Below are 56,085 nucleotides of genomic sequence, written 5' to 3' on the forward strand. Positions count from 1 at the left end.
CATCCTGAAACCCACCGCCTCGCGCTATGCTCATCTGGTGATCGTGGATGCGCTGGCAATGTCCGTGGCGCAGGCGCGCAGCGAGGTCACAACCGAGAACCTGCGCCGCATCCGGGCCTCTCTCACCGCCTATCACGGTCGCACGGGGCCGCAGCCCTTGGGCGACTAAGTCTCAGCCACGCTGGGCGATCAAGGCGCGGAACTCCTCCAGCCGGGTTTCCATCGCATCAAAGCGCTGGGCGAGGGCCTCGTCCACGGTGTCGCGTTCCTTGAGCGAGAGCACAAAGCTCACGGTTTTCAGCACGTCGCGCCAGCGCGGGTTGTCGGGCAGGGTCTCGATCAGCAGGTATTTGTCGAGCGTGCGGGTCTGCAATGATGTCTTGTCGAGATTCACGCGCCAGATGCCACTGGTCTCCGCAAAGCCGATCTTGCCCTTGCCGGTCGCGGCGCTCCAGATCTCCAGCGAGTCCGACATCAGCGCCACGATGGTTTCGCGATAGCTGTCACCGGGCGCGGCGCTGGCGTCTTCGGTGGTATCTTCTGTAATCAAGGAAGGCAGCGAGGTGTCGACCACATCACGCAGAGAGTGCACGAATTGCGCGCGCGGGGTTTGCGCTTGTGTGAACAGCACTGCACGCCCACCGCCAGCTTCGGGGAGCATGGCAAACAGGCTGACCTGATGCGAGGTCCCACGCAGGGTGATTTCCATGTGGATCGGCTCGTCCTCGACTTCTGTTTGTTCCAGCGGGGCCAGAACCTCCGGGGGCAGAACCTCCTTCAGGCGACTGCGGTTCACCGTCACGCGCTGGTCGAGAACCTGTTGCGCGGCGTCATTGACGTAAGTGACCACACCACGGGCATTGATGCAGATCAGCCCGTCCTCCAGCGTGTCGAGCAATTGTGTCATCCGGCGCTGCGACAGGCGTAGGGCGTCCTCGATCTGGATACGACGCTCGATTTCCTCTTTCAGCTCGCGGTTTTCCTCGGCCCGGCTGCGGGCGCGGCTGGCCTCAAGAAGGGTGCGAATGCGGCTCAAAAGCTCGTCTTTGACAAAGGGTTTCACCACATAATCATTGGCGCCTGCCTCAAACCCCGCAAGCATATCGCTGGTGCGCCCGCGCGCGGTGAGCAGAATGATCGGCAGCTCATGCAATCCGTGGCGGCGGCGCAGATCCCGCGCCACATCAAGCCCGCTGAGACCCGCCATCATCACATCCAGCACGATCAGATCAGGCCGGTCCTGCGCAACATTGCGCAGCGCTTCTGTCCCGTTGCGCGCGGTGGTGACACGGTAGCCTTGCGGTTGCAGCACATTTTGCAGCACTTGCAGGTTGATCGGTTCATCATCCACGGCGAGGATCATCGGCGACCCATCCGGTGCGGCCGGGCTGGTGTTGCCTGTCTCGGACTGCATCATCGGGGCCGGGGCAAGTTGCGTGGGCAGCCATTCCTCAAGCGGCGCAATCGCCGGCAGGTCGGATTGCGGCAAGAGCACCCGGAATTCCGATCCTTCGCCGGGGGTGCTTGAGACCTCGATGCTGCCCGACATCAGATCCGCCAGATGGCGCGCAATGGTAAGCCCCAGACCGGTGCCTGTGGCCTGACCTGACCCTTCGGGCATCAGCTGTTCCAGCGGGTGAAAGATCCGCTCCATGCTATCGGCAGCAATCCCGGGGCCATGATCGCGGATCGCAAGTGCCATCTGCCCCGAGGCACGCCGCTCTGCGGTGATATGTACCTCGCTGCCGCCGCCATATTTCACCGCATTTGACAGCAGGTTGAACAGGATCTGCTCAAACCGTACCGGGTCCGCAGTGACGGCGGGCAGATCCTCGGGCAGGTCGAGGTGGAATTTGGCCGGATCCACCTGAAATGTCGGCTGCAACAACTGCAGCACGTTGCGCAGCGCATGGGCGACATCCACGGGCTGCAAATCCAGCCGCATGCGGCCCTCACGAATGCGGTAGATGTCCAGAAGATCATCCACCAGCCGCGACAAGCGCCGCGCGCTGAAGGTGATCAGACGCAGTTGGCTCGCCTGTGCGGGCAGCATGTCGCCCATGGCGCCGCCTTCCAGCGTTTCCAGAATGCCGATGATCCCGTTCAACGGCGTGCGCAGTTCGTGCGAGGTATTGGCAAGGAAGCGGTCCTTCATCCGGTCCGCTTCTTCGAGCTTTGCGTTCTTTTCGCCGATCTGGCGCAGGTTTTCCTGAAGCTCGGCGTTCTTATCGCGGATCATGTCGAGCTGATCGCGCAAGGCGCGCCGCATCTGGTTCACGGCGCGCGAGAGACGCGCGTATTCCACCGGGTGGTCGTATTCCGGTAGCGCTTCGTTCAGGCTGCCGGTGGCGACGGCGCTGGCGGCCTCTGAAAGGCGCCGGACCGGGCGGGTCAATGCGTTGGAAAACAGGAAGGACAATACCGCTAGACCCGCGACAGCCACCGCCCCGATCAGGAACAGCGCGTTGCGCAACTGGCGGCTGGTGGCAAAGGCCGTGTCCCGATCCGCCTCGGCGACGACCGTCCATTCGGGAAACGGCGGGTCCAGCACCCGCCAGGCCGACAGGGACGGGTCCCCCGAAAGACCTGCCTCCAGCAGGGCGACCCCATCCGCCCCGCTCATCGCATCTGGCATATCACCGGGCGTGGGCCCGCCACTGGAGGCAATGATCGTCCCTTGCGACGACAACACCGTCAGGGCGGTTTCGCTCTCGATCATCAGCCGTTGCAGGCTGTTGGGCGGCATGCGGAGGATCATCGCGCCCTTGTTGCTGCCATGCAGGCGCACCGGCACCGCCAGATAGGCCACGAGATCCCCGGTGACCGCATCCAATGCGTAGTCCTGAAACACCGGATCATAGCCCGGCTGGCTCACCGCGCGGCTATAGGCCTGCCCCAAACCAACAGTGCCCGGGTCCAGCATGCGCCCAAGATAGCGGTCCTTGTGCACCGAATAGACCACCTGACCGTGACGATCCGCGAGATAGAGATTGTCGAATTCGGCCTCGTTCAAAAAGTCGAGAAACCCCGCGTGAAAGCGGCGATGGGTATTGGAATACTCCAGCGCCTCGCGCAGCAGCCGATCCTCGCTGCCAATGCCGGACGGGGGCGCTGCAGGGCCATCGATATCGAAAATATTGCGCAGCTTGGCGCCGGCGTCCTCGGGGGTGCCGTCCATCTGCCGCAGCGCATGGCTAAAGCCATAAAACTCCCCCACGGAGTAGCGCACATTGGCAGACTGGGCGAGGTTTTCGGCCTGCCTGCGGGCATAGGTCATATACTGCGTGATCTCGCTGGCCTTGGCATCACGCACAAAGGCCACCTTCTGAAAGGTCTCGGTGGCGATGGTCTGATTGACCAGCCGATAGAACACCATGCCGCCCAGCGTCAGCGGCAGAACCGACGCAAGAAGAAAGGTGAACAGCAGGCGCGCGCGAATTCCCTGTAGCGGCACGGTGGCTCCGGTTTTTCTGGTTTTGTTGCGCGTGATCCTGCGGTTTGCGGCCCGCCGAAGCAAGAGCGCCGGCCGAAATCGCGATGCCTGTGTATCGGCAAGCGGACTCTCTAACAGATTGGTCTGGCTCTATAATTGCGATACGTGAAAACGGCGCGCGCGGCGTTTTGACGAAATTTCCGATTTTTCGGGTACCATTGGAGGCGCAGCGCGGACTTCATTGTGGGACATCCCCGGCGTTTGGTGAGGAGACCAAATGCCGCCATGAATTCGATCATGGGCCACCTGTCACAAGGCGGTATCAGGCGGATGAACACGAGGCGGGGCAAACCCGTCATCACAGGGAGATAGAAAATGAAATTCACTGCTACCGCCGGGCTGCTGGCCTCGGTTGCGCTCTGGACCACCGCTGCTCAGGCAGAGGAAACCGTGCTGAGTGCGCTGCCGGAACAGGTCACCGCATGGGTGGAGAACTTCAACCCGTTCAACCAGACCACCGCCGCGCCCTCGGTCATGCATTTCATGTACGAGCCGCTGATTATTTTTAATGCGCTGGATGGCGGCAAGCCGATTTACCGTCTGGCGACCGCATTTGAATATTCCCAGGATCTCAGCACCATCACCGTGATCCTGCGCGAGGGCGTCCAGTGGTCCGATGGCGAAGCGTTCACCGCCGATGACGTGGTCAAATCCTTCGATCTGGCGCTGAGCGATCCGGCGCTCGACAGCGTAGGCATGGCGCAGATGCTCTCTGGCGTCGAAAAAATCGACGAGATGACAGTTCAGTTCAACCTCTCCACCCCTTCCAGTCAGGCGATGTATCAGATCGTGCGCGTGCCGATCGTGCCGGAACACATCTGGAGCGACGTTGCAGACCCCGTCACCTTTACCAACCCTGATCCGGTTGGTTCTGGCCCGCTTACGGAAATCCGCCGCTTTACGCCGCAGGAATACATCCAGTGTCGCAATGACAACTATTGGGACGCCGAGAGCCTCAAGGTCGACTGCATGCGTTTCCCGCAGATCGCCAACAACGATCAGGCGCTGGCAGCCGCCGCCAATGGCGAGCTGGACTGGATGGGGTCTTTCCTGCCCGATATCGAGAACACCTATGTCGCCAAGGACCCGGAGCATCACAGCTACTGGCTGCCCGCAGGCTCTCTGGTTGCGTTCTACATGAACTTTGAGGCCAAGGAGGCTGGCGACAAAGAAGCGATCAACGATGTTGCCTTCCGCCGTGCGGTGTCGATGGCGTTTGACCGCGAGGCGATGGTTGAAATCGCGGGCTACGGCTATCCGACAATCAACCAGTATCCGTCCGGACTGGGCCGCGCCTATCACGCGTGGAACAATCCCGAGGTGGACGACAAGTTCGGCGCGTTCACCCAGTACGATATCGACGGGGCCAAGGCGCAGCTGGCCGAAGCCGGGTTCAAGGATGTCGATGGTGACGGCTTTGTCGAGACACCGAATGGCGAACAGATTGATCTTGAGGTCATCGTGCCCAATGGCTGGACTGACTGGGTCAACAGCAGCCAGATCGCGGTTGAAGGTCTGAATGCAGCCGGCATCAAGGCCAATGTCTCAACCCCCGAGTCTGCGATCTGGACCGAAAAGCTGATCAAGGGCGACTACGACATGGCGATCAATTCCGTTCGTGTCGGTGCGACCCCCTTCAACCAGTATCTGGACTCCCTGCATGAGATCAATCAGGCCAAATCGCGCTTTGCCGCCTCGCGCTACTACAATAAAGAGCTGAGCGGCCTGCTGGATGCCTTCACCCAGACCAGCGATACCGACAAGCAAATGGCGATCATCGCCGATGTGCAAAAGATCGTCGGTGAAGACATGCCGCTGGCCTATGTGTTCAATAATCCGCGCTGGTATCAGTACAACACCAAGCGTTTTGAAGGCTTCTTTAATGCCGACAACCCGGTGGCCAACCCGGTGGTTCACAAGACCAATCCGGCCCGTCTGATCCACCTCCTGAACCTGCGCCCGGTCGACTAAGTCCTCCCCGACCTTCGGGACCGCTCATCTGAGGGGCGGTCCCGCTTTTGGCGCCACACTCCCCCTCCCGACAGATGGTTTGACCTGATGCGTTTTCTTTTGAAGCGGCTCGGCTTTTATGCCGTTGCCTTTTTGGTGGCCGCGACCTTCAACTTCATGATCCCGCGCCTGTTGCCCGGCAACCCGGCGGATATCATGCTGGCGAACTCCGGTGGCATGATCGCACCCGAAGCGCGCGAGGCGCTGATGGCCACCTTTGGGTTCATCGACGCGCCGCTGCATGAACAGTATTTTGCCTATCTCGGCTCGATCTTTACCTGGGACTTTGGGCTGTCGATCAAGTTCTACCCGATGCCGGTTGCCGATGTGCTGACACAGGCGTTGCCGTGGACCTTGTTCCTGACCGGCTCGGCCCTGTTGATTTCCTTTTCCATCGGCACGCTTCTTGGCGTGCTTGCAGCATGGCGGCGCGGGCAGCTTACGGATGTGATCGCCTCGCCGACCGCATTGGCGCTGCAATCGGTGCCCGCTGTCGTGGTCGCACTTTGCGGGCTGTATTTCCTTGCGGTGCGCAACCGTTTCTTACCGACCTCTTATGCCTTTGATCCCAAGCTGGACCCGGCGTGGAGCTGGGAGTTCATCTCTTCCGTGGCCTATCACGGCTTTTTGCCGGTGGTGACGCTGAGCGTGGTGCTGATCGGCGGCTACCTTATCACCATGCGCAACAACATGATCGGGCAGCTGGGAGAGGACTACCTCGCCATGGCCGAAGCCAAGGGGCTGAGCGATGCCCGCGTGCGCTATGCCTATGCCGCCCGCAACGCGCTGTTGCCATCCGTCACCGCGCTGGCGCTCAGTTTCGGGGCGCTGTTTGGCGGCTCTCTCATTACCGAGGTGGTGTTCAACTATCCCGGTGTGGGCAACCTTTTGTACCTTGGCATCGTCGGGCGGGATTTCCCGCTGATCCAGGGCCAGCTCCTCATCATGACACTCGCCATGCTGCTCGCGAACCTCGCGGTGGATCTGGCCTATGTCTTCCTTGACCCCAGACTGAAGAGGGCCTGATGTCAGATCTCCTTCGTACCTTCCTGCGCAACCGCAAGGCGGCCATCGGGCTTGCTATCGTGCTGGCCTATGTCGCAATTGCATTGGCCGCGCCTTTGCTTGCCCCTTTCGATCCCATCGCCCGTGTGGGGCGTCCGCATCAGGCCCCCTCGGCCGAGCATTGGCTGGGCACAACCCGCATGGGGCGCGATGTGTTCAGCCAGTTGATCTGGGGCACCCGCACCTCCTTGATGGTGGGGATTGTTGCCGGGCTGATCGTGACCGCCATCGGCACTTTCATCGGCATCACCGCCGCCTATTTCGGCGGTCTCGTGGATGATGTGCTGAACTTCCTCACCAATGTGGTGCTGGTGCTGCCGCAACTGCCGCTTCTGCTGGTTCTGGCCGCGTTTCTCGGTCAGGTCGGACCCTGGGCGATTGCACTGATTATTGGCCTGACCTCTTGGGCGTGGGGCGCGCGCGTCACCCGTGCGCAGGCGATGTCGCTGAAAACCCGCGACTTTATTCAGGCCTCCGCGATGATTGGCGAGCCCACATGGCGGATGATCCTCGTGGAGATGCTGCCGAACCTGCTGTCGATCATCGGTTTCAATTTCATCGGCTCTGTCATCTTCACCATCATCACCGAGGCGACGCTGGAATTCCTCGGGCTTGGCAGCCCCTTGGCGCTGTCCTGGGGCACCATGCTTTATAATGCGCAGACCGCATCGGCGATCATGGTTGGCGCATGGTGGGAGGTGCTGGCCCCCTGTGCCGCCATCGTCCTGATCGGCGTGGGCCTGTCGCTGATGAACTTCGGCGTGGACGAGATCGCAAACCCCCGGATGCGCACCCTTGGCAATGTCGCCAAGGCACTCCGGATCGAAAAGCGCCTGTTGCGCCAACGGATGCAGGAGGCCAGCCAATGAGCGCGCTTCTCTCTGTCGACGGCTTGCGGGTCGATTACCTGACCTCAGGCGAGCCTTTCACCGCTGTTCGGGACATTTCGTTTGAGATCCAGCCCAACGAGATCCTCGGTCTGGCGGGCGAGTCCGGTTGTGGCAAGAGCACGGTGGCCTATGCCCTGATGCGCCTGCACAAACCACCGGCATTGGTGCGCCGCGGACGCATCATGTTTGAGGGGCGCGATGTTTTGTCGTTCTCCGACAGGGACTTGCGCGCGTGGCGCTGGTCCGAGGTCTCCATGGTGTTTCAAAGTGCGATGAACTCGCTCAGCCCGGTGATGACGATCTTTCGTCAGTTCTACGACATGCTGCGCGCACACGGTCCGATCACCAAGGCGGACGCACAGGATCGCACCGCCCATATGCTGGAGATGGTCGGCATCCCGGCGGATCGCATGCATTCGCATCCGCATCAGCTGTCGGGGGGGATGCGGCAGCGGGTGGCGCTTGCCCTTGCACTCACGTTGCAACCCAAACTCATCATCATGGATGAGCCGACAACCGCGCTCGACGTGGTGGTGCAGCGCGAGATCCTGCAAGAGGTGCTGCGGCTGAAGGACGAATTGGGGTTCTCGGTTCTGTTCATCACCCACGACATTGCACTGATGGCGCAGATCTCGGATCGCATCGGCATCATGCGCGCGGGCGAGATTGTCGAAATCGGCACTGCCGCGCAGATCGTGACCAACCCGAGCCACGACTACACCCGCAGCCTGTGGGAGGCGATGCCGATCCTTGCCAAACGCCCGGAAGGAGCGCGTCATGCTGTCTGAAACCCCGATCCTCAGCCTTGATAGTCTCAGCAAGACCTTCACCTTGCGCCCCGCCTTCGGCCGCGCAACCAAGGTGCATGCGCTGCGCAATGTCTCGCTTGATCTGATGCCGGGACGTGCGCTGGCACTGGTGGGCGAGAGCGGCTCTGGCAAAAGCACAGTGGGCCGGATGATTGTGGGGCACCACACGCCGACCTCGGGCCGCATCCTGTTTGAGGGCCAGGATATCGCAGAGCTGACCACACGCGCCGATCAGATGCGCTATCGGCAAGCGGTGCAGATGGTGTTTCAGGATCCGTTTTCGGCGCTCAACCCCGCGCATACGATCCGTCATCACCTGCTGCGCGCCCTGTCGCTGCACCAGCCGGAGGCCGATCCCGAAACGGCCCTGCGCATGATCCTAGAGGATGTGGAACTGGACCCGATCTCGACCCCCGCAAAGTTCCCGCATGAACTGTCGGGCGGGCAACGCCAGCGGGTGAATTTCGCCCGCGCATTGGCGGTTAAGGCGCGTCTGATCGTGGCGGATGAGCCGACCTCGATGCTGGATGTGTCGATCCGCAAGTCCATCCTCGGGCTGATGCAGCGCCTGAAAGACGAACACGGGCTGTCGCTTCTCTATATCACCCACGATATCGCCACGGCGGAATATCTGGCCGAAGACACGGCGGTGATGTTTCGCGGTCAGGTGGTCGAGAAAGGCCCCACCGCAGAGGTCGTGGGCGCGCCGCAACATGGCTATACGAAACTGCTACGCGCCGCCGTGCCCGATCCGGAGCTGCGGCTGACCGGCAGCGATGCGGGCTTTGCCGCCGAGGCACGCCGGGTGCGGGACCTCAGCGCGCATCCTGTCCGTGCCTTGCAGGAGGTCAGCCCCGGCCACCTCATCGCGCAACACGCGGAGGCCGCCCATGCCTGATATGCTGGTGCCGCTCTATCGTCTGCCGCCGGTGCCCGATCTGGCGGATGGCCTCACGATCCGGCCTGCACTGCCATTTGAATCGCATGTCCTGCTGGAGTTCGTGAGTCGGCATTTCAGTCCCAAATGGGTGGATGAGTGCACGGTGGCGCTGGCTGCGCGCCCGGCGCGGGTTCTGATTGCGACCGAAGGCAAACGCCTCTTGGGGTTTGCCTGCTATGACGTCACCTGCCGCGGTTTCTTTGGTCCCACCGGCGTCGACCCGCAGGCCCGTGGCAAGGGGCTTGGCAAGGCGCTCCTGCTCGCTGCACTGCATCGCCTGCATGACGACGGGTTCGCCTATGGCATCATCGGTCAGGCCGGGCCGGTGGAATTTTATCAGCAGGTTTGCGGCGCGGTGGCGATCCCGGACTCTGATGAGGGCGTCTTTGCGCGCGCCCTTGTCTGACACCCTCTGACACATCCAACCAACAGGATCATCTCAAATGCATTTCCACCTCGACAGCCTTTGGCACGCCGAAGAGGGCGCGATGGAGTTCGCGCTGACCAATTGCGGCGACACGCCGGTTGCAAATCCGCGCCTTGTCTACGCCACCCTGACGCGCTGCCTGCGTCCCTCGCGTTGCACGGGGGCGCGGCTGATACGGCGGCAGGCGAATTTTCACGAGTACGCCTCTGACGCGGGCTTTGTGCTGCAACCGGGCGAGACGTGGCGGTTCACCGAGTTCAACCTCACCCGTCCGGCGCTGCATTCCAATGAGGGGCCAAAATCTGCCGGAGTCTTGCTGGAGGACGGAACCCTTGTCCCGGCCTTTGCGGGGGATTTGCAGGCTTCAGCGGCGGTTGCAGATACAAATGCATCGCAGAATGCGGCTCTAACATGCGGGGTTTTGCCCGAACCTCGGCAAACCGCCATTACGGAGTGGTGCGCCACGGCCCCCGTCCATCTGGCACTTCGGACCGATGACGTCGCGGTCATGCAGAGCGTGTCACAGGTGGCAGACCTGACCCGCCGCCTGCATCCACTGGCACCGACCCCCTTTGTGCTGATCGCCAAGGATGACGTGCCGCAACTGACCGTTGAGGCGGATCAGACGCTGGGCGAGGACGCCTATCGGATCACCTGGGCGGAGGGTAAAGCCACGCTCTGCCATGGCGCGGGACAGGGGCTGTTTTACGGCCTGATTACGCTGGCGCAGGTGCTGACCAATGCCCATGCGGAGCCTGCGCGCCACGGCGTTCCCCGCAGTGGGCAGATCGCGGATGCCCCCCGCCACGGCTGGCGCGGCGCGCATCTGGATGTCTCGCGCCAGTTCTACCCGCTCGATCAGGTGCTGCGCTATGTGGACATTCTGGCGTGGCACAAAATGAACCGCTTCCACTGGCACCTGACCGATGACGAAGGCTGGCGGTTGGAGATCAAGGCCTATCCGCAACTCACCGAGACCGCTGCGCATACCGGGATGGAGCTGCCAGTGTTGCCGCAGCTTGGCGCCGATATGACCGGGCAGGGCGGCTATTATACGCAAGACGAGGCGCGACAGGTGGTGAAACATGCCGCGCGGTTGGGCGTTGAGGTCATGCCGGAGATTGATGTTCCGGGGCATTGCGCCTGTGTGCTGGGGGCCTTGCCCGACCTCGTCGACCAAGAAGAACCCGAAAGCTACTGGTCGGTGCAGGGCTTTGGCAACAACGCGCTGAATCCGGCCATTGAGGGGTCTTATACCTTTGCCGAGACCGTGCTGGCCGAGGTCTGCGAAATCTTCCCGTTTGAGGTCGTGCATGTGGGCGGTGACGAAGTGGCCGAGGGCGCATGGATGCAATCGCCCAAGGCAAAGGCGATGATGCGCGAAACCGACCTGAAGGACACGCCGGAACTGCAGGCCTATTTCCTGCGCCACATTCAGAACTTTCTGATCGGCCTTGGTCGCAAGCTTGGCGGCTGGGAGGAGGTTGCCCATGGCGGCGGTCTGGACCCCGCGCATAGCCTGCTGTTTGCATGGACCACCATCGAGAAAACCGCTGAGCTGGCGCAAGAGGGCTATGACGTGGTCAGCACACCGGGGCAGGCCTATTACCTCGATATGGCGCTGTCGGATGCGTGGTATGCGCCGGGGGCCAGCTGGGCCGGGTTCACCCCGCTCGACAAGACCTATGCGTTTGAGGCCGACAATGGAGATGCGGCTCTAATTGGGCGTTTGAAGGGTGTTCAGGCCTGCGTCTGGAGCGAGCATCTGACCACGATGGCGCGCCGCAACCACATGATCTTCCCCCGCCTCAGCGCCATTGCCGAGGCCGGGTGGAGCACGGCGGAAAACAAGGATTACGACAGGTTCACAGCGCTCGCGGACCTGATGCCGCTGCTCTGAGCCACCAAACAGATCAGCGGCCTCGGGGACACTCCGGGGCCGCTTCTATCCCAGCCTTGGAAAGACCGAGGTGTTCTTGACCGTGCTGTAAACAAAGCTGGTGTCAATCGAGGCAATGCCCCCGATCGGGTGAATGCGATTGCGGATGAAATCCTCGTAGGCGTCCAGATCGGCCACCACTACTCGCAGCTGGTAATCCGTGGCCCCGGTCAGAATGTGACACTCCAGCACCTCGTCGATCATATGGACGCGGCGCTCGAAATTCTTCACGTCCTCCTCATTGTGGCGCTCCAGTTTGATGCGCACAAACACCGTGATCGGCAGCCCGTAGGCCCGCGCGTCCACATCGGCGCTGTAGCCCCGGATCACACCGGCGGCCTCAAGGTTCTTGACCCGGCGCAGGCAGGGCGAGGGCGAGAGGTTCACCGCGTCCGCAAGGTCCTGATTGGTCATCCGGCCGTTGGCCTGAAGCACGCGGATAATCTGGCGATCTTTTGTGTCCATTACGCAATCCATTGGCAGAATCTGCCAACATGATCTGTGATGTTGGTATCTTTTGCAATCTAACGCCTCACGCGGGGGCGCATCATGGCGGACAAATGAGGAAGGAGACCCCACATGTCCGATGCCAAAGGCTTTGCCACCCGTGCCATCCACCACGCCTATGACCCGATGCAGAACGAGGGCGCGCTGACGCCGCCGGTGCATCTGACCTCGACCTTTGTGTTCGAGAACGCCGAAGCGGGGGGCGAAATGTTCGCGGGCGAGCGCGAGGGCCATATCTACAGCCGGATCTCAAACCCGACCTGCGCCCTGCTGGAACAGCGCATTGCCACGCTCGAAGGGGCCGAGGCCGGTCTGGCGCTGGCAAGCGGCATGGGCGCGGTGACGGCGATCCTGTGGACGCTCCTCAGCCCCGGTGACGAGGTCATCGTCGACAAGACACTTTATGGCTGCACCTTTGCCTATATGCGTCACGGGTTGTCGAAATGGGGCGTGACCATCACCCATGTGGACATGACCGATGCGGATGCCCTGCGTGCCGCCATCAGTGACAAGACCCGCGTGGTCTATTTCGAGACCCCCGCCAACCCCAATATGCGGCTGGTGGACATTAAGCTCGCCTCTGAGATTGCCCATTCCGTCGGCGCGCGGGTGGTGGTGGATAACACCTACGCGACACCTTACCTGACCCGCCCGATCGAGCTCGGCGCGGATCTGGTGCTGCATTCGGCGACCAAATACCTTGGTGGTCACGGCGATGTGGTCGCGGGGCTGGTTGCGGGCAGCGCCGAGCTTTTGACCGAAATCCGCCTTGTCGGCATGAAGGACATGACCGGCGCGGTGATGGCGCCGTTCAACGCGATGCTGATCATGCGCGGGCTGAAGACGCTGGCGCTCAGGATGGACCGTCACTGTGCCTCGGCGCAGACCGTCGCGGAGTGGCTTGAGGCCCAGCCCGGCGTCGCCAAGGTCTATTTCCCCGGTCTGCAAAGCTTTGAACAGCATGCGATTGCCAAGGCGCAGATGGCGCAGCCCGGTGGCATGATCGCCTTTGAACTCGAAGGCGGCATGGAGGCTGGCATCAGCCTGATGAACCGCCTGCAAATGATCCAGCGCGCGGTGTCGCTGGGTGATGCGGAGACGCTGATCCAGCACCCGGCCTCGATGACCCATTCCACCTACACGCCCGAAGAACGCGCCGAACATGGCATCAGCGACGGGCTTGTACGCTTGTCGGTGGGGCTGGAAGAAGTCTCTGACATTCTGGATGATCTGCATCAGGCGCTGTCGCCCGAGATGCGGCAGGCGGCAGAGTAAGGGGGCGAGATGTCCGACCAGATCCAGCACCTGAAAACGGTGGAGCAGCGGCTGTTGTGGCTGTCCCACTGGATGATCCACAACGCCAACCACCTGCGCGCCAAGGAAGACGGCATCAAGATCGGCGGCCATCAGGCGTCCTCGGCGTCGATGGTGTCGATCATGACCGCGCTCTATTTCTCGGCGCTTCGCCCCGAGGATCGGGTGGCGGTCAAACCGCATGCCTCGCCCATCTTCCACGCGATGCAATATCTGATGGGTCACCAGACCCGCGAGAAGATGGAGAATTTCCGGGGCTTTAGTGGCGTGCAGAGCTACCCGAGCCGCACCAAGGACATTGACGATGTGGACTTCTCCACCGGCTCTGTGGGCCTTGGGGTTGGCATCACCGCGCTTGCGTCCATGGTGCAGGATTTCATCACGGCCAAGGACTGGGGGGCGGATGTGTCTCTGGGTCGCATGGTGGCGCTCGTGGGCGATGCCGAGCTCGATGAGGGCAATATCTACGAGGTGTTGCAGGAAGGCTGGAAGAACGACCTGCGCAACACCTGGTGGATCATCGATTACAACCGCCAGAGCCTCGATGGCATCGTGCGCGAGGGGCTGTTTGGCCGGGTCGAGAAGATCTTTGAAGCGTTCGGCTGGGACGTGGTGCGGGTGAAATACGGCGCGCTGCAACGGGCCGCCTTTGAAGAACCCGGCGGCGCGGCCCTGCGCGACTGGATCGATGCTTGCCCGAACGTGGAATACTCCGCGCTGACCTATATGGGCGGGGCCAATTGGCGCAAACGCCTGATGGAGGATCTGGGCGATCAGGGCGAGGTCTCGGCGCTTATCGACAAGCGCAGCGACGCGGAACTGGCGGCGCTGATGGAGAACCTCGGCGGCAACTGCGTGGAAACGATGGCCGATACATTTGCCGCCATCGACCACGACCGCCCGACCTGTTTCCTTGCGTATACGATCAAGGGTTGGGGCACGCCGATTGCGGGCCACAAGGACAACCACGGCGGCCTCATGACCAAGGCGCAAATGGCAGAGTGGCAGACCCACATGGGCGTGGCCGAGGGGCAGGAGTGGGAGCCGCTGGCCACCGTTTCCGACACGGCGGGCTTTCAGGCCTACCTCGATCAGGTGCCGTTTTTTGCCAAGGGGGCGCGGCGCCACTCGGACGCGCGGCTTTCCGTGCCAGCGGTGGCGGTGGACACAAGCCGCGAGATTTCAACGCAGATGGCCTTTGGCAAGATCCTCGACGATCTGGCGCGGGGCGACAGCGATCTTGCGGCGCGGATCATGACCACCTCGCCCGATGTGACCGGCACCACGGGGCTTGGGCCATGGGTCAATCGGCGCAAGCTCTTTGCCCGCAAGGCACAGAAGGATGCGTTTATCGAGCATCGCATTCCTTCGACGGCCAAGTGGAACTTTGATCCGCACGGCCAGCATGTCGAACTTGGCATCGCCGAGATGAACCTGTTCCTGCTGCTGGGCGCGGCGGGCCTGTCGCATAGCCTCTGGGGCAAGCGGGTGATCCCGATCGGGACGGTCTATGATCCCTTTGTCCACCGGGGCTTGGATGCGCTCAACTACGCCTGCTATCAGGATGCGCGGTTCATGATCGTTGGCACGCCCTCGGGGGTGACGTTGGCGCCAGAAGGCGGCGCGCATCAATCTGTGGGCACGCCCCTCACGGGCATGGCGCAGGACGGGCTGGCGAGCTTTGAGCCCGCCTTTGCCGATGAGCTTGCGGTGATCATGGAATGGGCCTTTGACTATATGCAGCGCGATGGCGACGGCGACCCGGACGAGCGGACCTGGCTGCGCGATGAAACCGGCGGATCGGTCTATCTGCGGCTGACCACCAAACCGCTCGAACAGCCGGGGCAGCGGGTCGATGATGCCTTCCGTCAGGGCGCGATTGATGGGGCCTATTGGTTGCGCAAGCCGGGGCCGAATTGTTCGGTGGTGATCGCCTATCAGGGCGCGGTCGCGGATGAGGCGATTTCGGCGGCCGGTCTGGTTGGAGAGCATCGGCGCGATGTTGCGGTGCTGGCAGTGACCTCGGCGGATCGTCTCAATGCGGGCTGGACGGCGGCGCAGCGGGAACGGGCGCGCGGCAACCCGCAGGCCCTGTCGCATGTGGAGCGTCTCTTGGGCGAACTGCCGGCCCATTGCACCCTGATTACCGCGATTGATGGCCATCCGGCGACGCTGTCGTGGCTGGGGTCAGTCGCGGGGCACCGGGTGGTGTCGCATGGCGTCGAACACTTCGGCCAGACCGGCACCATCGGCGATCTCTACCGCCATTTTGGCCTCGACCGTCACAGTCTGGCGCGGTCGGTGGGTGAACTGACCACGGGTGCGCGCCGCATTCCCGGTGGTCAGGCGGGCTGAGGTGCGGCCTACTGCAAGACGGCGCTGCTCCATTCGCGCAGGAACGCGGCCTTCTTGAAGGCGTCCAGATAGACCAGCAGCCCGGGCCCCATGCGGATACGACGCAGGGCCTGGGTGTCGTCGCTCCAGGCGTCTTCCTCCAGCACGGAAAACGCCCCGGGGGCCGCCTGCCACCCCTGCGAAATCAGGTGGTCGATCATCAGGCCCGCCAGTTCGGGCGCCTTGCTGTCGCGCGGAATGAAGGCGGTACGCAGGGCCACCACGGTGTAATCCTGCGGCAGCAGAACAAGCACGTCATCCGTGTTGCTTTTCTCGCGCGCATAGCTGCCCAGCACGTTGTAGGCCATGGTCAACTCGCCGGAGGCCACATCGTCGATCATCTGGCTCGAACAGCAATAAAGCCTCACGCCGACCGATCCCATCACCTCGCTCAGCCTCCAGTAGGTGTCCGAGGTCCGCGCATCCTGCGTGGCATAGAGATACCCAAGCCCCGAGGTGCGGATGTCATAGGTGCCGACCTTGCCCTGGAACCGGTCGGGATGGTCGCGGATCAAGGCAATCAGATCCTGCCGGTTGTCCGGCAAAGGCAAGCCATCCAGCGCCTTGCGCGACAGCACCACCGCCGCGGGTTCCTGGGTAAATGCAAACAGGTGTTCGCGCCAGCGGGCCCAGGCCGGCAGCCGCTGCGTCGCCAGAGAGCTGTAGGGCTGCGCCTTGCCGTCGTTCACCAGCTTGGTTTGCAGATCGGTTGCGATCGAGATCGCCAGATCCATGTCGACCGTGTCACTGTCGAGTGCCTGCATCAGTTCACCGGAACTGGCCACCGTGTACTCAACCCGCACATCCGGCAGGTTGCGCAGGAAATCCCGCAATGTCGGCTCGAAGAATTCCGCATCGCCGGTGGACAGGACGCGCAGGACCCGGCGCGCGTCAGGGGGGCCGACGCTGATGTGGTTTTCGACCTCGAACGCAGGCAGCGGCGCCGCAAAGAGGCCGAGGATCAGGCCAAGGGAAACGACAAGCTTGCGCATGCACCACCTGTATCGCTGTGATTGGTGAGAAAGAGCCGCCCGCCATGGGCGCGGGCAACTTCATGTGCGATGGTCAGACCAAGCCCGGACCCGACCACGGCCTCCGTATTGCCGCCGCGCACAAACCTGCGCGTGAGGCGGCCCATGTCGGCCTTTGGGAAACCTGCGCCCTCGTCCCGCACGGTGATCTCGGCGGTGGTGCCCCTGCGGCGGGCGCTGACATGGACGATGCTGTCGGCGGGCGAATACTTGATCGCATTGTCGAGCAGATTGAGCAGCGCGCTCTGCATCAGGATCGGATCCCCCTTCACCACCATTGCGGTGTCGGGCAGGGTGATCTCAAGGTCGATATCGCGCAGTTCCGCCAGCGGGCGCAGGCGCGACACCGCATCCCGGGCCAGGCGGGTCAGCTCCACATCTTCCATCTCCAGATGATCGGAGCGAAAGGAGACCATGGCGTGATCCAGCAATTGTCCGGCTGCGCGGCTGCTTTCGTCGATGGCGCGGATCATCTCGCGCACGGCCTGACGGTTCTCGGGCTTGTCGACCCGGCGCAGGGTGATTTCCGCCTGCGTGCGCACGGTGGTGAGCGGTGTGCGGACCCGGTGCGCGGCCTCGGCGATCAGATCCTCCGACCGCGACAGCGAGGTCTTGAGACGGCTCATAAACCCATTGAGCGCGCCCACGAGGGATTCCATCTCCGCCGGCACCGGGGCCGAGACGGGCCGCAGATCCGAAAGGCCGCGCCGCGATACCGAGCCTGCCAATTGCCGCAGCGGCTGGATCGCGGATTGGGCCGCGAGAATGCCAAAGATCGCCGCGATCACAAAGAATCCGATGCCAAACCCGGCCACGGTCCGTGAAATCCCCGCCAATTGCTGACGCAAGCCATAGCGGGTCTGCGCGACGGTCACCTCGACAAAATCGGGCGTGCCGCTGACCGACAGACGCCGGGTGGCGGTGGCCATGCGAATTTCCTCGCCATCGTAGCGCGCGGTCTGGAACCGCGGGGCCAGATCGATGGCCGCCACCGGTTTTGGCAGATCCGGGTAGCCGGTGAGGAACTCCCCGTTGCGGGTGATGGCATAAAACACCCGATCATCGCTGATATTGCCGAGCATGGAAAAGGCGAAATAGGGAATATCCACCGTCAGCTCGCCATTGCGCACGGAGGCGGAGTCGAGGATGGCGGTGACCGAGGCCGAGAGGATTTCATCCTGGCTTTGGCCCGCCAGATCACGGGTGTAGTTCCGCACCACGAAGAACACCAAAGTCGCCAGAAGCGCCGCTCCGGTCAGCAGCTGAATGATCAGGCGTCGCCGGATGGAGCCGCGCAGCTGGATCGGCGTGCTCATGTCAGGCTCAGCCGGTAGCCGAGACCGCGCACGGTGACGATCTGTGCCTGCGCGCCTTCCAGATGTTTGCGCAGGCGTCCGACATAGACCTCGATCGCATTCTCCGAGGCATCGACGTCATAGGAAAACAGCCGGTCCACAAGCTTTGATTTGGAAAATACCTGATCGGGGGCGCAGATGAAGATCTCCAGCAGGCGCAATTCCCGGTTGCGCAGGTGGATCTCGCGGTTGCCGACGGTCAGCGTGCAGGCCAGCGGATCAAAGCTGATGTCGCCGAGCCGGTGCACATTGCTGGCCCCGCCGCTCTGACGCCGCAGCACCGCCCGGCAGCGCGCTTCCAGCTCGGAGAAATCAAAGGGTTTGACGATATAGTCGTCGGCGCCAAGATCCAGCACCCCGACCCGATCAGACACTTCGGATCGCGCCGTGAGGACAATCACGGGCGTGTCGCGGCGCGCGGCGCGATGAGATTGCAGAAAGTGCCGCCCGTCGCCGTCGGGCAGCATGATGTCCAGCAGGATCAGGTCGTATTCGGTGGTCGCGATGAAATCCTCCGCCGTGCCAAGATCGCCGGCGCGATCCACCACATGCCCGTCCAGGGTCAGACGTCCCACCACCGCGTTGGCAAGCTGGTCGTTATCTTCAACGAGTAAATAGCGCATGGCGGGGAAACTTTTGCCTCGTGTCAGGTTTGTGTCAGCTTGAACCGGGATATCCCGATTCATGAGCGTGCAATTGCGCGTTTGTCAAATGGGAGGAACATTATGACATCTTTTGCGCTGGGTCGTCGGACCCTGATGGCTGCTGCTGCGGCCGCCCTGACCTTCGGCTCCCCGGCTATGGCCGAGCAGGTTCTCGACAAGGTTCACTTCCTGATCCCCGGCGGCGCCGGTGGTGGCTGGGACGGAACCGCGCGCGGCACCGGTGAGGCGCTGACCAAGTCGGGCCTCGTTGGCACCGCATCCTATGAAAACATGTCCGGCGGTGGCGGTGGCAAGGCCATCGGGTATCTGATCGAGAACGCCGAAAGCCTGGATGACACGCTGATGGTGAACTCCACCCCCATCGTGATCCGCTCGCTGACCGGCGTGTTCCCGCACAACTTCCGTGACCTGACGCTGGTTGCCGGCACCATCGGGGACTACGCGGCCCTGGTTGTGGCCAAGGACAGCCCGATCGGCAATATGGAAGAATTCCTCGCGGCCTATCGCGAAGATCCGCGCGGCACCGCCGTGGGCGGCGGCTCGGTTCCCGGTGGCATGGACCACCTCGTTGCGGCCATGGTGATGCAGTCCGCGGGCGAAGATCCGACCGCGCTGAAATACATCCCCTATGACGCAGGCGGCAAGGCGATGGCAGCCCTGCTGTCGGGCGAGATCAAGGCGCTTTCCACGGGGTTCTCCGAGGCGATCGCACTGGCCGAAGCGGGCGAAGTCAAGATCCTCGGCGTGACCGCGGACGAGCGCGTCCCGGCCTATGACAGTGCCGCCACCATGAAAGAGCAGGGGCTGGAGACCACCTTCGTGAACTGGCGCGGGTTCTTTGGCGCGCCGGGCCTGTCGGAAGACAAGGTTGCCGCCTATCAGGACGTGCTGGCCAAGATGTATGACACCCCCGAGTGGGAAGACGTGCGCGCCCGCAACGGCTGGGTCAACATCCACAACTCCGGTGACGAGTTCAAAGCCTTCCTCGAAGGTCAGGAAAAGGTCATCGGCGACCTGATGAAGCAGCTGGGCTTCCTCTAATTTTCGAGCAGTGACGTCAGGTCCGGCACCAATCGCGGGTGCCGGACCCTTTCCCGTATCCCCAAACAGCAACAGGAGGAGATCATGGCGCTCGACCGTTGGATCGCGCTGATCATTCTCGGCATCGCTCTGGCCTATGGCTATGCGGCCTTTTTCACCATGGATCAGCTACTGCCGCCGTTCATGCAGCGAAACCCGATCTGGCCGAGCACCTTCCCCAAGGTTCTGGCCGTTCTGTCGATCTTGACCGCTGCGATCATCGTTCTGGGGCTGGAAAAACCCAGTGGCGAGGTCAAGACCCCGGACATCGATTACCGCCGCCTTGGCGACTACAACATCGGTCAGGCCGCGTTCTTGCTGGGGCTGATGGTTGCCTATGCGCTCTTGCTGCGTCCGGCGGGGTTCCTGTTGTCCACCTCCGGGTTCCTCATCGTCGGCGCGATGATCCTTGGCGAGCGCAAGCTGTGGATTCTGATCCCGGTTGCGGCCGTGGCGACGGGTATCGTCTGGTACCTCGTCGAGGGCGTGCTGGGCATCTTCTTGCGGCCCTTGCCGTTCTTTCTCGGATAATCGGAGGCTCAGATGCTCGAAGGTTTGATGATCGGCCTCTCTACGGCCTTTTCCGTTACAAATATTCTGATGGTGATCGGCGGCTGTCTGATCGGGACATTCATCGGGATGCTGCCGGGGCTTGGCCCCATGTCCATCATTGCGATCATGATCCCGGTTGCGATCACGCTGGGGGATCCCTCTGCCGCGCTGATCCTGCTGGCCGGGGTCTACTATGGTGCGATCTTCGGGGGCTCGACCTCGTCGATCCTGCTCAACGCGCCGGGGGTCGCGGGCACCGTGGCCTCCAGTTTCGATGGCTATCCGATGGCGCGCGCCGGCATGGCCGGCAAGGCGCTGACCATCGCGGCGATCTCGTCCTTCATGGGGGGGACCATCGGTGCGATCCTGTTGATGGTCTTTGCGCCGATGCTGTCGACGGTCGCACTCCTGTTTCACTCGGCCGAGTATTTCGCGCTGATGGTCGTGGGGCTCTCGGCGATCGCGGCCTTTGCGGGCACCGGCAATGTGGCCAAGGCGCTGATGATGACGCTTTTGGGTCTGATGATGGCCACGGTGGGCGAGGGCGCATTGTTCAACATGCCGCGGTTCACCATGGGGCTGATGGATCTGCAATCCGGCTTCAGCTTTATCACGCTGGCGATGGCGATGTTTGCCCTGCCCGAGGCGATCTTTCTGGTGATGAACCCCAAACGCTCCGCCCAGGGGGGCGAGGACGGTGGCAAGATCACTGGCCTGCGGATCTCCGGCCAGGAGGCGCGCAAGATCGCGCCCGTGATCGGTCGCCAGTCCATCCAGGGTTTCTTTATCGGCGTGTTGCCGGGCGCGGGGGCGACGATCGCCTCCTTCCTCGGCTACGCGGTGGAGCGTAACATCGCCTCTGAGGAAGAGCAGAAAGAATTCGGCAAAGGCGCCATCAAGGGGCTGGCCGCACCGGAGACTGCAAATAACGCGGCCTGTACCGGATCGTTTGTGCCGCTCCTGACGCTCGGTATTCCGGGGTCGGGCACCACGGCGATCCTGTTGGGGGCGTTGATTGCGCTCAACGTGACGCCGGGGCCGCGGCTGATGGTGGATAGCCCGCATATCTTCTGGGCGGTCATCATCTCGATGTATATCGGCAACCTCGTGCTCCTGGTGCTGAACCTGCCGCTCATCCCCTATATCGCCAAGGTCCTGTCGATCCCGCGCAACTATCTGATCCCGTTCATTTTGTTCTTCACCCTGATGGGGTCGTATATCGGACAGAACAACGCGACGGAGCTGTTGATCCTCGTGGGCTTTGGCATCTGTGCGACGGTGCTGCGGTTTGCGGATTATCCGCTGGCCCCTTTGCTCATCGGTTTCATTCTGGGGCGGATGCTGGAGGATAACTTTGCGCGCTCGATGCAGATCTATGACGGCATTTCCTTCATCCTTGATCGTCCGATGACGCTGGGGCTGTTGGTGTTGGCCATTCTGCTGGTGATCGTGCCCAGCTACCGTGCACGCCGTGCCCGCGCCCGTGCGGCCGGGGTGGCCGATGGGGATTAAACCGCTCTCCGGGGTTCGGGTTCTTGACCTGACCAATGTGCTTGCGGGGCCGTATTGCTGTTATCAGCTGGCCCTGCTCGGTGCAGAAGTCATCAAGGTCGAGCGCCCCGGCACCGGCGATCTGGCCCGGCAACTGGGTGCCGATCCAGAGCGGAATAAATCCCTGATGGGGGTGAGTTTTTTGGCTCAGAACGCACAGAAGAAATCCGTGACCCTCGACATGAAACACGACCAAGGCAAGGCGCTGCTAAAGCGCCTTGTTCGCACATCTGACGTATTGGTTGAGAACTTCCGGCCCGGCGTGATGGAGCGCCTTGGCCTCGGGTATGACGTGCTTAAGGCGGAAAATCCAAACCTCATCTACTGCGCCATCAGCGGCTTTGGGCAGGACGGTGCGTGGAAGGACAACCCCGCCTATGACCAGATCGTACAGGGGATCAGCGGCGTCATGTCGATCACCGGCGATGGCGACAGCGCGCCTCTGCGCGTGGGTTATCCGCTGGCCGATACCGTGGGCGGCATGACCGCAGCCTTTGCGATCTCGGCAGCGCTCAACGACCCGGAGCGCGGCGCGTTTCTGGATATCTCCATGACCGAGGCGGTGATTTCCACCATGGGATGGGTGGTGTCCAACCACCTGATCGCGGGGCAGACCCCGGGCGCGCATGGTAATGAGAACACCACATCCGCGCCCTCGGGCACCTTTGCCTGCGCGGATGGGCCGATCAATGTGGCCGCAAACCGGGATGAGCAATGGCAATCCATGGCGCGCCATCTCGGGCGCGACGATTTGCTGGCGCATCCGGACTATGCCACCCGAGAGGATCGCAAACGCAACCGCCACATGCTGCGGGCAGAGCTGGAAAGCGTCCTTCGGACCCGGCCCGCTGCGGAATGGGTGGCCGAACTCAACGCGCTTGGCGTGCCCTCGGGGCCGGTGCTGACGGTGCCGCAAATTCTGAATGAGCCGCAAATCAAGGATCGTGGCCTGATTGCCGAGGTCGAAACCGAAGATGCCTCCCTGTCGCTGGCGGGCGCGCCGGTCCGGTTTGGCACCCATCGCCCGGTCCCGGATCAAGCGCCCCCTGCCTTGGGGGCAGATAATGACAGCATCTGGCAGGACATTGGCCTGAGTGCCGATGAGGTCGAAACCCTGAGACGGGAGCGCGTGATATGAGCGATGTGAGTGATTGGTGGCGCACGTCTATCATCGACATGGAACCCGGCCGCATCGACCTGCGGGGCACCCCCGTGCAGGATCTGATCGGCAACGTCAGCTTTGCCGAGATGATCTGGCTGATGGTTCGGGGCGACCGGCCGACACCTGCGCAGGCCCGCCTGTTTGAGGCCGCCTTGGTTTCGGCTGTGGATCACGGCCCACAGGCGCCCTCGATTGCAGCGGCGCGGATGGCGGTCACCTGTGGGTTGCCACTCAACAATGCGATGGCGACGGCGGTCAACATGCTGGGCGATGTGCATGGCGGGGCCGGGCAGCAGGCGGTGGAGCTGTATCACCACGTCGATGCCCACGCAGGGGATCTGGCCGCGGCGCTGGCGGACTGGCGCGCAGAACATGGCAAGATCATCCCCGGCTTTGGCCACCGGTTCCACAAACCAACCGACCCACGCGCGCCGCGCCTGATGGCGCTGGTGTCCGAGGCGGCAGAGGCGGGCGCGGTGTCAGGACGGTTCCAACACATCGGCCAAGCGATCGAGGCGCAAATCTCGGCTGAAAAAGGCACGGCCCTGCCGATGAACATCGACGGTGCAACAGCCGTGATCTATGCCGAGCTGGGCTTTGCCCCGCCGCTGGCGCGCGGGCTATTCTGCCTGTCACGCTCGGTAGGCATCCTGTCCCATGCGTGGGAGCAGCAACAACAGGGGGGGCGCAACAAGGGGCCGACCCCGCCGAAATACAGATGGACGTATGACCCTACGTGATACAATTGGCCTGATCGGCGCGCTTGTCGTCGCCGTGTTGGGCACCTTGATTTTTGAAGCAATCGGATTTCCCTCCGCCCCCCTGACCGGATCGGCGGCAGCGGTGTCGCTGGCGGCGCTCTTTGGGGTGCCGATCAAGATGCCAGTGTGGCTCAGGACCACGGCCTTTGTGCTTTTGGGGATCAACATTGGCAGCAGCGTCACCCGCGACATGCTCGCCTCGGCGCTGGCATGGCCGGTGACCATCGCAATCCTCGCGGTGAGCTTGTTCATCTCGCTCCGGATCAGTCGCATCGGGCTTCAGCACTGGATGCGGTTCAGCGCGAGAGACGCGGTTCTGGCCGCTGCGCCCGGCCATCTGAGCTATGTGCTGGCGCTGTCGCTCAGCGGCAATGGGCAGACCTCTCGGATCGCCATCGTACAAAGCATCCGCGTGCTGTTTCTGACGCTGTGCGTGCCGGTTCTGGTCTCGACGGTCTTTGGGGCGACGGGTGTGGAGCTGATGCCGGAGCATCCGCTGGCCCTGTGGCAGCTGGCGCTTTTGGTGGGGGTCACGCTTGCGGTCGGTGCGGTGTTTGATCGTCTGAACGTGCCCGCCGCCTATTTGCTGGCTGGTATTTTTTGCAGCGCCGCCGGACATATCTTTGCGCTCACTCCCGGACGCCCGCCGGAAGAGGCGACCTTTGTGGCGTTTCTGGTGATGGGCACCCTGATCGGCTCGCGTTTTGTCGGGCAAAAGCTCGCGGATCTGAAACTCGATTTTCTGGCGGGGCTGTGGGTCACGGGCGTCAATGTTGTGATCACCTTGATTGCTATCGGGGTCAGCATGCAGATCATGGGCCTGTCGCCCGCGCTGCTGATCGTCGCCTTTGCGCCCGGCGGTGTGGAGGCCATGGCCGCGATTGCCGTCACGCTCGGGCTCGATCCCGCCTTTGTCGCGGCGCATCACGTGATGCGGCTGATGATCCTGACGGTGTTGATGCCGCTGGCGCTCAGCCGGGCGCGGCCCACCTGAAAAAAGCCCCGGCGCGACTGACGCCGGGGCTGTGCACAGAGAGGTTATTGCGCCTCCTGCGCCTCTTGTTCGATTTCATTGCCAAGGTTGGACACATCGCGGCCCAGTCCTTCGGTGGCCTCGCAGGCGGTCAGGCCCAGCACGGCCACCAGTGATAGATAGATCATACGCATGGTGGGGCTCCGTTATTTCAGCTTGTCGGCAACATGGGTGGCAAAGGCATCCACCATCGCGGTGTAGAAGACTTCGCTGCCCACGTTGAGCGTGGTCACATCGGTGCCCTCGGGGTAGTAGACATTCGCCTGCTCGGCACTCACGGTCAGGGTGTAGCGCTGGTCGTACTGGCTCCCCGGCAGGTCAACAGAGACGTCCCCTTCGAGAACGGAGTCGGCGATGCCCATTTCCGCCTGCAGGCTCGAGGCCAACGCCACGGTATCGATCTCGATGTCGATCTCGGCGGCGTCTTCAACCGTTTGACCCTCTTCCGCAAGCTGATGGACCAGCTGCGCCGCCAGGGCGGTTTCAAGATCGGTCTCCAGCTCGCTCCAGACGGCCACGGCACCGCTGTTCTTCAGCGCGCTGGCATCGGCATCGACGTCGATATCCTGCACCATGGTGGAGGCACCGGCGGCGGTTGCCATGGTGGCGACAAGGGCGGTGGTACGGATCAGATGGGTCATCTCTATCTCCTTTCGAACTCATGTCATTCCCGGTGGGGATCTGACCTTACAACACGGGAGAGTGTCGAATGTTCCTGATTTCACGAGAAAAATTCGCTGTTTCCTGTTCCGGACCGGGCGGGGCCATGTGTCCTTGGCCACGCCGGGCGGGAACAATGCAGGCCCCGCGGCGTTTCGATTAGGAACGAGACCTATTCGAGAAAATGGACCCCATGACAGAGACCTCCCACCCCGTCGAAGATGTGCTGGATAAAACGGATGCGCTGCTCGAAGGGCGCAAGGATTATCTTGAAGTGGCCGAACTCATGGACGAGTTGGGCGTCAAGTCGATTGCTGCGGTCCTGGTTGCGCCGTCGCTGGCGCTGGTGTCACCCCTCAGCGGCATTCCGCTGTTCTCTTCCGCCTGCGGCATCACCATTGCCCTGATTTCCGGTCAGATGTTGATGGGGCGCAAGCATCTCTGGCTGCCGGACTTCCTGTCGCGCAGGGTGCTGTCGGCCAAGGCCACACAGAAAGCGACGCGTGGTTTGCGCCGCGTCGCGGCCTGGATGGACCGCAAGTTCAAGAAACGGTTCCAATCCCTGCTGACACCGCCCTTCTTGCGGGTGATACAGGTGATCTGCCTGTTGTGCGGCCTGATGATGCCCTTTCTGGAACTTCTGCCGTTCACCTCTTCGATCCTGGGGGCGGTTGTGGCGCTTCTGGCGGTGTCCATGCTCACCGGTGACGGTCTGATCGCATTGGTGACGGTCACGCTGCTGGCGCTGGGTCTCGGCGGGGTGGCATTCCAGCTTATGTAGGCACGTTGATGCGGGCGGCGCGACGCCATCGCCGCCCCGACATCAAACCTGACAACCTGACAGCAAAAAGGCCGGCCCGAGGGGGCCGGCCTTTTGTTCTGCGGGCGGGAGAGGTTAGCCCTGATAGCTGGGCATCTCTTCCATCTGCTGCTTCGTCATCATGGTGTAGATGCGCAGATGACCGTCCCGTTCCTCGATATTCACATCGCCAAGCTGCAGCTCGACCGGCTTGGCGCCGATCCCGAGAAAGCCACCGACGTCGACGATCACCGCATCCACATCACCGGAGTTGTCCATGACGATGTCGGCCACTTCGCCGATCATTTCGTCATTGGCGTCAAAGGCGCTGGCGCCGGTCAGCTCATCCGCTGTCAGCTCGTCCGAGGCGACGGCGGGCGGTGTGTCACCGCTGTCGTCGAACAGGCCGGTGACCTGATCGACCACCTGATCAGAGGCGGTGTCCGCATCGGTTTCGGTCTGGATGGCGCCTTCTGCCGTCAGTTCAGAATGGGCGTTGATGGTGCCGGACATTTTATAGGACGGCGCGGTTTCCAGCGCTTCGGTCGGTGCGTTCAGCACCAGGAAATAGCCATCAGCGCCCGCCTCGGAATTGCCATCGCGCACGAATTTCAGCGCGTCCATATCGACGGCGATCTGGTTTTCGCCAATGCCGAGAAAACCGCCAATGTCGACCAGCACCGCCTCGGCCTTGCCGTCCCGGCTCAGGATCACGTCATTGACCTCGCCGATGTCGCTCCAGCCATCCTGGACGCCATCCATGACGTCCTTGAGGGCGTCGTTCTCGGTTTGATAGATCCGCTTGCCCACAAAGGAGGAGGCATGGAACTCCGCAGGTCCCGCCTCGCTGCGGAACATGTCACTGGTCTCGGCGGCTGCCACGGGCAGCCCCATGGTCAGGATGAGGGACGTGGAAATCAAAAGATTTTTCATGGTGTTATCTCCTATTCCGTTTCACTCGCATGCGCGCGTGAGCTTCGGTGAGACAACGTCGCACGGCCACAGGTGTTCCGGTGCAGGAGGTTTTTTTCGATGGGTGCAAGGGGGGGGGGTGGCGGAGAGCGCGGGGGCCGGACCGCGACGCCCGGCACGGTTCCGGACCGGCGGGGCCAACAGGGCAGGGCGACCCCAGGGCGTAGATAAATTCCGGCACCGCCCGCAGGGGGGCGGTGCCGGAGACGGGTCAGCTGTCCTCGACATCCACCCCGGCAGGCGCCGGGGCATCGGGCTCGAACTGCATCGCGTCGAAGGTCAGGCTGATGGCATAGCTGTCGGCCTCCTCCTGGACGGTCGGGCTGCATTCCAGCTGGCGGGCAAAGCCGCGGATCAACTGGCTGCCAAGCCCGGTGCCCTCTTCATCGAAGCTGGGGTCCTGAGCCGTGGAATTGGCGATCGTCAGCGTCACCCGGGTGTCGTCCACCACGTTCAGCTTGAACGACACCCAGCGTTTGCCGGCACTGTCGACGCCAAGGTATTTCAGGGCGTTGGTGGCGGCTTCGACGGTGAGCAAGGCCAGGGGCACAGCCTGATCGGGATAGAGCACGACCGGCTCCAGCGAAATCTCGATATGCGGCACCGGGGCGGTGGTGGGCGCAAGCTCTGTCAGCGGGCGGATCACGTCCCGCAGCAGGTCGTTTGCCTGAACCCGCCCCAGTTCTGACGCCTGGTACAGGGTCTGGTGCACGGTTGCCATGCTGGTCACCCGCCGGTTGACGGTCTGCAACGCATCAGCGGTGGTTGCATTCCGCGTGCGCCGGATCTGCATGGAAATGATCGACGAGATCAGTTGCAGATTGTTCTTCACCCGATGATGAAGCTCCTTGAGCAGCACATCCTTGTCATGCATCGCATCAAACAGGTCGGCCTCGTCATGAAGCAGTTTCTCGGCCACCTGCATGAACTCGTTTTCGATGACCTCCATTTCATGGGGCATGAAAGACCGGGGCGGCGTTTTGGGCAGGGTGCGGGATCGGGCGAATTGCTGCATCTGGGTGGTGATCAGGCGCAGGTAGCGTACCACCTGGCGATCCAGCGTGATGTAGATCAGCACCAGACTGACCAGCCACATCAGGATCGGAAACAGGGCAGGGGTCAGCACAAGCTGCCTGAACGGGCCGCTGTCGGCGGCTGCGTGGCGGCCGTCCGGGTCCCAGCTGCCGACGACATAGAACCCGTTGCTCAGCACCGGAACGATCGAGAACAGCCGGGTCTCGCCGGCGGCGTTTTCGGTTTCAATGCGCCGTGGGTTGAGTTTGATCAGCTCCTTGAGCGGAATCCCGGCGGGCAGGCGTTCGCGTGCGGTTTCGCGAGCGCCGGACGCGCTGAGGATGTCGCCATCCACGCTGATGGTCACGATATCGATGGGGCGATCCCCCAGTTTGACCTGAAACCCCTGATCGATCTTGTCATGGGGGACGTGGATGATCTGGTTGCCGATGAACCTGCCCTGTTCATTAAAGACCGGCTCGGAAATGATGAGAACGGCAGTGCCGGAAACGGGGCCGAAGGAATTCACGCGGACGTCACGCTTGGCGGTGAGCATCCAGTCGGAGAACCTGGGATTGTCGGAGTAGTCGATCGTCAGATCGGCGGAGGCGCACTCCATGACACCGTCCGTCGGCAGAAACCCCGCAAAGCTGTAGCGCTCTGCGGTGGCGTCGATGAAACGGGTCATCAGCGATTTGCACCGGGCCAGGTCCGCGGTCAGATCCGGCACGCTCAGCGCCAGGGTCTCTGCCGCTGAAAAGGCGGATTTGATGATCTCGCGCTCTTCCTGAGCGAATTCGGCGGTCAGGGCTTGCAGACTGAGATTGTTGGATTCGCGGAGTTCAGCCTGCAGGCGGACGGTCTGATCGACCGCGATCAGCCCCAGCGGCACAAGCGCCCCGGACAGCAGTATGGCCAGCCGGACGGACAGGCTTCGCGTCCAGCCAAAGGGGCGCGATGCGCCCGGAGAGACATGTGTCCGGTCATCCGAACCGTCAGCGGAGGTGCCCTGACCCTGGCCTCGAAACAGGGCCAGGGAGGGAAAATTCATTCGATTCACGCGGCGGTTCCACCACTTGCGGCGACCACGGCATGGGTGGCGGCGTCCGTCAGTTCCATCTGATCGTCGATATTGATCTGCATGCTGGAGGCCAGGGCTTCGCGCCCCCGGTTCAGCCGGCTCTTGATCGTGCCGACCTTGACGCCACAGACCTCGGCCGCCTCTTCATAGGAATATTGCAGAACGCCGATCAGGGTCAGCACCTCGCGCTGCTCGGCCGGCAGTTCCGCCAGGGCGACGCGGAACTCGGCCAGTTGCAGCCGGCCATCATGGGCCGGTTTGACCGAGATGCTTTCGGTGATGGTGCCGGTGGAATCCTCGACTTCGCGGGCAGCCTTGCGGCGGTTGGAATAGAAGGTGTTGCGCAGAATGGTAAAGAGCCAGGCCCGCATGTTGGTGCCTTCCTGGAACTTGTCGAAGTTGCTCCAGGCTTTCAGCACCGTATCCTGCACCAGATCATCTGCTGCCGCATCATTGCGCGTAAGGCTCATGGCGAAGGCGCGAAGCACCTTCATATGGCTGGTCAGTTCAGCCTTGGCATTCTGTCGGTCCATTATTCGGCCTCCTCCTGCGACTGGGAGGTCGCGCCGGTGGTGCCCGACGCATCCGCGACGGGGATCTTGTCCAGACGATCAAGTAGCTCCATCAGATGCGGCGGCAATTCCGCATTCGCATCCTCGTCGAAAACCCGCTTCAGGTTCTCGTCGATCAGAGTGTCCCATGGCTGTTTCTGAGGCCTGTTTGCCATTCGTCTCTCCCGCAACACCTATACCTTCAGGCGCGATAAAATTTTCATTTCCATGGAACAAACGCCCAAAGCATGCGTTTGTTCCGAGAAATATTGGTGACAGGAGAAAAAAATTGTCGACCCCCACCACTGGACAAGCCCTGACTCTGTCGGACCTGATCGGACCCCACCTGCCGTACCTGCGGCGTTACGCCAGAGCGCTCACCGGGGCGCAGCAATCCGGTGATACCTATGCGGCCTCCACGCTGGAGGCGATCCTGGCGGATCCAAGCTGCTTCGACGCCCAGGCCCATGGCGGAAAAGTGGCACTTTTCAAGGTTTTCCACACGCTCTGGAGCAGTTCCGGACAGCCGGTGCCGGACACGGATGACGGTCCCCGGGCCCGGGCGCTGCAACATCTTTCGGCGCTGACCCCGAACACCCGCGAGGCGCTGCTGCTGAATACGGTGGAGGCCTTCTCCATCAGCGAAATCGCGGAAATCATGGACATCGACAGCGAAGAGGCCAGCCGCCTGATCCAGTTGGCGCATGATGAGATGCAGCAATCGGTTTCGGGCAAGATCATGATTATCGAGGATGAGGCGATCATCGCGATGGATCTTGAAGGCATCTGTACGATGATGGGGCACGAGGTCACCGGGATTGCGCGCACCCACAAGGCGGCGGTGAAACTGGGGCATGAGCAACGGCCCGATCTGATCCTGGCGGATATTCAGCTTGCCGATAACTCCAGCGGCATCGACGCGGTTGCGGACCTGCTCGAAGATCTCGGCGACGTGCCGGTGATCTTCATCACGGCCTTCCCCGAGCGTCTGCTCACAGGTGAGCGGCATGAACCGGCGTTCATGATCGCCAAACCCTATGTTCCCGACCAGGTGATTTCTGCGATCAGCCAGGCCATGTTCTTTGCCTCGACCGATACGCTGACCAGCTGATCCAACGGCAGCGTGACTTTGGCGATATCGACGGCCCGGCACTGTCCGGGCCGTTTGTTTGCGCGGGTGTGTGTCGGGCGAGCAGCGGCGCGGCGGCCAAAACGTCGCATCCGCAAAATAAAGGGGCCCCACACCCGTCAGGATGAAGGGCCCCCTGCAGAATACATGCGTGCCTACGAGGCAGACAAAGCACGCAGCATCCAAGCCGCTTTTTCGTGGAAGGCCGCGCGTTCGGTGGCCAGGTCACCCGTCACCATATCCTTGCGCTGTTCGGCCAGCTCGATCAGCGCGTGCAGGCGGTGGGCCAGACGCATATGGTCCCTTTCAAGATCCTTGCACATTTCCCCGGCGCTTGGCATCTGGCCGAGGTCGTCGACAATACTGTCGGACAAGACGCCGGTGATCTTGCCGGAGGTCAGGTGGCCGATGGCGCGGATGCGCTCTGCCAGCTCATCTGCGGCGGCAAACATGTTCTGGTACTGCTCTTCGGTCAGATTGTGCAGCGAGAAGAACAGCGGTCCTTCGACGTTCCAGTGGTAGATGTGGGTTTTCAGCGTCAGGCGGTAGGTATCCGCCAGCACGTCGCTCAGCCCCTCGGCGATGGCGGTGGTGTCCCGGACGCCGGTCTCGACAGGTGCGATTTGCGGTTTGACGTTCAATGCGGTGCTCATGTCATGTCCTTTCTGCGTGGAGTGTCGGTCGATCCGATGCGTGCCTTCGGGTCAGCGGCGAACTGCCCGAAAGATCAACGCGGCGACGAACATCACCAGGAAGATGAAAAAGAGGATCTGCGCGATCCCGGCCGAGGCGCTGGCGATACCGCCAAAGCCAAAGACGGCCGCGATCAGTGCGATCACCAGGAATGTCAGGGCCCAACCAAGCATGGGGTGCCTCCTTTGCCGTGTTACAGTGCCCACCCTGTGCGGGCCTCGCAGACACAACGGCGCGCGGCGCGAATTGTTCCCGGAGAAACGCATCGTCGCGCTGTGGCCCGGACGGGGGCCGCGTGCTGTCGGGCCTGTCGCCGGTTGCAAAACAGTTGACATATTCAGTCCGTTTGGCCCATGTCTGGGCCAGATGGTTCTCCGTCGCCTCAGATGCGCGGGGATGAAAAGGGAATACGGTGAGGTGTAGCCAAAAGGCGCCAAACCCGTGACTGCCCCCGCAACTGTGAGCGGCGAATGACCCTGCCTGATACCACTGGATGTCCATCCGGGAAGGTGCAGGGGAATGACGAACCGCAAGTCAGGAGACCTGCCATCTGACCCGATGTGTAACCTGGGCGGGGTGTCCCGGTGAACGGTGGTAGCTGTCTGACCTCCCGAGCCGGGAGCGACGCCAACCTGTGTTCTGCCTATCCCCCGCACACAAGAGCGGAGCCGCGGATGGCGCTGTGTGATCGAGACATGTGCAGAGCCGGTGACGCGCCGCGTGCCGCGCTTGCCCGGAGGGGGCGGTAATGGCTGCGACCCTGGAGGCGCGTGGCCTGACCTGGGCGCCGCGACGCCGTGGCCCCCTGATCCTGCATGAAACCAGTTTCCACCTGCCCGCCGGGCGCGTGCTTGGGGTGGTCGGCGCCAATGGCGCCGGCAAGTCCAGCCTGCTGCGGCTCCTCTATCGCTATCAGTCGCCGCGCAGCGGACAGGTGCTCGTCGATGGGACCGATCTGTGGGCCATGCCGCCGCGGCAGGCCGCGCGCAGGGTGGCGGCGGTGCTGCAAGAGCAACCGACCGATTTCGGCCTGACGGTGAAGGACATCGTGGCGCTGGGACGTCTGCCCCATCGCGACGGGCTGGCCACATCGGGTCAGCGGGATGCGGCGATTATTGACGCAGCACTGCGCAGGCTCGACCTGACCGGTTTTTCCCACCGCACGCTTGCCACCCTGTCCGGGGGCGAACGGCAGAGGGTCATGGTGGCCCGCGCCCTGGCGCAGGAACCGCAGGTGCTGATCCTCGATGAACCGACAAACCACATGGATGTGCGCCATCAACTCGAACTGCTGGCGCTGATCCGGAACCTCGATCTGACCATCGTGACCTCGCTGCACGATCTCAATCTCGCTGCCGAGGTCTGTGATGACATTCTGCTGATGGCAGAGGGCCGCGTTATGGGCTTTGGCACACCCGGCGTGGTGCTGTCCGAAACGCGCGTCTCCCAGGCCTTTGGCGTGCAGGCCCGCCGCGACCACCTGGCCCGTGCGGGCCGGGATCACCTGACCTTTCACTTGTCCAATATCTCGCAGGAACACACCTCATGAAAAATATCCTCTTTCCCGTCGCGCTGGCACTGGCAGGCACCTCCGCCTGGGCTGAAACCACGGTTCAGAGCTGTGATCGCGACGTGACCTTTGACAGCGTCCCGCAAGCCGCGATCTCCAATGACGTCAACCTGACCGAAATGATGCTGGCGCTGGGGCTGTCCGATCACATGGTCGGCTACACCGGCGTCTCGGGCTGGAAAACCCTGGACGCGGAAATGCGCGATGGGGTTGCAGCGCTGCCGGAGCTTTCCGCCCGCTACCCCTCCAAGGAGGTGCTGGTCGGCGCAGATGCGGATTTCTTCTTTGCCGGATGGAACTACGGCATGAAAGTCGGTGGCGAGGTGACCCCCGAGACCCTCGCCCCCTTTGGCATCAAGGTCTACGAACTCACCGAAAGCTGCATCCACATCGGCGACAAGCCCAAGGTAAGCATGGATGACATGTACACTGATCTGCTGAACCTCGGCCGGATCTTTGATGTGGAGGACAAGGCCGAGGCCCTGGTTGCCGGCTATCGCGCCGATCTCGCCGCCTTTACCAAGGAGCTGGAGGCGGATGGCGAAGCCCCGCGGGTGTTTGTCTACGACAGCGGCGAGGATACCCCGTTCACCGCCGGTCGTTATGCCATGCCCACCGCCCTGATCGAGGCCGCCGGTGGCAAGAACATCATGGATGATTTCGAAAAGAGCTGGGCCACCGTAACCTGGGAAGAGGTGGTGGACCGCAATCCGGAGATCGTGGTGATCGTGAACTACGGCGACGTCACCGCCGCGCAGAAACGGGACTTCATGATGCAGAACCCGGCCTTTGCCGAGATGGATGCGGTCAAGAACGACAGGTTCGTGGTGCTGGAGTATGTCGAAGCCACCCCCGGACCGCGCAATATCAAGGCCGTGAAAAAACTCGCCGCCGGGTTCTGGGGCGAATAACCGATGCAGGACAGCGAAGCGCATATTGGCCCGCTGCGGCGCACGCGCACTGCACCGATGCTGCTTGTTGGCGGTTTGGCTGCGCTTCTGGTGTCGCTGTCCTTTGCCATCAGCCTCGGGGCGGTGCCGGTGTCGACCGGCACCGTCTGGGGGGTGCTGATCGACAAGATCTGGCCCGGCCTTGTGGAGCCGGTTTGGTCCAAGGGGCGGGCCGCGATCGTCTGGGATATCCGCTTTCCGCGTGCGCTGCTTGCGATCATGGTCGGCGCCGGGCTGGCGCTGGTCGGGGCGAGCCTGCAATCGGTGACCCGCAATCCGCTGGCCGATCCGCATCTGCTGGGGATTTCCTCTGGCGGGGCCTTTGGCGCGATCCTGGCCTTGCTGCACACCGGGTTGTTCCTTGGTCTGTTGACGGTTCCCCTGCTGGCCTTTGCCGGTGCTTTGGCGACAACGGCGGTGGTGCTCGGCGTCACGCGCCTGACCCAATCGACGACGGCGGATCGGCTGGTACTGGCGGGGGTGGCGGTGTCCTTCATCGTGATGGCCGGGGCCAATGTGCTCATCTTTCTGGGCGATCCGCGGGCCTCTCACACCGTGGTGTTCTGGATGCTCGGGGGGCTTGGCATCGCGCAGTGGTCGCATCTGATCTATCCGTTGCTGATCCTGCTGGGCTGCGGCACCTGGCTCTGGTGGCGGCGGGCGGATTTCAACGCAATGACGGTGGGCGATGAAACCGCCGCCACCCTGGGCATCGCCGTGGCGCGGTTCCGGCTGATGACCTTTGTCATCGGCGCGCTCATCACCGGGGTGATGGTGGCGTTTTCCGGCATCATCGGCTTTGTCGGCCTCATGGTGCCGCATATCGTGCGGCTGATCTGCGGCGGGGACTACCGGCTTGTGCTGCCGGCAAGCGCCCTGTTTGGAGGTGTATTCCTGCTCTGGGCGGATATTCTGGCCCGCACGATCCTGGCGCCCGAGGATATTCCCATCGGCGTCGTGACCGGGCTGATTGGTGGGCTGTTCTTCATCTGGCTGCTGGGGCAGCGCAAGGGCTAGCGGCGCACGCCCGCGCCCCGTCGGCCACACCCGTGGGGCGTGTTGACCAGCCTCAGCGGCTGAAGGTGATCTTCAATGCAAACGGGAACTGCGCCCCGGGCAGCCCGTTCGGGGCCTTGGGGAACCGCCGTGCGTTGGCAATGGCGCGCAAGGCGGCCTGATCAAAGGCCGCGACGCCGGACGAGCGCACAACGCGATAGTTCAGCAGCTGCCCACCCCGGCTGACGGTCAGCCCGACCACAACAGCCCCATCACCGCGCGCGCCGGAAGGATAGCGTTTGCGCCGCTCGATGCGGGCGCGGATCTTGGCCCCCCAGACCTGTTGCAGCTTCGCCTGTTGACCCTTTGTGCTGGTCGTGGTGCGGGCCGTGCTGGTGGTGCCCGCCTGCGCGCTGCCGCCTGTTCCGGCGGCGCGTTGTTCGGCCCGCCCGGCGGTGGTGGTCTGGGCTTGCTGCGCGGTATCGGGCACGTCTTCCGGCTCCGGCTCCGGCTCCGGCTCCGGCTCCGGCTCAGGTTCGGGCTCTGGCTCGGGTTCAGGCTCCGGTTCCGGCGGTGGTGGCGGTGCGGGTGTTGTGTCGATCTCCGGCTGCGCAGCCTCTTCCGGGGGCGTCATGGCCAGGCGCACCTCGGCGCGTGGCGCGGGCGCGCTGTCGAGCTGCGGCAGCGTTGGTGCGGATGTCTCTGCAACCGGCGTATCGAGCGGTTCCAGCTCGACCGGCGGGGCGTCCGGTGGTTGCTCCCAGCGGTCCACCATCTCGCGCACGGTGGGCGCGGCTCCGGCGATGGAGACGACATATTCGCCGCCAGATCCGCCGGCCTGGCTGCCCTGTTCCGGAACGCTTGCAAATAGGGCAACGTGGACGGCGACCGCCAGCGCCGCAAACAGAAAGCCTTCGATCCAGCGTTTCATTTCGGGCTCACCACCAGTTCCACACGGGCAAAGCCGGCAGCCGACAGATCGGCGAGCAACCCGGCGGCAACCGTCGCCTCCAGCTCTGCATCCGCCCGCAGTTGCAGGATGGCGTCTTTGGCGGACACCTCGGCCAGCCGCGTCATCGCGGCGTCGCCGGTCTGGCCGTCGAACGACAGCGTGCCGGTCTTGTCGACATAGAGCGTGGCCTCCGCCTCCAGCGGCGCGTCAAGATCCGCCTCGGGCGGGGTGACCTCAATCGGGTCGGGCTGGGCCAGACGCGAGGTCATCAGAAAGAAGATCAACAGCAGGAACACCACGTTGATCATCGGCACGATCGATTCCGCGCGCGGGCGGCGGGGGGCGTCAGACAGGTCCATCGGCGCTCACTCCACCAGAACGACCGAGGTGAACCCGGCGGATCGCAGGGTCTCGGTCAGGGTGACGATACGTTGCAGGCTGGCCCCATCCCGCCCGCGCAGGATCAGCGTATCCGTGCGCGTCTCGACCAGCGGGTCCAGCACCGCCGCAAGTTCGGCGAGCGGGACTGGCTGCCCGTTCACAAAGACCTGCTCTGGCGCAATGTCGATCAGGCGCGGCGGGCCGGTGTAGTCCCCGCCGCCCGCCGCCAGCGGCAGCGACAGTGCGGCGTCGATGCCAAATCGCGAGGCCAGCATGAAGAAGACCAGCAGCAGGAACACCACGTCGATCATCGGCGTGAGGCTGGGCTTGCGCCGCGCGCGGGGAGGGGGATCCAGCAGCATCGCGGATTATTCCGCCGCCAGACGCAGCTGTTGCGGTTTGTCGCTGACGAACAGACGTGTTGCGCCGTCTTCCACATCGCGGCGGATGCGGTCGATGACGGCCTCGAACCAGGTCAGCGCCGCAGAGGCGGGGATCGCCACGGCCATGCCGGCAGCGGTGGTCAGCAGCGCTTCCCAGATCCCCCCGGCCAGCATCGAGGGATCGGCCTTGGAGCCTGCCGCCTGCAAGGCCTGGAAGGCCGCGATCATCCCCAGAACCGTGCCCAGCAGACCCAGAAGCGGCGCGATGGTGGAAATCAGTTCCAGCGCGCCCAGCCCGCTGCGCGCCGAGGCCAGTTCGCGTTTGGCGACGCGCGCGGTTTCCTCGCGGGCATGGGCATCGGGCATCGTTTTCAGGGCATTCAGGGCCGCCGAAATAACCTTGGACCGCACCCCGCGCCGGCCTTCGACGATGGCAATGGCCCGATCACTGTCGCCGGCCTGATAGGCGGCGATGGCCTGGCGCGCCTTGCCCCGGGACCAGGCGCCGATCAGGGCCAGACGCCAGATTTTCCACAGGATCAGGGCCAGGGTGATGACGGAGAGGGCAGCAATCGCCCAGATCGACGGGCCACCATCGCGCAGGAATTTTCGGGCCGCGACCGCTGCCGACAGCGCCTTTTCTTGCAGCGTCAGCGGCGCTGCGGCGGGCTCCGCAACGGGCGCAGGCGCGGCATCTGCGCCTTGGTCGGACACTGCCGTGGACGTGTCGGGCGACGCGCTCTCGGTCTCTACGGATCCTGCCGGGGTGGGCGCGAGGGACGCCGGGTCCGGCGCCTCAGAGCCGTTCGACGGCGCGGCAATCGGCGCCTCGGGCGATGTCGGGGCCGCAGGTGCCGTTGGCGCGACGAGATCGGAGGCGACCTCGGGAACCGGCGTGGCGGGGGCGGCGCCGTCCGTTTCGGTTGATTGTGCCGAAGCCAATGCAGGCAGCAGGATAAAAGACGTCAGAAGAAGAATGTGTTTCATATTGGCTCCGTGTCGCAGCTTTGGGCTCAGGTCCGCCCCGTGCTCTGCCCCGGTGAGGTCAGGTCACGGGCGGTTGGGCTTGGCTACATGGCGCAATGTCGAATGCACGTGATTGGCTAACGGAGGCCTACATCCCCCACGACTGGCGCCTAATTTAGTATAGCGTTTTTGTCAAGTTAAGCATGGTCTTCGGCAGGCGCCGGCCGGGTCCAGTAGGCCGAGACATAGTGATCCTTGGCGTTGAGACTGGCGGATTTGAAATGGGCGCGCAGTTTTTGCGCGGCGGTTTTCTCCGCAGCCAGCCAGACCATGTGGTCGGGCGCAGCCGCAAGCCCGGCAATGGCCAGATCGCCCAGGTCGTCGCCCCCGGCCGCGCGTCGCTCGACCGTCAGGCCGGTGTGTTCGGGCAAGGGATAGTCGCCGGAGACCGGATCGGTCAGCTCCAGGATGACCTGCCCCCGGGCGTCGGTATCGAGGGTTTCGAGAATCCGCGCCACGGCGGGAAATCCGGTCTCATCTGCATAGATACGCAGCGCCTTGGCCTCTGGAATGCCGCCGCCGCCGGGGCCGGTCAGGCCAACCCGGGTGCCCGGGGTCACGCTACGGGCCCATTCCGTGGCACGGCCGCCCTCGTGCTCGAAGATGTCGAACACCAGACGCCCGCTGGCGGCGTCCATTTCGCGCACGGTATAGACCGGGCGATGCAGGCTGGCGTCGCCCTTCGGCCAGATGGTCTGACCGCTTTCGGACAGATAGGGCCATTCCGGACGCGCCAGATCGGGATCGGGCAGCGCCAGCCGAAAGTGTATTGCGTCGGTGGTGAAATGCGACAGGTCTTCAGCCTCCGCCTCCACACGCAGGAAATGGCCGGGCACGCGGGTGACCGCGCGAATGGTGATGAACTGGAAATTCGGCGGCAGTTTGCCCGCTTGATCCTGCGCATCGGACCAGCGGATGGCGGCGGCAACATCCGGCACCAGCTGCGCGATGGTGTCGCTCAGGCTGTCCTTCAGGGTGAAGAGCCAATCGGCACGGGAGGACCCGATCACCGCGATCGTCTCCTTGGACTGCCGCTGAAAACTGTAGTTGCCATAGACGGTTTCGATCTGGATCTCTTCCGCGGTATCGACAACGACCGGCAGGTCGTGCTCGCGGGCGCGGTTGCGGATGTCTGCGTGCAGGGCGTCAAAGGGCAGCCCGGGCAGGGCGGTCTGGGCGTGAAAGTCAAAGTGGTCTAACAGGGACATGTTCTACCCTTTTCAGGTTGGGATGACGTGAGGAGTGCCGTGATTGGGGTCGGCGATGATCGTGCAGGGCAGGTCGAACACCTCCTGCATCATGGCTTCGGTGACGACCTCGCGTGCCGGGCCCTCGCTGTGGACCGCGCCATTGCGCAGCGCGATCACGTGATCGCAATACCGCGCCGCGAGGTTGATGTCGTGCAGCACCATGGCCACGGTGCGCCCGGTTTGCCGGTTCAGGTTGCGCACCAGTTCGAGCAGCTCGATCTGATGCGGCAGGTCGAGGAAAGTGGTCGGCTCGTCCAGCAACAGCAGCTGCGTGTCCTGGGCCAGCGCCATGGCGATCCACGCCCGCTGGCGCTGACCGCCCGACAGCGTGTCAAGCACGCGCTCCTCAAGCCCGTCCAGCCCGGTTGCCGTGAGCGCGGCGGAGACCGCTGCGGCATCCTCGACGGAGTATTGGCGCCATGCGGATTGATGCGGCGTGCGCCCGCGCAGGACCAGATCGCGTATGGTCAGACCCTCCGGCGCAACCGGAGACTGGGACAGGATCGCCAGCCTGCGCGCTACGGAGCGGCTGTTCTGGGCGGCGATGCTCTGGCCGTCGAGGATCACCTGTCCCGCGCTGGCTTTCTGCAACCGCGCCAGGCTGCGCAACAGGGTGGATTTGCCGCAGGCATTGGGGCCGACGATTGCGGTCACCACCCCATCGGGCAGCCCGATCGAAAGGCGGTCAAGCACGGTGGTGCGCTGGAAACGGACGCTGAGGTCCCGGGCCGCGAGGCGATAGTCAGCGGTCATGATCTAGAGGGCTCCTTTGCGAAACTGGGCGACAAGCAGCCACACGAGGACAGGGGCGCCGATCACGGCGGTAAAGACCCCGGCGGGCAATTGCACCATCGGCACCATCCGTGCGGCGGTGTCGGCGCCAAGGGTGACCAGCGCGCCGACGAGGGCGGCCGCCATCAATGCGGGCGCGCCGGTTCCGATCAGGCGACGGGCCACCGGACCGGCGACAAAGGCGACAAAGGGCAGCGGACCGGCAACGCTGACAGCCAGTGCGGCCAGCAGAACGCCGGTGGCGGTCAGGATCAGCCGATGGCGCGCCAGCCCCAGACCGAACCCCTGGGCAATGTCATCGTCCATGGTCAGCCGCGCGAGCGGGAAGTGCAGCCAGACGAGTACAGGCATCAGCAGCGCCAGACCGCCCCAGACCAGCGCCGCGTCGCCGAGGCTGCGGGCATTCAGGGTTCCGGTCAGCCATTGCGCCATGTCGGCGGCGCGCTGTTCGTCCGTCATGCTCAGCAGCAGATCGCTTGTGGCCCCCAGCGTCAGGCTGGCGCCGATGCCGACAAGGATCAGCCGATAGGGATCGAGACCGGAACCCCGCCGCCCGTCCCAGGCCAGTATCAGCACCAGGGCCGCCGTCAGCAGGCCGCCGACCAGCGCCCAGGGCAGTACAAAGCGCAGGGTGCCGAAGATCAGGATCGCCAGCACCGCGCCACAGCTGGCGCCCGCGTTAAACCCGATCACATCGGGCGAGGCCATGGGATTGCGCAACATCGACTGGAAGATCGCGCCGGACAGGCCAAAGGCCGCCCCGGCGCCAATGGCAACCAGGATGCGCGGCAGGCGATGGTCGAGCAGGATCATGGTCGGGATCTCGCCGATCTCGCCCCGGAGCGCGGACCACAGATCCTGCGCCGCGACCGGAAAGCTGCCGATCTGAAGGGCCGCCAGCGCAAAGGTGACAAGCACCAGCGTCAGCCCCAGCCCCACCAGCAGGTTGCGCCGGTGGATCTGCAGGGACAGGCGATTGATGCGCAATGTGTAGGTCATAGCTTCCGTGCTCCTCTGCTGCGGACCAGCCAGATCAGCACCGGACCGCCGAGAATGGCGGACATCACGCCCGCCTGCATCACGCCGCCAAACAGCGGCGCGCGCGCGATCAGATCCGCAAGACCCATCAGCGTCGCGCCATAGACCGCGCTATAGAGCGACAGCCAGCGCATGTCGGCTGGGGCGGTTGCGCGGGCCAGATGTGGCACGAGCAATCCGACAAAGGCGATCGGCCCGGCCATGGCCACGGTTGCGCCGCACAGGACGACGATCGCGCTCCCGGTCAGCAGTTGCAACAGGCCGACACGCACGCCAAGCCCCTGCGCGGTACTCTCGCCCAGTTGCAGCGCGTTGAGGCTGAAGCCGGCGACAAAGGCCAGCAGCAGCCCCACGATGATGAAGGGCAGGAGCGCCGAGACCATGTCGAGGGTGGCATTGTCGAACCCACCCAGAATCCAGACCCGATAGACCTCCAGTGACGCGCGGCTGATCAGGAGCACACCACGGGTCAGGGCGTAGAACAGGGCGCTGACGGCCGCCCCCGCAAGGATCAGGCGCCCGGTGCGCGACGGTGCATTGCCGCCCAGCAGGAAGACCAGCACCGAGGCCAGCGCCGCCCCGGCCAGCGCGGCCCAGACAAACTGCGCCGGGTCGGTGATGCGCAGCACGAAGGTGCTCAGCACCACGGCGAGCGCAGCCCCCGCATTGACCCCGAGCAGCCCCGGATCGGCTAGCGGGTTGCGGGTCAGCGCCTGCATCAATGCGCCCGCAACGCCAAGGCTGGCCCCGCTCAGCAGCGCGGCCACCATCCGGGGCATGCGCAGCTGCCAGATCACGATATGATCCGGCTGATCGGGGTCAAAGGCGGTGAGGGCCTGCCACAGATCCGACCAGCCCAGCGGGCGCACTCCCAGCCGCAGCGCCAGCAGCGCCGTCAGGCCCAGGGCGCCAAGGCCGACCGCCAGCCAGATCAGCCGGTGCGCGGGGCGACCGGACAGGCGGGGCAGGGTGGTCTCAGCTGTCATCTGCCGGCCCTCCGGTCAGGATACCCGCCGTGCGCGAGGAGGTGACTTCGGTGGCGGGATCGCCATCCATGGCCTGTTCGAGCAGCGGAACCAGCCGGTCGAGCGCATAGGAAATGCTCAGCGGGCTGGAATGCGACAGCGCCGCCGAGAGCATCAGGTCCGAGTAGATTTCGCGGCCTTCGAGATTGGCCCGCATGAAGCGGCGCAGGGGCAGGCGGTTCAACCGATCCACCGATGCGCCGCTGTCGAGCCAGATCAGAACATCGGCGTCGATGGGCGACAGATCCTCGTCCGGGACCTTGAAATACGCCAGGTCGAGGCTGCTGCGCTGCTGGATCGCCGGCGGGATGACAAACCCGAGATCGCCGAGGAATTTGCCGCGGATGTCATGGCCGGTATAGGCGCCGGTGGTGCCGGCCCAGACCATGACACCGGTCGCGCCCTGCCACTCGGGATGGGCCGCACGCAGGTCCGCCAGCCGCTGATCGAGGCGGGCGATGATCGACTGCGCCGTTGTCGCATGGCCGGTGGCATGACCGAGGCGCAGCAGCATCTGCTGCCAGGACATGCTGTAATCCCCGGCACCGGGGGCCGGAGCGACGGTGGGGGCGATCTGCGACAGCAGCGCGTACTCGCGACGGGTCATACCGGACCATTGACCGACGATCAGATCGGGCTCCAGGGCGGCGATGGCCTCGATGTCGATTTCCCCCTGCATGACCACGGGCGTGCCGCTGCCAAGCGCCTCTTGCGCCCAGGGCCAGACGCCGAAGGCGTGCGGGCCGTACCATTTGCGCAATGCCACCGGCACCACGCCGAGCGACAGGAGGAAATCATGCCCGATGAAGCTCAGCGACACCACGCGCTCTGGCCGTGCCTCGATCCGGGCGGTGCCGTAGATATGGTCGATCTCCACCGGAAAGCTCTGCGCAGCGCCCTGTTTCGGCAGCAGGGCGGCGGTGCAGAGGGCAACCAGGAGCAATATCTGGCGCATGAGACGCCTTTCCGTACTGGGAGGGTAAAGCCCCCGGGCCCTGGCGGAGGGTCCGGGGAAGGTTCGGATCAGAACTTTGATGTGAGCGTCAGCGCGACGTTCCTGCCCTCGCCGAGGTAGCACGCGCCGGACTGGCAGGTGGTCACGTAGCTCTCGTCCAGCAGGTTCTGCACGTTCAATGCCACCTGCCAGTTGTCGCGGGAATAGGTGACCGCCGCATCATAGAGCGTGTAGGACGGGGTCTCGTAGGTATCGCTGCCGCCCCAGGACGCACCGGTGTAGCGCACGCCCGCGCCGAATTTCCAGCCTTGCAGCTGACCGGCAGTCGGTTCGTAATTGACCCAGAGCGAGGCCGCGTTCTCCGGCACCTGCGCGATCTGCGCACCGCTGGAATTCTCGGTATCGAGATAGGTATAGGCCGCATCAAAGCTGACATCGCCAAGCCGGTGGAACAGCTCCAGCTCCAGCCCCCGCGACGTCGCCTCGCCGGTCTGGATCGAGAACCCGGGGTTGGCCGGATCGGATACGGTCATGTTGGATTTGGTCAGATCGAACACCGACGCGACAAAGAGGGTATCACTCCCGGCGGGCTGGTATTTCACACCGATTTCATACTGGGTCCCCTCGGTCGGCTCGAACGGCGTGCCGTTGACATCGGTGCCGACCTCGTCCTGGCGGAAGCTTTCAGAATAGCTGATATAGGGCGCGATGCCGTTGTCGAACCGGTAGAGCATGGCGATGTTGCCGGTCCAGGCGCTGTCGTCTGCGGCCACCGATGTGGCGCCAAAGCTGCCGGTGCTGGCGCCGGTCTCGATGTGGCCGTAGCGCAGTCCGAAGTCGACGAACAGGCGGTCATCCACGACAGCCCGGTTTTGCAGGTAGACCCCCCATTCCGTGATCGCGGTGCCATCGCTGTCGGTCACGGTGATGTCGGGATACCCCGCATAGGTCGGGTTGAACGGATCGATGGGCGCGACCTGGGCACCGTATCCGGTATCGCTGTCATAGTAGCCGCGCGAATAGCTCGCGCCGATGATGCTGCGCATGTTCACGCGCCCCAGCGTGTACCGGGCGGTGGCATAGGCGTCGAGTGCCGCGGTCTTCATCTCGTTTTCGGCGCGATAGAAGGTGCGGTTGATGGTGCCGTCGGGGTTGTAACGGCCAGTGGTGACATTGTCGAAGGCCCACCAGGCGTGCTGATAGAGCGCTTCGCCATCCAGATAGCGGGCGTTTGCATTCATGCTCCAGACATCGTTGAAACGGTGCCGGAACATGGCGGTGATGCCGCGCTGTTCGCTCTCGAAGGTGTCAAACCCCGGCTCGCCGACAAACAGGCTGTCATCAAAGAACGTGCCGTTGCCAAAGCCAGTTGCCGGTTCCAGCGTGCCATAGAGCGAGGCGAACTGGATCAGCGGGCTGCCATCGGTTTTCTGATAGTTGGCCAGGACGGTCAGTTCGGTGTCGTCATTCGGGCGCCAGGTGATCGAGGGAGCAAAGGCGAGCGAGTCATCCTGGGAGAAGTCGACCGGGGTCTCCGCATTGCGCAGCAGACCGACAAGGCGATACCGCAGGGTGCCGGATTGGTTCAGCGTGCCGCTCACGTCACCAGCGATCTGCGCCCGCTGGTTGGAGCCGACAGAGAGCTGCCAGAGGTTGTCGCTGTCCTGCGCGGCGGTTTTCGAGGTGGTATTGACCACGCCGCCGACCGATCCGCTGCCATAGAGACCGGACACCGGCCCCTTGAGGACTTCGACACTGTTCAGCAGAAACGGTTCGGGCTTGGTGTCGTTGTAAAAGCCGTAGCGCGCGTTCAGACCGTCATGCAAGGTGGTGGGCGCAAAGCCCCGCACCAGCGACCAGTCGGAGCGATTGTCCAGCCCCCACTGCCCGGCGGTGATGCCCGAGGCATACTGAAGCGCCTGCTCCACATTGGTGGCGCCCCGTTCCGCGATCTGTTGTGCCGTCACGATATGAACCGCGCGCGGGGTTTCGATGATCGCGTCACCGGTCTTGGCGACGGTGCCGGTCTCCGTTGCAACGCTTTCGCCGAAAAAGGCCTGGGTGTCGCCGTCGGTGACGTGGATGGGTTGAAGTTCGATCACCTGAGCCGCGGCGGGCAGGGCCGCCATCAAGGCCAGGATGGATACAGGTGTTGTCCGCAGGTGCATTGTCCCGATTCCGCTGGTTTTGTTATTTTTTGTGCCTGGCGGATATGCTCGGTAGGACTGCCGCTATTAAAACCTTATAAAAGAGTCAAGTATCCGGGGGGCGCCCGGTGGTGCGCCGAGCCACGCAAAAGCCGCTGCCAATCGATCTTCAGGCAGGGAGCAGGGACGGCGTTTTGCGGATCGTTGCGCAGGCGGGGATGATCTCAGGCGTTCCAGAGCACGGTGCCAAACCGGCTGACATCATAGCCTTTTGTGGTGGCTGCCCGCTGGGCAAAGGCATTTGTGCGGCAGAAGGCGAGAAAGCTCTGGAAGGCCGGTTCGAACCAGGCCTTGCGATCCACCAGAAGGGCAAATTCTTCCTGCACGATAGGCGCGAACCGCAGGCCGTAGCTCTGCGCCACCGCTTCGAGGCCAAAGGTCACATCCGCGTCTCCCCGGCGCACGGCCTCCACCGCTTCGTCTTCGGACCGCGCGATGTCCGCCGTGGGGATTGTGCTCGGGTCGAGGTCGGCCTGTTCTGCCAGGTCGCGAAACAGCTGGTCGGTCCCGGAGCCGGGTTGCCGTGGCGCAAGGCGCAGCTGCCGGATGTCGCGCAGGCTGCTCAGATCTCCGACACCGTCCCGGTAGACGAGGCCGCGCTGTCGGCTGGCAAAATGCACGAGGGTGGCGTTCTGGCTGGCGACGCTGCGCTGAACGGCCGGGATGTTCCACTGTCCGGTCTTGCTGTCGCGCAGATGCAGGCCGGTGGCGATGCCATCCCCGCCGGCAAAGCGCTCCAGCCCGTCCATCGAGCCGTCGAAATAGCTGGCAAGGCCGGAGCGGGACTGGCGCACCGCCCAATCCAGGAGCGGATCATGGCTGCCCAGCAGGATCTGCGGGCGCTCTGCTGTCGGCGCGGTGCCGCCGGATTTGGCCCGATCAAGCCAGGCGCGGATCTCCTCGGCCGGAAACAGCAATTTGCCGGTCGCGCGGGAACAGGGCACTTCACCGGAAGCGGCGAGATCATAGATCTTGCGTTCCTTTAGGCGCAAAAGGTCCGCCAGTTCCGGGACGGTCAGGTAGGCGTGGTCGGGAAAATCGAAGTCGGTCATGTCACAGTCTGATGGGGCGGCCCTGAATGGCGCGCCCCGCAGACTCTATCAGTTCTTCGGTGCGTTGGGGAAGAACAGTTGCTGATCGTCGACCTTATAGGCCGCGATGGCGGATTGGCCCTCTTGCGAGGTCAGCCAATCGGCAAAGGTCTGCGCCGCCTCGATCTGGACCGAGGGGCATTTGCCCGGATCGATGGGGATCACGCCGTATTGGTTGAACAGATCTTCGTCGCCCTGAACCTTGATCTCATAGTCCTGCTTGTTGGCAAAGCTGATCCAGGTGGCGCGGTCGGTCATGACATAGGCGCCCATGCCGATGCCCGCGTTGAGGGTCGCGCCCATGCCGGATCCGGTCTCGCGATACCAGTCGCCCGAGGCCGCGGTGGGATCGACGCCGGTCTCTGCCCAGAGCGCCACCTCTTTCTTGTGGGTGCCGGAATCATCCCCGCGCGAGGCAAAGAGCGCACCGGCTTGCGCAATCTTGCCGAGCGCCTCCTGCACATCGGTCAGCCCTGCGACCTGCGCCGGGTCGCCGGTGGGCCCTACGACGACAAAGTCATTGTACATCAGGTCGGTGCGCGTCACGCCAAAGCCTGCATCGACGAATTTCTCCTCGGCGGGTTTGGCGTGGACCAGCAGCACGTCACCGTCGCAGTTCTGGGCATTCCGGATCGCCTGTCCGGTGCCGACCGCAACGACGTTGACCTGGATGCCGGTCTTGTCCTGAAACAGCGGCAGCAGATAATCGTAGAGTCCGGAATTCGCGGTCGAGGTGGTCGATTGCACGATAATGGATTGCTCCGAGGCCGGGGCGCTGGTGGCAATCGTGAGCGCAGCGAGGCTCGCACCAAATGTGTGGCTTAGCTTCATATTTAAATCTCCAGTCGAGGGGTATTAAAGGACAAGACGTCCATCGAGGTAGGCGCGTGCAGCAGGCGACTGCGGCGCCGAGAAAAAGCGATCCGCCGGGCTGTGCTCTGCCACGCGCCCGCCGTGCAGGAACACGACGTCATCCGCGATCCGGCGGGCCTGGCCGCTGTCATGGGTGACGCAGATCACCCGGATGCCCCGGGCGCAGGCGTCCTGCACGATTGTTTCGATCACCTGAACCGAGCTGGGGTCGAGGCTGGCCGTGGCCTCGTCAAGGAACAGCACCTCGGGATCGGTTGCCAGGGCGCGGGCCAGCGCCAGCCGCTGCGCCTCGCCGCCGGACAGGCGGCGGGCGGGCGCGCGGGCCTTGTGCCGCAGTCCGACCCGATCCAGAAGCGCATCGCGGGCCTGCCGCGGCTTGCCCCGGGCCTTCAGGACAAAGTCGATATTGGCTGCCACGGACCGGCGCAGCAGCACCGGCTTCTGGAACACCAGCGCCTGTCGCGCGGTGACCGCGGCGGGCGGCTGGCTGCCCCAGCAGACCTCCCCTGCCGTTGGGCTCAGAAGCCCGTGCAGTACCTTCAGCAGCAGGCTTTTGCCGGCTCCGTTTGGTCCCATGATCGCGGTGCATCCATGCGGGGACAGGTCGAGATCCAGCCCGGTCAGGACGGGGGTGCCGCCGCAGGATAGCTCCAGCCCGCGCACCCGCAGCGGCAGCAGATTGGCATAGCGCGCTTCGGGCAGCGCCTGGGGGCGGAGCAGGGTGGCGGTGTCGATGCTAGACATAGGCGTGTCTCCGGGCGCTCATGCGCAGGCTTTGCACGGCAGCGTTGACGCCAAGGGCAATCACCAGCAGCACGAGGCCAAGGGCCAAGGCCAGCGCCAGATCGCCTTTGGAGGTTTCAAGGGCGATCGCCGTGGTCATCACCCGGGTCAGGTGGTCGATGTTGCCTCCGACGATGATCACCGCACCAACCTCGGCCACCGCGCGTCCGAACCCTGCAAGGCTCACCGTCAGCAGCGAATACCGCGCATCCCAAAGAAGCGCCGACACCGTCTGCCCCCGGGTCAGGCACAGCGAGCGGAACTGCTCGGCGTATTCGCCATGCAGGTCTTCCAGAACCTGTCGCGACAGCGCCGCCACGATCGGCGCAATCAGGATGGTCTGGGCAATGATCATGGCGCTGGGCGTGTAGAGAAGGCCCAGAAACCCAAGCGGACCGGAGCGGGACAGGTGCAAGTAGACCAAGAGCCCGACCACCACCGGCGGCAACCCCATCAGCGCGTTCATCAGCACCAGCACGGCGCCGCGCCCGGGAAAGCGGCTGATCGCCACCAGGGCGCCGAGGGGCAGGCCGATGAGGCAGGCAAAGAAGGTGGCGCTGAGGCTGACGCGCAAGGACAGGGCGACGATCTCGAACAGATCGGCGTTTCCTGTTATCACCAGCTGGATCGCCAGCGAGACCGCTTCTCCGATACCTTGCAAAATTTCCGGCCTTTGCGTTTCTTTCGGTGTCGAGCCTAAGGGCGGATTTCACGCATATGCAAGCCTGCCATCGGCATCCAGGGCCTTTGAGGCGACACCTGGGACAATTTGGATTGCAAAAGACTGCATAATTTACGAAAGGCGGACAAAATGACCCCTCCCGATATCCGGCCAAACGAGATCGTGGTGCAGTTGACGCCTCCCGATGACGCGCAGTTGCGATTCATCGGCCGGATTCGCACGCCGTGGACGGATCGCAGCCAGTGCCCGCGCCAGGGCAGCGTGGAGGGACCCGAGTGCCGTCTCTACCTCGATCCGGTCTGGGCGCCTGCGCTGGCGGGGCTGGAGGCCTATGCGCGTATCGAGGTGCTCTATTGGCTCGATCAGAGCCGCCGGGATCTGGTGACACAATCCCCGCGGTTGGACGGTGTGACCACGGGCACATTTTCCCTGCGGTCTCCGGTGCGTCCGAATCCGATCGGAACAGCGCTTGTCCAGCTGGTGCGGATCGATGGCTGCGAGGTGGTTGTACGCGGCCTTGATTGTCTGGACGGCACGCCGCTGCTGGATATCAAACCTGACCGCTGCGCCTATTCGCCAAGGGCGCTTGCAAAACCGGGCGCAGAGGAGCCGCCAACAGGGCACTCCTAACCAGACCAGCGAACGCCGCTGCACCCACCAGCTTCAGCCTGATCGCAGGGCAATCGGCAAGAGGTCTGTTTTTGTTGCCTCCGCGTCGGAATCCTCTCCGCGCGCCACCCCGGCCGCGGATTATTGCGATCAGAGCAAGGCCGCCTGTGCCAAGGCGGTGGACCGGGGCGCTGGCGACAGCCCGGAACCGGTCCCGTCGCCACAGCGGCGTTACGCGCGCCGTTCCGGCCTTGCCGTGAAAACGTCAACCGCAGGCGGGGGACTGTGATCGCAGGCAGGCCGCTGCCGCCGCGGTCGCGCGCCTCGCCTTCACGCCAATCCGCTGCGCGGGTGCGGCAAAGGAGAGAAGCTCATGCTTCACGACAGCGACATCCTGGTCAAACTGGCAGCCCGCCAGAAAAACTATTCCCTGGAGCAGGCCTTCTATACCGATCCGGGGGTGCTGGATCTTGATCTGCGCCAGATTTTCTACCGCGAGTGGCTGTTTGCCATTCCCGCCTGTGAAATTCCGAAGACGGGCAATTTCGTGACCCATCAGGTCGGTGCCTATGACGTCATCATCGTGCGCGGTGCCGATGGCGAAGTGCGCGCCTTCCACAACGCCTGCCGCCACCGGGGCTCGGTTGTGTGCAAGGCCAAGAAGGGCAGTGCGCCCAAGCTGGTGTGCCCCTATCACCAATGGACCTACGAGCTGAACGGCGCGCTTTTGTGGGCGCGGGACATGGGGGCGGATTTCGACGCGTCCGAACACGGGCTTCTGCCGGTGCATTGCCGCAATATCAAGGGGTTGATCTATATCTGCCTGGCGGATGACGCCCCCGACATTTCCGTCTTTGCCGCCGAGATGGAGCGCTACCTCGCGCCGCATGACATCGAGAATTCCAAAGTCGCCTTTGAAAGCACGATCATCGAGAAAGGCAACTGGAAGCTGGTCTGGGAGAACAATCGCGAATGCTATCACTGTGCGGGCAATCACCCCGCGTTGTGCCGCACCTTTCCCGAAGACCCCAATGCCATCGGCAACGACCTCGATGGTGAGGATCCAGCCCTGCAGGACAAGCACGTGGCCCGCTGCGAAGCGGTGGGGGCGCCCTCCGCGTTCAAGATCTCCGAGGCCGGGGAGTGGCGGTTTGTGCGCACCGCGCTGCTGGGAACGGCGGAAAGCTACACCATGGACGGCAAGGTCGCGGTGAGCCGGCCAAATTCGACCCTCCCGTTCAAGGACGCCGGGTCGCTGTTGCAGTTTCACTATCCCACGACCTGGAACCACTACCTGTCGGACCACAGCATCGTGTTCCGGGTGACTCCGATCAGCCCGACCGAGACCGAGGTGACAACCAAATGGCTGGTGCACAAGGATGCGGTCGAGGGGCAGGATTACGACCTGCAACGGCTGACAGAGGTCTGGGTGCACACCAATGACGAGGACCGGCAGGTGGTCGAGGACAATCAGCGGGGCATCAACACACCCGCCTACCGCCCCGGCCCCTATTCAAAGACCCACGAGGGCGGCGTGATCCAATTCACCGACTGGTACGCCGACCACCTGATGCGCGGGCTGACGGGCCGCAGCCTGATCGCCGCGGAATAGGTTTCAACCTTCGGGGACGCTGGTGTGCGGGGGCCTGCCTGTGAGGGCGGGCCCCTCTTTATTGTTGGGGGGTGCCGGCGGCTGATCGATGAGATCGGCAATGCGGCGCCGTGTCGGCGGGGGTCGTTTCCTGCAAGCATGTTTCGGAATCCTACAGGCGCCTGGCGGTCGGAGCCGCAAAACTGTCATCAAAGGAGATCCCGCGATGACCGAAACCCTGCACCGCTCCCGTAGCCGCTCCGGTGGCCGTTCCGCCCGCCGCAGCCTGCGCACCGCTAGCGATTTCACCATGCTGCCGGGCCTGACCCGCGCCATTCCATGGTGCGAGGTGATGGATGGGGCGCAGGTCGAAAAGATCGACGCGGCGTCGATGGACATCCTCGAAAACGTTGGCGTGCAGTTTCGCGACGACATCGCGCTGGCCGATTGGAAACGGGTCGGCGCCAAGGTCGAGGGCGAGATGGTTTACCTGGATCGGGGTCTTGTGCGCGAGTTGATCGCCTCGATCCCGTCAGAGTTCACCTACCACGCCCGCAACCCGGCCAATAACCTGCGTCTTGGCGGCAAGCATTCGGTCTTTGTGCCGATGACCGGCGCGCCCTTCCTGCGCGACCTCGACGATGTGCGCCGCAACCCGACGCTCGACGATCTGGCGATGTTCCACAAGCTCAGCCACATGCTGCCCGGGCTGCATTCCTCGGCGCACCACATCGTGGAGCCCTATGACCACCCGATCAGCCAACGCCACCTGCGCATCACCTATTCGTCGATGAAACATTCCGACAAGATGTTCATGGGCATGACCACCAGCCCCAAGAACGCCGAAGACGTGATGGAGATGTGCGCGATCCTCTTTGGCGAGGACTTCCTGGAAGAGCACCCGGTCACCACCGGCAATTGCAACGGCAACTCGCCATTGGTGTGGGATGAAACCATGCTGGGCGCCATGCGGGCCTTCTGCAAGCGCAAGCAGCCGGTGCTGTGCTCGCCCTTCGTGCTGGGCGGCGCCAATACGCCCGCCTCGGTGCCTGCGGCGGTGGCGCAGCTCAACGCCGAAGCGCTTTCGGCGCTGGCCTATACGCAGGTGATCCGCAAGGGCGCGCCCGCGATCTATGGTCACTATCTGTCCACCGTCAGCATGAAGTCCGGCGCGCCGATGGCGGGGACGCCCGAAATCTCGCTGATGAACTTCATGATCGGCCAGATGGCGCGCTACTACGGGGTGCCGTGGCGGACCTCGAACACGCTCGGCGGTGCCAAGACCTTTGACGCCCAAGCCGGGTATGAGAGCGCCACGACCCTTTCGGCGGTGCTGCACGCGGGCGCCAACTACATCTGGCACTCTGCCGGCTGGAACGAGGCAGGGATGCATTGCTCGGTTGCGAAATTCATCGTCGATGCGGAGCAATGCGCCATGGGGCACCGCATGGCGTCGGGGCCGCGCTGGGACGACTTCGATCAGGCGGTCGCAGCGGTGCCGGATGTTGGCCCCGGTGGTCACTACCTCGGCCATCCGCACACGCAGGAGAATTTCCAAAGCGCCTTCTTCATGCCGGAGATGTTCGACAACAACTCCATCGAGCAATGGCAGGCCGAGGGCGGTGTTGAGATCACCGAACGGGCGCTCACCCGCGCCAAGAAACTGTTGTCGGAATATCAGGAACCCAAACTCGACGAGGCCAAGAACGAGGAGCTCCTCGCCTATATCGCGCGCCGCGAGCAGGAGATCCCGGCGGCCGACGAGTTGAACCAGACGTATTAATTCCTCTCTCCGGAGCACCTTGCCCGCCCTTTGACACAAGGGGCGGGCTTTTTTGGGTCTGTCAGCAAAAAAGAGCGGCCGCAGTGCGACCGCTCGGAGTAAGGTGTCAAGACGAAGGGGTTATTCCGCGCGGGCGCGCCATTCCTTCCACCGCAGCACCGCATTGGCGCCGATCTGCTGGAAAGGCTGCGGGGGCAGCAGTTTCGGGCGGGCCTCGGCGCTGAAGTGGCGTGAGATTTCGCTGCTCTCACCCGCCGCCAGTTCCGCCGCGGCTATACCGGTGAGGGTGCCGCGTGCGGTGCCAAGCCCATTCTGCACACAGCCGGAAAACACGCCCTCGTCCAGCTGCCGTGTCACGCTCACGCCGTTGAGGCTGAGGCACAGGTGCCCGGCCCAGGCATGCTGCATCTTCATGCCCGCAAGCTGTGGAAAACGCTGATCGAATTTGCGCTGCATCACCCGCGCGGCGCGGGTCATCTCTCGCGCAGAGGGACGCGTATCGGGCAACAGGGTGGCGCAGGTGCGGGTCACGATGCGGTTGCCGCCCTGTCCGCTGTCGATCCGGCGCATGGTGGTGCCCATCGGGTCCGAGGGCGTGATGCCCCAGCGCGATGCTCCCCCCAGCCGCGCAAGCGCATCGGCGTCCAGCTCCGGCGTCATCACCGCATAGAGGAAGAGCTGCATAAGCCGCCCTTTCTCAACGCCGAAACTCTCCAGATGACCATTCACCGTCAGGATCACGCGCGGCGTGGTCACCTGCGCGACCTGGGTCTTGACCACCCAGTCGGACCCAGTGCGGACAAACCCGGTTACGGGTGAGTTTTCGCAAACCCGCACGCCTGCCCGCTGCAAACCCGCCGCAAGGCCGCGAATATAGCCTGCGGGCTGCAACATCACCGTGCCCGCCGTATAAAGCCCGCTGATGTAATGCGCAGAGCCGGTCAACTCCTGCATCGCCTGCGCATCCAGCGTCTCGCTGGCCTCGCCGAGCGACGCAAGATGTGCCGCATAGCTCTGGTTGTGGCGCGCAGCCTCCGGGCTGGCCGCACCATTCACCTTGCCCGCGCGGTCAAAATAGTCCGGGTTGATCTGATATTCATCCACTGCTGCCCCGGCAAAGGCGATAGCTTGCCGGTTGAGGTCGATCATCCTGCGATCATCGCCAGCGCCTGCGTAATCGTCCGAGGCCAGATCATGTGGCAGGTCGATCATAAAGCCGGAGTTGCGCCCGGCCGACCCTTCGGCCAGCCGCCCTGCTTCCAGCACCACCACACGGGCGGCGGGGTGCAGCTGCATCAGCCTGCGCGCGGCGGAAAGCCCTGCAAACCCTGCGCCCACCACGACAAAATCCGCCGTGGTGTCCTCAGTCAGCGGCTGAGGGGCCGCTTGCGGGCCGAGGATGCTGTTCCAGGCTGCCGGCCCCTCATGGACCGGCAGGCGTTTGGCCGCATAGGCCGTCAAGACACGGCCTCGTCCGCGTCGTCGGCAAGGTCGATCCAGATGGTTTTCAGCTGGGTGTATTGATCATGCGCATGCACGGAATTGTCCCGCCCGCCAAACCCCGACTGCTTGTAGCCACCAAAGGGCGTGGAGATGTCGCCCTCGCCAAAGCTGTTCACCGTCACAGTGCCCGCCCGCAGGCTGCGCGCACCGCGAATGGCGCGTTTGGCATTGGCGGTGAAGATCGACGCGCAGAGGCCGTATTCGGTGTCATTGGCGATGCGGATGGCCTCGTCAAAGCCGGTAACCTCGATCACACTCAGCACCGGGCCAAAGATCTCTTCCTGCGCCAGCACCGCGTCATTGCCGGAGACATTGACCACGGTCGCCTCGACAAACGCGCCATCATGGGATTTGCCGCCGATCACCACGTCCTCGGCCTGTTCCAGATAGCTGCACACCTTGTCGAAATGCGCCTTCGAGACCAGTGCGCCCATGCGGGTCTCGGGGTCAAGCGGATCGCCGACGTTCCAGGCCTTGGCATGATGCGCAATGCGGTCCAGCAGGTCCGCCTTGACCGATTTATGCACGATCAGCCGCGACGAGGCCGAGCAGTTCTCGCCCATGTTCCAGAACGCGCCCTGCACCAGATGCTGCGCCACCCGGTCGAGGTTCTCGGCGTCGTCCATGACAATGGCGGGGTTCTTGCCGCCCATCTCCAGCACCACCTCCTTGGCGTTGCTCTCGGCGGAATAGCTGAGGAACCGCTTGCCGGTCACGGTGGAGCCGGTGAAGGACACCATGTCGATGTCCATATGCCGACCGATCACCTCACCCACATCCGCGCCGCCACCGGGCACCACGTTGAAGACGCCGCGCGGCACGCCGGCCTCATGCGCCAGTTCCGCGACGCGCAGGGCCGTCAGCGTGGTTTCCTTGGCCGGTTTCACCACCAGCGAGCATCCCGCCGCCAGCGCCGGGCCAATCTTCCAGGCCAGCATCAGGAGGGGGAAGTTCCAGGGCAGCACCAGCCCGACCACACCAATCGGTTCGCGCACCACCATGGCGATATGATCGTCGGAGGCAGGGGCGACCTGATCGTAGATCTTGTCGATCGCCTCGGCGTGCCATTTCAGGCAATGGATGGTTTCCGGCACATCCACCGTTTCGCAGTCAAAGATGGTCTTGCCGCTATCAAGGCTCTCCATCACCGCCAGTTCACGGGCGTTCCGGGTCAGGAGCTTGCAGAACCGGATCAGCACATCCTTGCGCTCGGACGGATGCAGGCGCGACCAGCGCCCATCCTCAAAAGCCTCGCGTGCTTTCTCGACGGCAAAGTTCACTTCCTCCGCCGCGCAGGCGGCAACCTCGGCAAGGGGCGCGCCGGTGGCCGGGTTCACGGTGGTGAAGGTCTTGCCCGAGGCCGCCGGGCGTGAGGTGCCGTCGATGAAAGCACCGGTCGGCAGGTTCAGGGTCGCGGCAATGGCGCGGTATTCGTCTTGTGTCAGCAGATCCATGTTCTTAACCCTCGGCCACGATGTCGGCAATTGTGGTTTTCAGCACGCGCACAACCTGTTCCAGCGCGCGTTTGTCGTCCTTGTTGAGCCCGGTCAGCGGCGCTCGCATCGCGCCCGCCTCGATCCCGTTGAGGGTGACGCCGTGCTTGATCGTCTGGATGAACTTGCCACCCTGTTCCAGCACCCGCATCAGGGGCATCATCGCCGACATGATCCGACGGCCCTTGGTGTAATTGCCCTCGATCACGCAGGCATTATAGAGCGCCACATGTTCCGCTGGCAGGAAGTTTGACCCGCCGCAGACCCAGAACGGT

At 63.6% G+C, this 56,085-nt stretch carries 54 protein-coding genes and 1 riboswitch (2 of these 55 running past the window's edge); of the genes, 24 read left to right on the forward strand and 30 right to left on the reverse strand.

Features of this window, described 5'->3' with window-relative positions; genetic code table 11:
* A protein-coding gene (locus tag ACXAF5_RS02225) for a MurR/RpiR family transcriptional regulator (protein WP_474945381.1) crosses the window boundary here: on the forward strand, window positions 1-169 show its 3' portion. 737 nt of this gene lie to the left of the window's left edge; the window shows 169 of its 906 coding nt (coding positions 738-906); its start codon lies off the left edge, out of view; the stop codon is at window positions 167-169.
* A gap of 3 nt (window positions 170-172) precedes the next feature.
* Here ACXAF5_RS02225 and ACXAF5_RS02230 read toward each other — a convergent pair whose 3' ends face one another.
* Window positions 173-3,454 carry a response regulator gene (locus ACXAF5_RS02230; RefSeq protein ID WP_474945382.1) on the reverse strand — a complete coding sequence of 1,094 codons (3,282 nt, stop codon included), beginning with the start codon at window positions 3,452-3,454 and terminating at the stop codon, window positions 173-175.
* Between the two features lie 354 nt (window positions 3,455-3,808).
* Between ACXAF5_RS02230 and ACXAF5_RS02235 the strand changes: the two genes are divergently transcribed.
* The 7 genes from ACXAF5_RS02235 (at window position 3,809) to ACXAF5_RS02265 (ending at window position 11,534) form a co-directional block, all read left to right on the forward strand.
* Complete coding sequence (locus ACXAF5_RS02235; protein ID WP_474945383.1) at window positions 3,809-5,464, forward strand: ABC transporter substrate-binding protein; 1,656 nt, start codon at window positions 3,809-3,811, stop codon at window positions 5,462-5,464.
* 87 nt (window positions 5,465-5,551) lie between these two features.
* Window positions 5,552-6,529: an ABC transporter permease gene (locus ACXAF5_RS02240; protein WP_474945384.1), complete on the forward strand. Its 978-nt coding sequence runs from the start codon at window positions 5,552-5,554 to the stop codon at window positions 6,527-6,529.
* The gene (locus ACXAF5_RS02245; protein ID WP_005623685.1) at window positions 6,529-7,437 is read left to right on the forward strand and encodes an ABC transporter permease; all 909 of its coding nucleotides are present in this window, start codon (window positions 6,529-6,531) and stop codon (window positions 7,435-7,437) included. The genes ACXAF5_RS02240 and ACXAF5_RS02245 overlap by 1 nt, the downstream gene beginning before the upstream one ends.
* Window positions 7,434-8,246 carry an ABC transporter ATP-binding protein gene (locus ACXAF5_RS02250; protein WP_474945385.1) on the forward strand — a complete coding sequence of 271 codons (813 nt, stop codon included), beginning with the start codon at window positions 7,434-7,436 and terminating at the stop codon, window positions 8,244-8,246. The genes ACXAF5_RS02245 and ACXAF5_RS02250 overlap by 4 nt, the downstream gene beginning before the upstream one ends.
* Window positions 8,236-9,165: an ATP-binding cassette domain-containing protein gene (locus ACXAF5_RS02255; RefSeq protein WP_474945386.1), complete on the forward strand. Its 930-nt coding sequence runs from the start codon at window positions 8,236-8,238 to the stop codon at window positions 9,163-9,165. The genes ACXAF5_RS02250 and ACXAF5_RS02255 overlap by 11 nt, the downstream gene beginning before the upstream one ends.
* Window positions 9,158-9,613 carry a GNAT family N-acetyltransferase gene (locus ACXAF5_RS02260; RefSeq protein WP_474945387.1) on the forward strand — a complete coding sequence of 152 codons (456 nt, stop codon included), beginning with the start codon at window positions 9,158-9,160 and terminating at the stop codon, window positions 9,611-9,613. The genes ACXAF5_RS02255 and ACXAF5_RS02260 overlap by 8 nt, the downstream gene beginning before the upstream one ends.
* A gap of 37 nt (window positions 9,614-9,650) precedes the next feature.
* A complete protein-coding gene (locus tag ACXAF5_RS02265; RefSeq protein WP_474945388.1) occupies window positions 9,651-11,534 on the forward strand; it encodes a beta-N-acetylhexosaminidase in 1,884 nt (627 codons plus the stop codon).
* Window positions 11,535-11,579: 45 nt separating this feature from the next.
* Here ACXAF5_RS02265 and ACXAF5_RS02270 read toward each other — a convergent pair whose 3' ends face one another.
* The gene (locus ACXAF5_RS02270) at window positions 11,580-12,038 is read right to left on the reverse strand and encodes an Lrp/AsnC family transcriptional regulator (protein WP_065325377.1); all 459 of its coding nucleotides are present in this window, start codon (window positions 12,036-12,038) and stop codon (window positions 11,580-11,582) included.
* Window positions 12,039-12,152: 114 nt separating this feature from the next.
* Between ACXAF5_RS02270 and ACXAF5_RS02275 the strand changes: the two genes are divergently transcribed.
* Window positions 12,153-13,355: a methionine gamma-lyase gene (locus ACXAF5_RS02275; protein ID WP_474945389.1), complete on the forward strand. Its 1,203-nt coding sequence runs from the start codon at window positions 12,153-12,155 to the stop codon at window positions 13,353-13,355.
* Window positions 13,356-13,364: 9 nt separating this feature from the next.
* Window positions 13,365-15,749 carry a transketolase gene (locus ACXAF5_RS02280; RefSeq protein ID WP_474945390.1) on the forward strand — a complete coding sequence of 795 codons (2,385 nt, stop codon included), beginning with the start codon at window positions 13,365-13,367 and terminating at the stop codon, window positions 15,747-15,749.
* A gap of 8 nt (window positions 15,750-15,757) precedes the next feature.
* Here ACXAF5_RS02280 and ACXAF5_RS02285 read toward each other — a convergent pair whose 3' ends face one another.
* Genes ACXAF5_RS02285 through ACXAF5_RS02295 form a run of 3 tightly spaced genes read right to left on the reverse strand, consistent with a single transcriptional unit; the run spans window position 15,758 to window position 18,797 of the window.
* The gene (locus tag ACXAF5_RS02285; protein WP_474945391.1) at window positions 15,758-16,780 is read right to left on the reverse strand and encodes an ABC transporter substrate-binding protein; all 1,023 of its coding nucleotides are present in this window, start codon (window positions 16,778-16,780) and stop codon (window positions 15,758-15,760) included.
* Complete coding sequence (locus tag ACXAF5_RS02290) at window positions 16,750-18,135, reverse strand: sensor histidine kinase (protein WP_474945392.1); 1,386 nt, start codon at window positions 18,133-18,135, stop codon at window positions 16,750-16,752. Before ACXAF5_RS02290 ends, ACXAF5_RS02285 begins: the two co-directional genes overlap by 31 nt.
* Window positions 18,132-18,797 (reverse strand): response regulator transcription factor, encoded by a 666-nt coding sequence (locus ACXAF5_RS02295; protein ID WP_239318459.1) that lies wholly within the window; start codon window positions 18,795-18,797, stop codon window positions 18,132-18,134. Before ACXAF5_RS02295 ends, ACXAF5_RS02290 begins: the two co-directional genes overlap by 4 nt.
* Window positions 18,798-18,899: 102 nt before the next feature.
* Here ACXAF5_RS02295 and ACXAF5_RS02300 point away from each other — a divergent pair, with 102 nt between their 5' ends.
* From ACXAF5_RS02300 to ACXAF5_RS02325, 6 genes are all read left to right on the forward strand, one after another.
* Window positions 18,900-19,880, forward strand: a complete 981-nt coding sequence (locus ACXAF5_RS02300) for a tripartite tricarboxylate transporter substrate binding protein (RefSeq protein WP_239318461.1) — start codon at window positions 18,900-18,902, stop codon at window positions 19,878-19,880.
* Between the two features lie 84 nt (window positions 19,881-19,964).
* Window positions 19,965-20,450 (forward strand): tripartite tricarboxylate transporter TctB family protein, encoded by a 486-nt coding sequence (locus ACXAF5_RS02305; protein WP_474945393.1) that lies wholly within the window; start codon window positions 19,965-19,967, stop codon window positions 20,448-20,450.
* Between the two features lie 12 nt (window positions 20,451-20,462).
* A complete protein-coding gene (locus ACXAF5_RS02310; protein ID WP_239318465.1) occupies window positions 20,463-21,983 on the forward strand; it encodes a tripartite tricarboxylate transporter permease in 1,521 nt (506 codons plus the stop codon).
* Window positions 21,973-23,160 carry a CaiB/BaiF CoA transferase family protein gene (locus ACXAF5_RS02315; protein ID WP_474945394.1) on the forward strand — a complete coding sequence of 396 codons (1,188 nt, stop codon included), beginning with the start codon at window positions 21,973-21,975 and terminating at the stop codon, window positions 23,158-23,160. The genes ACXAF5_RS02310 and ACXAF5_RS02315 overlap by 11 nt, the downstream gene beginning before the upstream one ends.
* Entirely contained in the window at window positions 23,157-23,924 is a 768-nt protein-coding gene (locus ACXAF5_RS02320; protein WP_216012370.1) for a citryl-CoA lyase, read from the forward strand. The genes ACXAF5_RS02315 and ACXAF5_RS02320 overlap by 4 nt, the downstream gene beginning before the upstream one ends.
* On the forward strand, window positions 23,911-24,939 hold the full coding sequence (locus ACXAF5_RS02325) for an AbrB family transcriptional regulator (RefSeq protein WP_474945395.1): 1,029 nt from the start codon (window positions 23,911-23,913) through the stop codon (window positions 24,937-24,939). Before ACXAF5_RS02320 ends, ACXAF5_RS02325 begins: the two co-directional genes overlap by 14 nt.
* 44 nt (window positions 24,940-24,983) lie before the next feature.
* On the opposite strand, the gene ACXAF5_RS02330 is transcribed toward ACXAF5_RS02325, so the two are convergent.
* On the reverse strand, window positions 24,984-25,112 hold the full coding sequence (locus tag ACXAF5_RS02330; RefSeq protein WP_239318468.1) for an entericidin: 129 nt from the start codon (window positions 25,110-25,112) through the stop codon (window positions 24,984-24,986).
* A gap of 12 nt (window positions 25,113-25,124) precedes the next feature.
* Window positions 25,125-25,619: a hypothetical protein gene (locus ACXAF5_RS02335; RefSeq protein WP_474945396.1), complete on the reverse strand. Its 495-nt coding sequence runs from the start codon at window positions 25,617-25,619 to the stop codon at window positions 25,125-25,127.
* 212 nt (window positions 25,620-25,831) lie between these two features.
* Between ACXAF5_RS02335 and ACXAF5_RS02340 the strand changes: the two genes are divergently transcribed.
* Window positions 25,832-26,419, forward strand: a complete 588-nt coding sequence (locus ACXAF5_RS02340; RefSeq protein WP_474945397.1) for an exopolysaccharide biosynthesis protein — start codon at window positions 25,832-25,834, stop codon at window positions 26,417-26,419.
* Window positions 26,420-26,533: 114 nt separating this feature from the next.
* Here ACXAF5_RS02340 and ACXAF5_RS02345 read toward each other — a convergent pair whose 3' ends face one another.
* The 4 genes from ACXAF5_RS02345 to ACXAF5_RS02360 form a co-directional block, all read right to left on the reverse strand.
* Window positions 26,534-27,370 (reverse strand): PRC-barrel domain-containing protein, encoded by an 837-nt coding sequence (locus tag ACXAF5_RS02345; RefSeq protein WP_474945398.1) that lies wholly within the window; start codon window positions 27,368-27,370, stop codon window positions 26,534-26,536.
* A 250-nt stretch (window positions 27,371-27,620) separates the two neighbouring features.
* Window positions 27,621-29,474: a sensor histidine kinase gene (locus ACXAF5_RS02350; protein ID WP_474945399.1), complete on the reverse strand. Its 1,854-nt coding sequence runs from the start codon at window positions 29,472-29,474 to the stop codon at window positions 27,621-27,623.
* Between the two features lie 5 nt (window positions 29,475-29,479).
* Entirely contained in the window at window positions 29,480-30,037 is a 558-nt protein-coding gene (locus ACXAF5_RS02355; protein ID WP_239318474.1) for an RNA polymerase sigma factor, read from the reverse strand.
* A complete protein-coding gene (locus ACXAF5_RS02360; RefSeq protein WP_239318476.1) occupies window positions 30,037-30,231 on the reverse strand; it encodes a NepR family anti-sigma factor in 195 nt (64 codons plus the stop codon). Before ACXAF5_RS02360 ends, ACXAF5_RS02355 begins: the two co-directional genes overlap by 1 nt.
* A 113-nt stretch (window positions 30,232-30,344) precedes the next feature.
* Here ACXAF5_RS02360 and ACXAF5_RS02365 point away from each other — a divergent pair, with 113 nt between their 5' ends.
* Window positions 30,345-31,166, forward strand: a complete 822-nt coding sequence (locus ACXAF5_RS02365; RefSeq protein WP_474945400.1) for a response regulator — start codon at window positions 30,345-30,347, stop codon at window positions 31,164-31,166.
* A 173-nt stretch (window positions 31,167-31,339) separates the two neighbouring features.
* On the opposite strand, the gene ACXAF5_RS02370 is transcribed toward ACXAF5_RS02365, so the two are convergent.
* Window positions 31,340-31,837 (reverse strand): Dps family protein, encoded by a 498-nt coding sequence (locus ACXAF5_RS02370; protein ID WP_474945401.1) that lies wholly within the window; start codon window positions 31,835-31,837, stop codon window positions 31,340-31,342.
* Between the two features lie 51 nt (window positions 31,838-31,888).
* Window positions 31,889-32,050 (reverse strand): DUF1328 domain-containing protein, encoded by a 162-nt coding sequence (locus ACXAF5_RS02375; protein ID WP_239318478.1) that lies wholly within the window; start codon window positions 32,048-32,050, stop codon window positions 31,889-31,891.
* A 177-nt stretch (window positions 32,051-32,227) separates the two neighbouring features.
* Window positions 32,228-32,442: riboswitch (cobalamin riboswitch) on the forward strand.
* Window positions 32,443-32,625: 183 nt separating this feature from the next.
* Here ACXAF5_RS02375 and ACXAF5_RS02380 point away from each other — a divergent pair.
* From ACXAF5_RS02380 to ACXAF5_RS02390, 3 genes are read left to right on the forward strand one after another with little or no spacing between them, the layout of a single operon-like run.
* A complete protein-coding gene (locus tag ACXAF5_RS02380; protein WP_474945402.1) occupies window positions 32,626-33,426 on the forward strand; it encodes an ABC transporter ATP-binding protein in 801 nt (266 codons plus the stop codon).
* Window positions 33,423-34,358, forward strand: a complete 936-nt coding sequence (locus tag ACXAF5_RS02385; RefSeq protein ID WP_474945403.1) for an ABC transporter substrate-binding protein — start codon at window positions 33,423-33,425, stop codon at window positions 34,356-34,358. The genes ACXAF5_RS02380 and ACXAF5_RS02385 overlap by 4 nt, the downstream gene beginning before the upstream one ends.
* 57 nt (window positions 34,359-34,415) lie before the next feature.
* Window positions 34,416-35,414, forward strand: a complete 999-nt coding sequence (locus ACXAF5_RS02390; protein WP_474947783.1) for a FecCD family ABC transporter permease — start codon at window positions 34,416-34,418, stop codon at window positions 35,412-35,414.
* A 52-nt stretch (window positions 35,415-35,466) separates the two neighbouring features.
* Here ACXAF5_RS02390 and ACXAF5_RS02395 read toward each other — a convergent pair whose 3' ends face one another.
* From ACXAF5_RS02395 to ACXAF5_RS02460, 14 genes are all read right to left on the reverse strand, one after another.
* Window positions 35,467-36,324 carry an energy transducer TonB gene (locus ACXAF5_RS02395; protein ID WP_474945404.1) on the reverse strand — a complete coding sequence of 286 codons (858 nt, stop codon included), beginning with the start codon at window positions 36,322-36,324 and terminating at the stop codon, window positions 35,467-35,469.
* Window positions 36,321-36,704 (reverse strand): ExbD/TolR family protein, encoded by a 384-nt coding sequence (locus ACXAF5_RS02400; protein ID WP_474945405.1) that lies wholly within the window; start codon window positions 36,702-36,704, stop codon window positions 36,321-36,323. Before ACXAF5_RS02400 ends, ACXAF5_RS02395 begins: the two co-directional genes overlap by 4 nt.
* Before the next feature lie 6 nt (window positions 36,705-36,710).
* Window positions 36,711-37,088: an ExbD/TolR family protein gene (locus ACXAF5_RS02405; RefSeq protein WP_239318484.1), complete on the reverse strand. Its 378-nt coding sequence runs from the start codon at window positions 37,086-37,088 to the stop codon at window positions 36,711-36,713.
* A 6-nt stretch (window positions 37,089-37,094) separates the two neighbouring features.
* Window positions 37,095-38,096 carry a MotA/TolQ/ExbB proton channel family protein gene (locus tag ACXAF5_RS02410; protein ID WP_474945406.1) on the reverse strand — a complete coding sequence of 334 codons (1,002 nt, stop codon included), beginning with the start codon at window positions 38,094-38,096 and terminating at the stop codon, window positions 37,095-37,097.
* 176 nt (window positions 38,097-38,272) lie between these two features.
* Complete coding sequence (locus ACXAF5_RS02415; protein WP_474945407.1) at window positions 38,273-39,343, reverse strand: siderophore-interacting protein; 1,071 nt, start codon at window positions 39,341-39,343, stop codon at window positions 38,273-38,275.
* 12 nt (window positions 39,344-39,355) lie between these two features.
* A complete protein-coding gene (locus ACXAF5_RS02420) occupies window positions 39,356-40,138 on the reverse strand; it encodes an ABC transporter ATP-binding protein (RefSeq protein ID WP_474945408.1) in 783 nt (260 codons plus the stop codon).
* 3 nt (window positions 40,139-40,141) lie between these two features.
* Window positions 40,142-41,176, reverse strand: a complete 1,035-nt coding sequence (locus tag ACXAF5_RS02425) for a FecCD family ABC transporter permease (protein ID WP_474945409.1) — start codon at window positions 41,174-41,176, stop codon at window positions 40,142-40,144.
* The gene (locus ACXAF5_RS02430) at window positions 41,173-42,201 is read right to left on the reverse strand and encodes a FecCD family ABC transporter permease (protein ID WP_474945410.1); all 1,029 of its coding nucleotides are present in this window, start codon (window positions 42,199-42,201) and stop codon (window positions 41,173-41,175) included. Before ACXAF5_RS02430 ends, ACXAF5_RS02425 begins: the two co-directional genes overlap by 4 nt.
* The gene (locus ACXAF5_RS02435; RefSeq protein WP_474945411.1) at window positions 42,191-43,195 is read right to left on the reverse strand and encodes an ABC transporter substrate-binding protein; all 1,005 of its coding nucleotides are present in this window, start codon (window positions 43,193-43,195) and stop codon (window positions 42,191-42,193) included. The genes ACXAF5_RS02430 and ACXAF5_RS02435 overlap by 11 nt, the downstream gene beginning before the upstream one ends.
* 68 nt (window positions 43,196-43,263) lie before the next feature.
* Window positions 43,264-45,363 (reverse strand): TonB-dependent siderophore receptor, encoded by a 2,100-nt coding sequence (locus ACXAF5_RS02440; protein WP_474945412.1) that lies wholly within the window; start codon window positions 45,361-45,363, stop codon window positions 43,264-43,266.
* Window positions 45,364-45,566: 203 nt separating this feature from the next.
* The gene (locus ACXAF5_RS02445; protein WP_474945413.1) at window positions 45,567-46,454 is read right to left on the reverse strand and encodes a substrate-binding domain-containing protein; all 888 of its coding nucleotides are present in this window, start codon (window positions 46,452-46,454) and stop codon (window positions 45,567-45,569) included.
* Between the two features lie 48 nt (window positions 46,455-46,502).
* Entirely contained in the window at window positions 46,503-47,324 is an 822-nt protein-coding gene (locus tag ACXAF5_RS02450; RefSeq protein WP_474945414.1) for an ABC transporter substrate-binding protein, read from the reverse strand.
* 24 nt (window positions 47,325-47,348) lie between these two features.
* Complete coding sequence (locus ACXAF5_RS02455) at window positions 47,349-48,110, reverse strand: ATP-binding cassette domain-containing protein (protein WP_474945415.1); 762 nt, start codon at window positions 48,108-48,110, stop codon at window positions 47,349-47,351.
* Window positions 48,103-48,810, reverse strand: coding sequence for an ABC transporter permease (locus ACXAF5_RS02460; RefSeq protein WP_239318498.1), 708 nt, complete (start codon window positions 48,808-48,810; stop codon window positions 48,103-48,105). The genes ACXAF5_RS02455 and ACXAF5_RS02460 overlap by 8 nt, the downstream gene beginning before the upstream one ends.
* A gap of 150 nt (window positions 48,811-48,960) precedes the next feature.
* Between ACXAF5_RS02460 and tsaA the strand changes: the two genes are divergently transcribed.
* From tsaA to ACXAF5_RS02475, 3 genes are all read left to right on the forward strand, one after another.
* Window positions 48,961-49,461 (forward strand): tRNA (N6-threonylcarbamoyladenosine(37)-N6)-methyltransferase TrmO, encoded by a 501-nt coding sequence (gene tsaA / locus ACXAF5_RS02465; protein WP_474945416.1) that lies wholly within the window; start codon window positions 48,961-48,963, stop codon window positions 49,459-49,461.
* Window positions 49,462-49,813: 352 nt separating this feature from the next.
* Window positions 49,814-51,052: an aromatic ring-hydroxylating oxygenase subunit alpha gene (locus ACXAF5_RS02470; protein ID WP_474945417.1), complete on the forward strand. Its 1,239-nt coding sequence runs from the start codon at window positions 49,814-49,816 to the stop codon at window positions 51,050-51,052.
* A 205-nt stretch (window positions 51,053-51,257) separates the two neighbouring features.
* Window positions 51,258-52,814, forward strand: a complete 1,557-nt coding sequence (locus ACXAF5_RS02475; RefSeq protein ID WP_474945418.1) for a trimethylamine methyltransferase family protein — start codon at window positions 51,258-51,260, stop codon at window positions 52,812-52,814.
* A gap of 120 nt (window positions 52,815-52,934) precedes the next feature.
* Here ACXAF5_RS02475 and ACXAF5_RS02480 read toward each other — a convergent pair whose 3' ends face one another.
* The 3 genes in view from ACXAF5_RS02480 to ACXAF5_RS02490 are tightly spaced (at most 4 nt apart) and all read right to left on the reverse strand, a layout consistent with a single transcriptional unit that may run on beyond the window.
* The gene (locus ACXAF5_RS02480; protein ID WP_474945419.1) at window positions 52,935-54,275 is read right to left on the reverse strand and encodes an NAD(P)/FAD-dependent oxidoreductase; all 1,341 of its coding nucleotides are present in this window, start codon (window positions 54,273-54,275) and stop codon (window positions 52,935-52,937) included.
* Complete coding sequence (locus tag ACXAF5_RS02485) at window positions 54,272-55,771, reverse strand: aldehyde dehydrogenase (protein ID WP_474945420.1); 1,500 nt, start codon at window positions 55,769-55,771, stop codon at window positions 54,272-54,274. The genes ACXAF5_RS02480 and ACXAF5_RS02485 overlap by 4 nt, the downstream gene beginning before the upstream one ends.
* A gap of 4 nt (window positions 55,772-55,775) precedes the next feature.
* Window positions 55,776-56,085 carry the final stretch of a dihydrodipicolinate synthase family protein gene (locus ACXAF5_RS02490; RefSeq protein WP_474945421.1) on the reverse strand. The gene runs 608 nt beyond the window's last position, so 310 of the gene's 918 nt are visible here — the last part of the coding sequence; the start codon falls outside the window, past its right edge — the gene reads right to left on this strand; the stop codon is at window positions 55,776-55,778.

Source organism: Epibacterium sp. ABV4_022, from assembly GCF_056159345.1.

Coding starts and splice junctions, on each gene's coding strand:
- ACXAF5_RS02255 (WP_474945386.1), top strand. CDS start 8,236: ATGCTGTCTGAAACCCCGATCCTCAGCCTTGATAGTCTCAGCAAGACC.
- ACXAF5_RS02425 (WP_474945409.1), bottom strand. CDS start 41,176: ATGACCTACACATTGCGCATCAATCGCCTGTCCCTGCAGATCCACCGG.
- ACXAF5_RS02395 (WP_474945404.1), bottom strand. CDS start 36,324: ATGAAACGCTGGATCGAAGGCTTTCTGTTTGCGGCGCTGGCGGTCGCC.
- ACXAF5_RS02305 (WP_474945393.1), top strand. CDS start 19,965: ATGGCGCTCGACCGTTGGATCGCGCTGATCATTCTCGGCATCGCTCTG.
- ACXAF5_RS02275 (WP_474945389.1), top strand. CDS start 12,153: ATGTCCGATGCCAAAGGCTTTGCCACCCGTGCCATCCACCACGCCTAT.
- ACXAF5_RS02240 (WP_474945384.1), top strand. CDS start 5,552: ATGCGTTTTCTTTTGAAGCGGCTCGGCTTTTATGCCGTTGCCTTTTTG.
- ACXAF5_RS02290 (WP_474945392.1), bottom strand. CDS start 18,135: ATGAGCACGCCGATCCAGCTGCGCGGCTCCATCCGGCGACGCCTGATC.
- ACXAF5_RS02475 (WP_474945418.1), top strand. CDS start 51,258: ATGACCGAAACCCTGCACCGCTCCCGTAGCCGCTCCGGTGGCCGTTCC.
- ACXAF5_RS02350 (WP_474945399.1), bottom strand. CDS start 29,474: ATGAATTTTCCCTCCCTGGCCCTGTTTCGAGGCCAGGGTCAGGGCACC.
- ACXAF5_RS02415 (WP_474945407.1), bottom strand. CDS start 39,343: ATGTCCCTGTTAGACCACTTTGACTTTCACGCCCAGACCGCCCTGCCC.
- ACXAF5_RS02250 (WP_474945385.1), top strand. CDS start 7,434: ATGAGCGCGCTTCTCTCTGTCGACGGCTTGCGGGTCGATTACCTGACC.
- ACXAF5_RS02325 (WP_474945395.1), top strand. CDS start 23,911: ATGACCCTACGTGATACAATTGGCCTGATCGGCGCGCTTGTCGTCGCC.
- ACXAF5_RS02440 (WP_474945412.1), bottom strand. CDS start 45,363: ATGCACCTGCGGACAACACCTGTATCCATCCTGGCCTTGATGGCGGCC.
- ACXAF5_RS02420 (WP_474945408.1), bottom strand. CDS start 40,138: ATGACCGCTGACTATCGCCTCGCGGCCCGGGACCTCAGCGTCCGTTTC.
- ACXAF5_RS02265 (WP_474945388.1), top strand. CDS start 9,651: ATGCATTTCCACCTCGACAGCCTTTGGCACGCCGAAGAGGGCGCGATG.
- ACXAF5_RS02385 (WP_474945403.1), top strand. CDS start 33,423: ATGAAAAATATCCTCTTTCCCGTCGCGCTGGCACTGGCAGGCACCTCC.
- ACXAF5_RS02455 (WP_474945415.1), bottom strand. CDS start 48,110: ATGTCTAGCATCGACACCGCCACCCTGCTCCGCCCCCAGGCGCTGCCC.
- ACXAF5_RS02260 (WP_474945387.1), top strand. CDS start 9,158: ATGCCTGATATGCTGGTGCCGCTCTATCGTCTGCCGCCGGTGCCCGAT.
- ACXAF5_RS02235 (WP_474945383.1), top strand. CDS start 3,809: ATGAAATTCACTGCTACCGCCGGGCTGCTGGCCTCGGTTGCGCTCTGG.
- ACXAF5_RS02470 (WP_474945417.1), top strand. CDS start 49,814: ATGCTTCACGACAGCGACATCCTGGTCAAACTGGCAGCCCGCCAGAAA.
- ACXAF5_RS02450 (WP_474945414.1), bottom strand. CDS start 47,324: ATGAAGCTAAGCCACACATTTGGTGCGAGCCTCGCTGCGCTCACGATT.
- ACXAF5_RS02355 (WP_239318474.1), bottom strand. CDS start 30,037: ATGGACCGACAGAATGCCAAGGCTGAACTGACCAGCCATATGAAGGTG.
- ACXAF5_RS02410 (WP_474945406.1), bottom strand. CDS start 38,096: ATGAAACACATTCTTCTTCTGACGTCTTTTATCCTGCTGCCTGCATTG.
- ACXAF5_RS02285 (WP_474945391.1), bottom strand. CDS start 16,780: ATGCGCAAGCTTGTCGTTTCCCTTGGCCTGATCCTCGGCCTCTTTGCG.
- ACXAF5_RS02375 (WP_239318478.1), bottom strand. CDS start 32,050: ATGCTTGGTTGGGCCCTGACATTCCTGGTGATCGCACTGATCGCGGCC.
- ACXAF5_RS02320 (WP_216012370.1), top strand. CDS start 23,157: ATGAGCGATGTGAGTGATTGGTGGCGCACGTCTATCATCGACATGGAA.
- ACXAF5_RS02315 (WP_474945394.1), top strand. CDS start 21,973: ATGGGGATTAAACCGCTCTCCGGGGTTCGGGTTCTTGACCTGACCAAT.
- ACXAF5_RS02445 (WP_474945413.1), bottom strand. CDS start 46,454: ATGACCGACTTCGATTTTCCCGACCACGCCTACCTGACCGTCCCGGAA.
- ACXAF5_RS02270 (WP_065325377.1), bottom strand. CDS start 12,038: ATGGACACAAAAGATCGCCAGATTATCCGCGTGCTTCAGGCCAACGGC.
- ACXAF5_RS02345 (WP_474945398.1), bottom strand. CDS start 27,370: ATGAAAAATCTTTTGATTTCCACGTCCCTCATCCTGACCATGGGGCTG.
- ACXAF5_RS02430 (WP_474945410.1), bottom strand. CDS start 42,201: ATGACAGCTGAGACCACCCTGCCCCGCCTGTCCGGTCGCCCCGCGCAC.
- ACXAF5_RS02370 (WP_474945401.1), bottom strand. CDS start 31,837: ATGAGCACCGCATTGAACGTCAAACCGCAAATCGCACCTGTCGAGACC.
- ACXAF5_RS02400 (WP_474945405.1), bottom strand. CDS start 36,704: ATGGACCTGTCTGACGCCCCCCGCCGCCCGCGCGCGGAATCGATCGTG.
- ACXAF5_RS02245 (WP_005623685.1), top strand. CDS start 6,529: ATGTCAGATCTCCTTCGTACCTTCCTGCGCAACCGCAAGGCGGCCATC.
- tsaA (WP_474945416.1), top strand. CDS start 48,961: ATGACCCCTCCCGATATCCGGCCAAACGAGATCGTGGTGCAGTTGACG.
- ACXAF5_RS02390 (WP_474947783.1), top strand. CDS start 34,416: ATGCTGCTTGTTGGCGGTTTGGCTGCGCTTCTGGTGTCGCTGTCCTTT.
- ACXAF5_RS02280 (WP_474945390.1), top strand. CDS start 13,365: ATGTCCGACCAGATCCAGCACCTGAAAACGGTGGAGCAGCGGCTGTTG.
- ACXAF5_RS02295 (WP_239318459.1), bottom strand. CDS start 18,797: ATGCGCTATTTACTCGTTGAAGATAACGACCAGCTTGCCAACGCGGTG.
- ACXAF5_RS02405 (WP_239318484.1), bottom strand. CDS start 37,088: ATGCTGCTGGATCCCCCTCCCCGCGCGCGGCGCAAGCCCAGCCTCACG.
- ACXAF5_RS02310 (WP_239318465.1), top strand. CDS start 20,463: ATGCTCGAAGGTTTGATGATCGGCCTCTCTACGGCCTTTTCCGTTACA.
- ACXAF5_RS02330 (WP_239318468.1), bottom strand. CDS start 25,112: ATGCGTATGATCTATCTATCACTGGTGGCCGTGCTGGGCCTGACCGCC.
- ACXAF5_RS02485 (WP_474945420.1), bottom strand. CDS start 55,771: ATGGATCTGCTGACACAAGACGAATACCGCGCCATTGCCGCGACCCTG.
- ACXAF5_RS02300 (WP_239318461.1), top strand. CDS start 18,900: ATGACATCTTTTGCGCTGGGTCGTCGGACCCTGATGGCTGCTGCTGCG.
- ACXAF5_RS02335 (WP_474945396.1), bottom strand. CDS start 25,619: ATGACCCATCTGATCCGTACCACCGCCCTTGTCGCCACCATGGCAACC.
- ACXAF5_RS02435 (WP_474945411.1), bottom strand. CDS start 43,195: ATGCGCCAGATATTGCTCCTGGTTGCCCTCTGCACCGCCGCCCTGCTG.
- ACXAF5_RS02340 (WP_474945397.1), top strand. CDS start 25,832: ATGACAGAGACCTCCCACCCCGTCGAAGATGTGCTGGATAAAACGGAT.
- ACXAF5_RS02360 (WP_239318476.1), bottom strand. CDS start 30,231: ATGGCAAACAGGCCTCAGAAACAGCCATGGGACACTCTGATCGACGAG.
- ACXAF5_RS02380 (WP_474945402.1), top strand. CDS start 32,626: ATGGCTGCGACCCTGGAGGCGCGTGGCCTGACCTGGGCGCCGCGACGC.